General features: G+C 67.6%; 49 protein-coding genes (2 of these 49 running past the window's edge). 28 read left to right on the forward strand and 21 right to left on the reverse strand.

Going from position 1 to position 56,860, the window contains the following annotated elements:
- On the forward strand, positions 1–1,254 hold the 3' portion of the coding sequence (locus THIARS_RS02250; protein ID WP_094159284.1) for an aspartate aminotransferase family protein. The gene continues 141 nt to the left of window position 1, outside the view; 1,254 of the gene's 1,395 nt are visible here — the last part of the coding sequence; its start codon lies off the left edge, out of view; the stop codon is at positions 1,252–1,254.
- Here the strand turns inward: THIARS_RS02250 and THIARS_RS02255 are convergent.
- The 3 genes from THIARS_RS02255 to THIARS_RS02265 form a co-directional block, all read right to left on the reverse strand.
- Positions 1,251–1,757 (reverse strand): DsrE family protein, encoded by a 507-nt coding sequence (locus tag THIARS_RS02255; RefSeq protein WP_094159285.1) that lies wholly within the window; start codon positions 1,755–1,757, stop codon positions 1,251–1,253. The two genes, THIARS_RS02250 and THIARS_RS02255, sit on opposite strands and share 4 nt — an antisense overlap.
- Positions 1,758–2,222: 465 nt before the next feature.
- Positions 2,223–3,152: an oxygenase MpaB family protein gene (locus THIARS_RS02260; protein WP_186436539.1), complete on the reverse strand. Its 930-nt coding sequence runs from the start codon at positions 3,150–3,152 to the stop codon at positions 2,223–2,225.
- Between the two features lie 48 nt (positions 3,153–3,200).
- Positions 3,201–3,884 carry an ArsR/SmtB family transcription factor gene (locus THIARS_RS02265; protein ID WP_094159287.1) on the reverse strand — a complete coding sequence of 228 codons (684 nt, stop codon included), beginning with the start codon at positions 3,882–3,884 and terminating at the stop codon, positions 3,201–3,203.
- Positions 3,885–4,017: 133 nt separating this feature from the next.
- Here THIARS_RS02265 and THIARS_RS02270 point away from each other — a divergent pair, with 133 nt between their 5' ends.
- Positions 4,018–4,941 carry a DMT family transporter gene (locus THIARS_RS02270; protein WP_094159288.1) on the forward strand — a complete coding sequence of 308 codons (924 nt, stop codon included), beginning with the start codon at positions 4,018–4,020 and terminating at the stop codon, positions 4,939–4,941.
- A 74-nt stretch (positions 4,942–5,015) separates the two neighbouring features.
- On the opposite strand, the gene mrdA is transcribed toward THIARS_RS02270, so the two are convergent.
- The 4 genes from mrdA to THIARS_RS02290 form a co-directional block, all read right to left on the reverse strand.
- The gene (mrdA, locus tag THIARS_RS02275) at positions 5,016–8,759 is read right to left on the reverse strand and encodes a penicillin-binding protein 2 (RefSeq protein ID WP_094159289.1); all 3,744 of its coding nucleotides are present in this window, start codon (positions 8,757–8,759) and stop codon (positions 5,016–5,018) included.
- 113 nt (positions 8,760–8,872) lie between these two features.
- Positions 8,873–9,433 carry a rod shape-determining protein MreD gene (gene mreD, locus THIARS_RS02280; protein ID WP_094159290.1) on the reverse strand — a complete coding sequence of 187 codons (561 nt, stop codon included), beginning with the start codon at positions 9,431–9,433 and terminating at the stop codon, positions 8,873–8,875.
- A gap of 23 nt (positions 9,434–9,456) precedes the next feature.
- On the reverse strand, positions 9,457–10,368 hold the full coding sequence (gene mreC, locus THIARS_RS02285) for a rod shape-determining protein MreC (RefSeq protein WP_094160574.1): 912 nt from the start codon (positions 10,366–10,368) through the stop codon (positions 9,457–9,459).
- Between the two features lie 109 nt (positions 10,369–10,477).
- Positions 10,478–11,521, reverse strand: coding sequence for a rod shape-determining protein (locus tag THIARS_RS02290; RefSeq protein WP_094159291.1), 1,044 nt, complete (start codon positions 11,519–11,521; stop codon positions 10,478–10,480).
- Between the two features lie 189 nt (positions 11,522–11,710).
- On the opposite strand from THIARS_RS02290, the gene gatC reads away from it, so the two are divergent.
- Genes gatC through gatB form a run of 3 tightly spaced genes read left to right on the forward strand, consistent with a single transcriptional unit; the run spans position 11,711 to position 14,981 of the window.
- Positions 11,711–12,010 carry an Asp-tRNA(Asn)/Glu-tRNA(Gln) amidotransferase subunit GatC gene (gatC, locus tag THIARS_RS02295; RefSeq protein WP_094159292.1) on the forward strand — a complete coding sequence of 100 codons (300 nt, stop codon included), beginning with the start codon at positions 11,711–11,713 and terminating at the stop codon, positions 12,008–12,010.
- The gene (gene gatA, locus THIARS_RS02300) at positions 12,010–13,521 is read left to right on the forward strand and encodes an Asp-tRNA(Asn)/Glu-tRNA(Gln) amidotransferase subunit GatA (RefSeq protein ID WP_094160575.1); all 1,512 of its coding nucleotides are present in this window, start codon (positions 12,010–12,012) and stop codon (positions 13,519–13,521) included. Before gatC ends, gatA begins: the two co-directional genes overlap by 1 nt.
- A 2-nt stretch (positions 13,522–13,523) precedes the next feature.
- The gene (gene gatB, locus THIARS_RS02305) at positions 13,524–14,981 is read left to right on the forward strand and encodes an Asp-tRNA(Asn)/Glu-tRNA(Gln) amidotransferase subunit GatB (RefSeq protein WP_094159293.1); all 1,458 of its coding nucleotides are present in this window, start codon (positions 13,524–13,526) and stop codon (positions 14,979–14,981) included.
- A gap of 27 nt (positions 14,982–15,008) precedes the next feature.
- Here gatB and THIARS_RS02310 read toward each other — a convergent pair whose 3' ends face one another.
- A complete protein-coding gene (locus tag THIARS_RS02310) occupies positions 15,009–15,638 on the reverse strand; it encodes a hypothetical protein (protein WP_141202314.1) in 630 nt (209 codons plus the stop codon).
- Positions 15,639–15,823: 185 nt separating this feature from the next.
- On the opposite strand from THIARS_RS02310, the gene THIARS_RS02315 reads away from it, so the two are divergent.
- Both THIARS_RS02315 and THIARS_RS02320 read left to right on the forward strand, forming a co-directional pair.
- Positions 15,824–16,633, forward strand: a complete 810-nt coding sequence (locus THIARS_RS02315; RefSeq protein WP_094159295.1) for an exodeoxyribonuclease III — start codon at positions 15,824–15,826, stop codon at positions 16,631–16,633.
- A gap of 149 nt (positions 16,634–16,782) precedes the next feature.
- The gene (locus THIARS_RS02320; RefSeq protein WP_094159296.1) at positions 16,783–17,364 is read left to right on the forward strand and encodes a cysteine hydrolase family protein; all 582 of its coding nucleotides are present in this window, start codon (positions 16,783–16,785) and stop codon (positions 17,362–17,364) included.
- Positions 17,365–17,468: 104 nt separating this feature from the next.
- Here THIARS_RS02320 and THIARS_RS02325 read toward each other — a convergent pair whose 3' ends face one another.
- A complete protein-coding gene (locus THIARS_RS02325; RefSeq protein ID WP_094159297.1) occupies positions 17,469–18,362 on the reverse strand; it encodes a class I SAM-dependent methyltransferase in 894 nt (297 codons plus the stop codon).
- A gap of 11 nt (positions 18,363–18,373) precedes the next feature.
- Positions 18,374–18,688 (reverse strand): type II toxin-antitoxin system HicA family toxin, encoded by a 315-nt coding sequence (locus THIARS_RS19220; RefSeq protein WP_094159298.1) that lies wholly within the window; start codon positions 18,686–18,688, stop codon positions 18,374–18,376.
- Between THIARS_RS19220 and THIARS_RS02335 the strand changes: the two genes are divergently transcribed.
- Both THIARS_RS02335 and THIARS_RS02340 read left to right on the forward strand, forming a co-directional pair.
- Positions 18,666–18,983, forward strand: a complete 318-nt coding sequence (locus THIARS_RS02335) for a hypothetical protein (RefSeq protein ID WP_141202315.1) — start codon at positions 18,666–18,668, stop codon at positions 18,981–18,983. The genes THIARS_RS19220 and THIARS_RS02335 overlap by 23 nt on opposite strands.
- Positions 18,980–20,158 (forward strand): HsdM family class I SAM-dependent methyltransferase, encoded by a 1,179-nt coding sequence (locus THIARS_RS02340; protein ID WP_222423019.1) that lies wholly within the window; start codon positions 18,980–18,982, stop codon positions 20,156–20,158. The genes THIARS_RS02335 and THIARS_RS02340 overlap by 4 nt, the downstream gene beginning before the upstream one ends.
- An 8-nt stretch (positions 20,159–20,166) precedes the next feature.
- Here the strand turns inward: THIARS_RS02340 and THIARS_RS02345 are convergent, their stop codons facing one another.
- Positions 20,167–21,756 carry a methyl-accepting chemotaxis protein gene (locus THIARS_RS02345; protein WP_094159300.1) on the reverse strand — a complete coding sequence of 530 codons (1,590 nt, stop codon included), beginning with the start codon at positions 21,754–21,756 and terminating at the stop codon, positions 20,167–20,169.
- A 112-nt stretch (positions 21,757–21,868) separates the two neighbouring features.
- Positions 21,869–22,852 carry a LysR family transcriptional regulator gene (locus THIARS_RS02350; protein ID WP_094159301.1) on the reverse strand — a complete coding sequence of 328 codons (984 nt, stop codon included), beginning with the start codon at positions 22,850–22,852 and terminating at the stop codon, positions 21,869–21,871.
- Between the two features lie 138 nt (positions 22,853–22,990).
- On the opposite strand from THIARS_RS02350, the gene THIARS_RS02355 reads away from it, so the two are divergent.
- From THIARS_RS02355 to THIARS_RS02390, 8 genes are all read left to right on the forward strand, one after another.
- The gene (locus THIARS_RS02355) at positions 22,991–24,343 is read left to right on the forward strand and encodes an MFS transporter (RefSeq protein WP_094159302.1); all 1,353 of its coding nucleotides are present in this window, start codon (positions 22,991–22,993) and stop codon (positions 24,341–24,343) included.
- A gap of 106 nt (positions 24,344–24,449) precedes the next feature.
- Positions 24,450–25,673, forward strand: a complete 1,224-nt coding sequence (locus tag THIARS_RS02360; RefSeq protein ID WP_094159303.1) for a CaiB/BaiF CoA transferase family protein — start codon at positions 24,450–24,452, stop codon at positions 25,671–25,673.
- 15 nt (positions 25,674–25,688) lie between these two features.
- Positions 25,689–26,672 (forward strand): hydroxymethylglutaryl-CoA lyase, encoded by a 984-nt coding sequence (locus THIARS_RS02365; RefSeq protein WP_094159304.1) that lies wholly within the window; start codon positions 25,689–25,691, stop codon positions 26,670–26,672.
- On the forward strand, positions 26,669–28,102 hold the full coding sequence (leuC, locus tag THIARS_RS02370; protein ID WP_094159305.1) for a 3-isopropylmalate dehydratase large subunit: 1,434 nt from the start codon (positions 26,669–26,671) through the stop codon (positions 28,100–28,102). The genes THIARS_RS02365 and leuC overlap by 4 nt, the downstream gene beginning before the upstream one ends.
- The gene (leuD, locus tag THIARS_RS02375; protein ID WP_094159306.1) at positions 28,102–28,743 is read left to right on the forward strand and encodes a 3-isopropylmalate dehydratase small subunit; all 642 of its coding nucleotides are present in this window, start codon (positions 28,102–28,104) and stop codon (positions 28,741–28,743) included. Before leuC ends, leuD begins: the two co-directional genes overlap by 1 nt.
- A gap of 22 nt (positions 28,744–28,765) precedes the next feature.
- Positions 28,766–29,878, forward strand: a complete 1,113-nt coding sequence (locus tag THIARS_RS02380) for an NADH:flavin oxidoreductase/NADH oxidase (protein ID WP_094159307.1) — start codon at positions 28,766–28,768, stop codon at positions 29,876–29,878.
- 234 nt (positions 29,879–30,112) lie between these two features.
- Positions 30,113–30,580: a MaoC family dehydratase gene (locus THIARS_RS02385; RefSeq protein ID WP_245845736.1), complete on the forward strand. Its 468-nt coding sequence runs from the start codon at positions 30,113–30,115 to the stop codon at positions 30,578–30,580.
- Complete coding sequence (locus THIARS_RS02390; RefSeq protein ID WP_245845449.1) at positions 30,577–31,017, forward strand: methyltransferase family protein; 441 nt, start codon at positions 30,577–30,579, stop codon at positions 31,015–31,017. Before THIARS_RS02385 ends, THIARS_RS02390 begins: the two co-directional genes overlap by 4 nt.
- Here THIARS_RS02390 and THIARS_RS02395 read toward each other — a convergent pair.
- From THIARS_RS02395 to trpE, 3 genes are all read right to left on the reverse strand, one after another.
- On the reverse strand, positions 30,998–31,870 hold the full coding sequence (locus THIARS_RS02395) for a hypothetical protein (protein ID WP_094159309.1): 873 nt from the start codon (positions 31,868–31,870) through the stop codon (positions 30,998–31,000). The two genes, THIARS_RS02390 and THIARS_RS02395, sit on opposite strands and share 20 nt — an antisense overlap.
- 42 nt (positions 31,871–31,912) lie before the next feature.
- On the reverse strand, positions 31,913–32,527 hold the full coding sequence (gene gstA, locus THIARS_RS02400; protein ID WP_094159310.1) for a glutathione transferase GstA: 615 nt from the start codon (positions 32,525–32,527) through the stop codon (positions 31,913–31,915).
- Positions 32,528–32,624: 97 nt separating this feature from the next.
- Positions 32,625–34,124 (reverse strand): anthranilate synthase component I, encoded by a 1,500-nt coding sequence (trpE, locus tag THIARS_RS02405; protein ID WP_094159311.1) that lies wholly within the window; start codon positions 34,122–34,124, stop codon positions 32,625–32,627.
- A gap of 369 nt (positions 34,125–34,493) precedes the next feature.
- On the opposite strand from trpE, the gene THIARS_RS02410 reads away from it, so the two are divergent.
- Both THIARS_RS02410 and THIARS_RS02415 read left to right on the forward strand, forming a co-directional pair.
- On the forward strand, positions 34,494–35,099 hold the full coding sequence (locus THIARS_RS02410) for a chalcone isomerase family protein (protein ID WP_094159312.1): 606 nt from the start codon (positions 34,494–34,496) through the stop codon (positions 35,097–35,099).
- A 208-nt stretch (positions 35,100–35,307) separates the two neighbouring features.
- Positions 35,308–35,916, forward strand: coding sequence for a chalcone isomerase family protein (locus THIARS_RS02415; RefSeq protein WP_094159313.1), 609 nt, complete (start codon positions 35,308–35,310; stop codon positions 35,914–35,916).
- 72 nt (positions 35,917–35,988) lie between these two features.
- Here the strand turns inward: THIARS_RS02415 and gph are convergent, their stop codons facing one another.
- Together gph and rpe are read right to left on the reverse strand one after the other, a co-directional pair.
- The gene (gene gph / locus THIARS_RS02420; protein ID WP_094159314.1) at positions 35,989–36,702 is read right to left on the reverse strand and encodes a phosphoglycolate phosphatase; all 714 of its coding nucleotides are present in this window, start codon (positions 36,700–36,702) and stop codon (positions 35,989–35,991) included.
- Positions 36,699–37,397 (reverse strand): ribulose-phosphate 3-epimerase, encoded by a 699-nt coding sequence (gene rpe, locus THIARS_RS02425; protein ID WP_094159315.1) that lies wholly within the window; start codon positions 37,395–37,397, stop codon positions 36,699–36,701. The genes gph and rpe overlap by 4 nt, the downstream gene beginning before the upstream one ends.
- Positions 37,398–37,463: 66 nt before the next feature.
- Here rpe and apaG point away from each other — a divergent pair, with 66 nt between their 5' ends.
- The 3 genes from apaG to mltA are packed head-to-tail and all read left to right on the forward strand — an operon-like array spanning position 37,464 to position 41,209.
- Positions 37,464–37,841, forward strand: coding sequence for a Co2+/Mg2+ efflux protein ApaG (gene apaG, locus THIARS_RS02430; protein WP_094159316.1), 378 nt, complete (start codon positions 37,464–37,466; stop codon positions 37,839–37,841).
- A 6-nt stretch (positions 37,842–37,847) separates the two neighbouring features.
- Positions 37,848–39,977, forward strand: coding sequence for a site-specific recombinase (locus tag THIARS_RS02435; RefSeq protein ID WP_094159317.1), 2,130 nt, complete (start codon positions 37,848–37,850; stop codon positions 39,975–39,977).
- The gene (mltA, locus tag THIARS_RS02440) at positions 39,977–41,209 is read left to right on the forward strand and encodes a murein transglycosylase A (protein ID WP_094159318.1); all 1,233 of its coding nucleotides are present in this window, start codon (positions 39,977–39,979) and stop codon (positions 41,207–41,209) included. The genes THIARS_RS02435 and mltA overlap by 1 nt, the downstream gene beginning before the upstream one ends.
- Before the next feature lie 93 nt (positions 41,210–41,302).
- Here mltA and THIARS_RS02445 read toward each other — a convergent pair whose 3' ends face one another.
- The gene (locus THIARS_RS02445; RefSeq protein WP_094160577.1) at positions 41,303–43,294 is read right to left on the reverse strand and encodes a sigma-54-dependent Fis family transcriptional regulator; all 1,992 of its coding nucleotides are present in this window, start codon (positions 43,292–43,294) and stop codon (positions 41,303–41,305) included.
- 316 nt (positions 43,295–43,610) lie between these two features.
- On the opposite strand from THIARS_RS02445, the gene adh reads away from it, so the two are divergent.
- The 6 genes from adh (at position 43,611) to THIARS_RS02475 (ending at position 51,339) form a co-directional block, all read left to right on the forward strand.
- On the forward strand, positions 43,611–45,131 hold the full coding sequence (gene adh / locus THIARS_RS02450) for an aldehyde dehydrogenase (RefSeq protein WP_094160578.1): 1,521 nt from the start codon (positions 43,611–43,613) through the stop codon (positions 45,129–45,131).
- Positions 45,132–45,230: 99 nt separating this feature from the next.
- Complete coding sequence (locus THIARS_RS02455) at positions 45,231–45,644, forward strand: DUF779 domain-containing protein (RefSeq protein WP_094160579.1); 414 nt, start codon at positions 45,231–45,233, stop codon at positions 45,642–45,644.
- Positions 45,645–45,816: 172 nt separating this feature from the next.
- A complete protein-coding gene (locus THIARS_RS02460; RefSeq protein ID WP_094159319.1) occupies positions 45,817–46,470 on the forward strand; it encodes an MliC family protein in 654 nt (217 codons plus the stop codon).
- 389 nt (positions 46,471–46,859) lie between these two features.
- Positions 46,860–50,477, forward strand: coding sequence for an indolepyruvate ferredoxin oxidoreductase family protein (locus tag THIARS_RS02465; protein WP_094160580.1), 3,618 nt, complete (start codon positions 46,860–46,862; stop codon positions 50,475–50,477).
- A gap of 38 nt (positions 50,478–50,515) precedes the next feature.
- Complete coding sequence (locus THIARS_RS02470) at positions 50,516–50,860, forward strand: GlpM family protein (RefSeq protein WP_186436540.1); 345 nt, start codon at positions 50,516–50,518, stop codon at positions 50,858–50,860.
- A 146-nt stretch (positions 50,861–51,006) separates the two neighbouring features.
- On the forward strand, positions 51,007–51,339 hold the full coding sequence (locus THIARS_RS02475; RefSeq protein ID WP_094160582.1) for a chemotaxis protein: 333 nt from the start codon (positions 51,007–51,009) through the stop codon (positions 51,337–51,339).
- Between the two features lie 18 nt (positions 51,340–51,357).
- On the opposite strand, the gene THIARS_RS02480 is transcribed toward THIARS_RS02475, so the two are convergent.
- The 3 genes in view from THIARS_RS02480 to THIARS_RS02490 are tightly spaced (at most 44 nt apart) and all read right to left on the reverse strand, a layout consistent with a single transcriptional unit that may run on beyond the window.
- Positions 51,358–52,284, reverse strand: a complete 927-nt coding sequence (locus tag THIARS_RS02480) for a transglutaminase family protein (protein WP_094160583.1) — start codon at positions 52,282–52,284, stop codon at positions 51,358–51,360.
- Positions 52,285–52,306: 22 nt separating this feature from the next.
- The gene (locus THIARS_RS02485; protein ID WP_094159320.1) at positions 52,307–54,880 is read right to left on the reverse strand and encodes a circularly permuted type 2 ATP-grasp protein; all 2,574 of its coding nucleotides are present in this window, start codon (positions 54,878–54,880) and stop codon (positions 52,307–52,309) included.
- A 44-nt stretch (positions 54,881–54,924) separates the two neighbouring features.
- Positions 54,925–56,860 carry the 3' portion of a transglutaminase family protein gene (locus THIARS_RS02490; protein ID WP_094159321.1) on the reverse strand. The gene runs 1,499 nt beyond the window's last position, so 1,936 of the gene's 3,435 nt are visible here — the last part of the coding sequence; the start codon falls outside the window, past its right edge — the gene reads right to left on this strand; the stop codon is at positions 54,925–54,927.

Here is a 56,860-nt window from a genome sequence, read left to right on the forward strand (position 1 = left end):
GGCGTGCCCATGCACTGGATGGCCGACGCCCCTTCGCCCTTGCCCCTGTTCGTCGACCGTGCGCAAGGCGTGCGCCTGCACGATGCGGACGGCCACGCGATCATCGATTTCTGCCTCGGCGACACCGGGGCGATGTTCGGCCACGCGCCGCCGCCAATCGCGCGCGCGCTGGCCGCGTTCGGCTCCCAGGGGGCGACCACCATGCTGCCCTCGGTGGCCGCACTGGAAGTGGCCGCGCTACTGGAGCAGCGTTTCGGTCTGCCGATGTGGCAGTTCACCGCCACCGCCAGCGATGCCAACCGCTTCGTGTTGCGCTGGGCGCGCGCCATCACCGCGCGCCGGCACATCGTGGTGTTCAATGGCTGCTACCACGGCACCGTCGACGACGTGTTCGTCGATCTCGCCGCGGACGGTTCGGCCCACACGCGCCCGAGCCTGCTCGGCCAGGTGCATGATCTGGCGGCCTACACCCGCGTGGTCGAATTCAACGATCTTCCCGCCCTGCAAGCCGCCCTGGAGGCCGGCGACGTGGCTTGCGTCATCACCGAGCCCGTGCTCACCAACATCGGCATGGTGCTGCCCGAACCCGGTTTTCTCGACGGCGTGCGCACGCTCACGCGCCGGCATGGTGCGCTCTTGGTGATCGACGAAACCCACACCATTTCGTGTGGCCCCGGCGGCTATACCGCCGCGTTCGGACTGGAGCCCGACATCCTCGTGATCGGCAAGCCGATCGCCGGAGGAACGCCGGGGGCGGCCTACGGTTTCACGGCCGACGTCGGCGCGCGCATGCAGGCCGCCAAGGACCACGCGCCGCCCGGCCATTCAGGCATCGGCACCACCCTGTCGGCCGGACTGCTGACCTTGCGCCTGATGCGCGCCATGCTGGCCGAGGTCATGACCGAATCGGCGTATGCGCACATGTTCGCCATCAGCCGCAAGGTGGCCGAAGGGCTGGAAGGCGCCATCGCCCGCCACGGCCTGCCATGGACGGTCACGCGCATCGGCGCGCGCTGCGAATACCAATTCGCACCCCAAAGGCCGCGCAATGGCAGCGAGGCCCGCGCGGCCTTCAACGAAACGCTGGAAGCCGCGCTGCACCTGGCCCTGCTCAACCGCGGCGTGCTGCTCACGCCCTTCCACAACATGGTGCTGGCCAGTCCGGCTCACACCATGGACGACGCCGAAAAGCTGATTGCTGCATTCGGCGACGCGCTGGACGGCCTCGCGGCCGCCCAGGCGCAGCCGGCTTAAGGCCGGATGTACGCGAATCCGGCCTTCTCGAGTTGCATGATGCGCACCACACCGGCCGGCACGATGACCACCGGATCGGCCAGCACCGGCATATGGCCGAGCTTCTTCGCCATGGCCTCCATGGTGTTGTGGCAGGCGTCGAACTCGATGCCCTCGTCATTCTGCGCTGCCAGGCGCGCCGCCACCGGGCTGTTTTTCAGAAGCATCTTCAGCCCCGGGCCGAAGGCCACGACGACGATGCGCACCTTTTCCTGGCCGAAGTGGTCCAGCACGTTTTGCGCATTGTTGAGCACCAGATTCCACAGCGCCGGGTCGTCCGAGTCGACTTGCAACACGAGGTTGTACTGCGCGAACGGCAGCTTGTGGATGAAAGCGGGCTGGTCGAACTTGAAGTCATTCAGCATCGACGGGTTGGCGGCGTGCGCCATGCCCAAGCCCCCCATCATCAGCGTGGCGCTCAAGAGCATCTGGCACGCGGCGCGCGCCCAACGGTGAATGTGCATAGTTGTCTCCTCAGATTACGGTGGAATGCCCCCGATCTTTTCGCACGAGGGGGCCTCAACGTGCCTTCAAACGACCACCCGCGCCGCGCGGAACTTGCGTCCGCTTGGGCAAGGACGGCAGACGAATCAGCGTTCAGCGGCGGGCAGGCCGCGCAGCGGCAGATGCTCCTGTGTTGCGGTCAATGACGCCGGACGCCGCGCGGCAAGCGCCCAACACCGTGGTGCCAGCCCATGTCGACAGGGTCCGCCTCGTTCGCATCATCCGCCACTTCTCCTCGGTTTGTGTGCGTCGCATTCTGCGCAAAATGCACGACAAGTCCAACAAATTGTTTAGATCAGGATTACCGAATTCAATGATGGATTATCCGCCGCCTAACCCCGCCGCTCAACGTCATATACATCAGACAGTATCCAGCGAGCCATGCATGGCTCCAGCTTGACACAAGACGATGACGGCACCGGCATTCAGGCGGCGCCAACCCGCCTCCTGGCCTGTGCCGCCACCCCGTCGCGCAAGGCCCAGCGCATCAAGGGCACACAGGCGCGCAAAGCGGTATGCGCCGCGGCCGTGGGCAGCATGGACCTGTCGGACAGGCCATAAAGCTCACGCGCCGGCTCAGGCAACAATGACCCGGCCGCCTGCACCATGAGTTTCACCGGCACATCGTTCACGCGTCCGCCCAAGGCGGCCAGCAGCCGGTCCACCGCGCTCCGCGTGGCCGGGCGGCTTTGCGGGTGACTGGCCATGCTGCGCAGCAGCCGCAGGATGGCCTGGGGCCGCGCGCCGCCGCGCAGCTCGGGCTGATACCGCTGGAGCGCCGCAAGCAGGCCGGCCCAATCGCGTGGCACGTCCCGGGCGCCCAGCGCCAGGGGCACGCGCGCCATTTCATCCACATAGGCATCGCGCTGCGCATCCGGCAGCCGCGACACGAGCCCGTCGTAGGCGCTGGCGAAGCAATACACCTCGGCGATGTGGATGAAGGTCAGCAGGTGCGGGTCGTCCGCCGCGTAGGGGCGACCGTCGGGAGCGGTGCCGCGCACGCGCGCGTGGATGGCGCGCACCCGCTCGACCGCCGCCTGCGCCGCCGCGCTGGGGCCATAGGTCGTGGTGGCGATGAACAGCGCGGTGCGGTGCAGCCGGCCGCGCAGATCGGCGCGGAAATCGGAATAGTCCCAGACCGCCGCCAGCGCCAGCGGGTGCAGCGCCTGCAGCAGCAGCGCGGCCACGCCGCCGGTCATCATCGCGACGAAGTCGGCATGCACGCGCCAGCTGACGGTATCGGGGCCGAACCAGCCGGGATCTCCGGCCGGCTGGGTGAAGTCCAGCGCCGCGCGGCTGTCTCCGGCCAGTTGGCGGACCTGCCGCGCCAGCGCTTGGCGCAAGGGAGATGTCATGTTTTCGAGCATGGGCGCATTGTGGCGCATGCCGCAGGCCTCCCGGGGTCATGCCTCCACGCTGACCCCGAAAGTGGATGCGAACCCGGCGACTCCCGCCTGGGTGAGGCGGACCGCGCGGCTGTCCAGCTGGTGACGGACCCAGCCCAAGTCGAGGCAGCGCCGATACAGCGCGATGCCGACCGGGGGGCCGAGATGGTGGCGTCGCTCGCTCCAGTCGATGCAGGTCTTGGAAAACGGATGGCGGCGCAAACGCGCGGCATCCAAGCCGAAATCGCCCAGGAAACGGATGCCGTCCGGCGTGAGGTGCGCGATGTCGTCCTCGATCCGGATGCATTGCCTGCGCTGCAGCGCGTCGCATAACGCGACGCCGAGCCGACCGGCGAGATGGCTGTAGCAGGTGCGCGCCGCCTGCAGCAGCGGATCAACGCGCGGGGGCGCGATGCGCGCCGGATTCTGCGCTGCCACCAGCATCAGCGACTCCAGCAGCGCGGCGATCTGCGCCGAGGCAAGACGGTAGTAGCGGTGGCGGCCCTGCTGCACCACCTCGAGCAGACCCGCCTCGCGCAGCGCGCCGAGATGGCCGCTGGCGGTGGGAGCGCTGACCGCGGCGCAAGCCGCCAGCTCGCCCGCCGGCAGGGCCCTGCCGTCTCCCAGCGCCAGCAGCATGGCGGCGCGCGCGGGCTCGCCGACCAGCGCGGCGATGCGGGCGATGTCGATGTCCTGGGTCATGGCGGAGTGTCTCTGTCCACGGTTGCGATGCCGCGATTGTGGCCGCCGCGAGAGCCTTTCGCTTCGGCGTAGACCGAAGCACGCTTTGCGGCATCGCAGAAGAATGGCAGCATCTCCATGTCGCCACGCCCCCATGACCCGCGATACACGAACCACCGAAGCCCAGGCAAAGCGCTCGCCCTTGGATGTCGTTCTGCTGTTGACGCTCGCCACACTTTGGGGAGCGTCTTACACATTCATCCGGCTTAGCGTTGTCACGATACCTCCGCTGACACTGATCGCAGCCCGGACGCTCATTGCCGGCTCTCTGCTCGCCGCGTGGATGACGATGCGCGGCATCTCCATCCCGCGTGAACCGGCACTCTGGCGGCGGTTTTTTGTCCAGGCGATGTTGAACAGCGTCGTCCCGTTTACGCTCATCGCATGGGCCGAACGATCCGTCGAGGCGGGACTGGCGACCATTCTGAACTCAGCGTCGCCCGTGTTTGCGTTCGTCGCAACTTGGCTCATCACCAAGCATGAGCATGTCCCGCCACGAAAACTGTTCGGCGTCGCCATTGGACTCGCGGGCATTTGCCTGATCGTCGGCACAAGCGTGCTGAGCGGCCTCGGGAACCAAGCCATCCCTCAGCTTGCGATTGTTGCCGCTTCCGTTTGCTATGCCGGTGCCGCGATTTATGGGCGCTCGTTCCATGGCCTGCCGCCCGCAGTTCCGGCTGCCGGCTCGATGCTGCTGGGTGCCGCGCTGCTGATTCCTGCCAGCCTGACCTTTGATCACCCTTGGACATTGCATCCTTCCATGTCCTCGCTAGGGGCGCTCCTCGCCCTCTCGGTGTTCTCGACCGCCGCGGCCTTCGTGATTTACTTTCGCCTAGTGCAAACGCTCGGTTCCGTAGGCACGACGGCCCAAGCGTATTTGCGCGTTCCGATTGGCGTCGCCCTGAGCATGATGTTTCTTGGGGAATCCCTGGCTCCAACAGCCTGGATTGGATTGATCTGCGTTGTCGCCGGCGTGGCGGCCATGACGATGCCCCACAGGACAAAAAACACCGCTTGAGTCGAGCGCAGACAGATCAGGTACTGTGAACCCGGCCGCCGCAGTGGTTCTGTGCGGCCGGCAACGTAGGGGGTTCAACTCTGGATCAGGCGCTTCGATTTGGCGATGGACAGCAGGATGCCGGTGCCCAGCATCAGCGTCACCAGCGCCGTGCCGCCATAGCTGATGAAAGGCAGCGGCACGCCCACCACGGGCAAGATGCCTGAAACCATGCCCATGTTGACGAAGGCGTAGGTGAAGAAAATCATGGTGATGGACCCGGCCAGGAGGCGGGAGAACATCGTCGGCGCGCCGGCCGCGATCATCAGGCCCCGCACGATGAAGAACAGGTAGGCGAGCACCAGCACGATGTTGCCGGCCAGGCCCCATTCCTCGGCCAGCACGGCGAACACGAAGTCGGTATGCGATTCGGGCACGAAATTCAGGTGCGCCTGGGTGCCGTGCAGATAACCCTGGCCCCACACGCCGCCCGAGCCGATCGCGATCATGGACTGGATGATGTTGAAGCCGGTGCCCAGCGGATCGGTCTGCGGGTCGAGCAGCATCAGGATGCGCTGGCGCTGGTAGTCGTGCATGAAGTGCCATAGCACCGGCGCGGCAGCCGCCGCGCCAAGCGCGAGCAGGCCCAGCACCCGCCAGGAAAGCCCGGCGAAGAAAATGACGAAGAACCCGGTGGACAGCACCAGCATGGCCGTGCCCAGGTCGGGCTGTTTCATGATGAGCCCGACGGGAATGGCGAGCAGCAGCGCGGCGATCGCGTAGTCCTTCAAGCGGATGAAACCCTCGCGCTTCTGGAAGTACCAGGCCAGCATCAGCGGCATGGCGATCTTCATGATCTCCGAGGGCTGGATCACCACGCCGACGTTGAGCCAGCGCCGCGCGCCCTTGCGCACCAGGCCGAACATCGCCGTCGCCAGCAGAAGCGTCACGCCGAAGACGTAAAGCGGCACGGCCACCTGCATCAGCCGCTGCGGCGGAATCTGCGCGACGATGATCAGCACGATGAACGCCACGCCAAGGTTGCGGAGCTGGTCGGTGAAGCTGATGTTTTGCCCCTGCAGGGCCGAGAACAGCACCACGCAGCCGATCGCCACCAGGGTCAGCAGGCCCGTGAGCAGCGGGCCGTCGAAGCCGGTGACATAGGGCCTGAGGCGGCGCCACAGCGGCGGGCGGTTGATGACGGTGCTCACAGGCGAACCCCTTCGTCCGGGTCCGGATTGTCGGCGCGCGCGCCAAAGCGGGTGAACAAGGGCCCGGGCTCGCAACCCGGCCGGGCGTAGCGCCCATGCCGCAAGGTCTCGGCGGCGATGGGCTGCGCGCCAGCGGCCGGCGCGGATGCGGGCGCCGGCCAGGGCCGGATGGCGGGCGCGGACGCCGGCTTGGCGCCCGGTGCCTGCGCACGTGCCCGACCTGCGTCCCTGGCCTGCGCCGCGCGCCGCGCGCCAACGGCAGAAGATGCCGCCGCGCCCGGCGCCGGCATCTTCGCTCCCGGCACGTCGGGCACGCCGTTCTTGCCGCCGGCGTATTGGAATTGAACGGGTTGCGGCTTGACGCCGGAGATCTTCTCGATTTCGGCCTCGCTCGGATACGTCCCCAGCAGGTGATAGTCCACCAGCTTGCGCGCGATGGGCGCGGCCGCCTCGGCTCCCCACCCGGCGTGCTCGACGATCAGCGCCACGCACACGGTGGGATTGTCCGCCGGGGCGAAGACGGTGTACAGCGCGTGNCGGCCAGGGCCGGATGGCGGGCGCGGACGCCGGCTTGGCGCCCGGTGCCTGCGCACGTGCCCGACCTGCGTCCCTGGCCTGCGCCGCGCGCCGCGCGCCAACGGCAGAAGATGCCGCCGCGCCCGGCGCCGGCATCTTCGCTCCCGGCACGTCGGGCACGCCGTTCTTGCCGCCGGCGTATTGGAATTGAACGGGTTGCGGCTTGACGCCGGAGATCTTCTCGATTTCGGCCTCGCTCGGATACGTCCCCAGCAGGTGATAGTCCACCAGCTTGCGCGCGATGGGCGCGGCCGCCTCGGCTCCCCACCCGGCGTGCTCGACGATCAGCGCCACGCACACGGTGGGATTGTCCGCCGGGGCGAAGACGGTGTACAGCGCGTGGTCCAGCAGATGCCGCGCCAGATCGGACGCGTTGTATTTCTGGTTCTGCCCCACGGTGAACACCTGGGCCGTGCCGGTCTTTCCGGCGCTGGTGTAAGGAGCGTCCTTGAACACGGCGTAGGCGGTGCCGTCGGGCTCGGTGTTCACGGCCACCATGCCGTCGTGAACCACCTGCCACATCGCCGGCGGCGGATCGACCCTTTCGGCCACGCGCAAGGCGGTGGGCTCGAAACGGCGCGACCGCATGTTCTCCACCATCCTGACTATGCGCGGCTTGTAGCGCGTGCCCCGGTTGGCCATGGCGGCCAGGGCGTTGGCCATCTGGATCGGCGTGAAGCTGTTGTAGCCCTGGCCGATTCCCAGGCTGATGGTCTCGCCCGGATACCAGCGCTGCTGCTCGGGATTCTTGTAGGCGCGGCGCTTCCAGGCCTTGGACGGCAGCAGGCCCCTGGCTTCGTCGGGCAGGTCGATGCCGGTAGGCAGGCCGAAGCCGAACTTGCGCGTGTAGTCGTGCATGCCGTCCACGCCCCAATCGTTGGCCACCATGTAGAAATAGGTGTCGCACGACACCGCGATGGCCTTGTGCATGTCGACCCGGCCGTGGCCGCCGGGCACGTCGTCGCGGAATTTGTGCTTGCCGAGCATGAAGTAGCCGGGATCGTTCAGCGTGTAGTTCGGCGTGCGGATGCCCAGGGACAGGGCGCCCAGCGCCAGGTAGGGCTTGTAGGTGGAGCCGGGCGGAAAGGTGCCGCGCAGCACGCGGTTGAGCAGGGGTTTGCGCGGATCCGTGTTGAGCGCGTTCCAGTTCTCGGGATCGATGCCCTCGACGAACAGGTTGGGGTCGTAGGTGGGCATGGACACGAAGGCGAGCACCTCGCCGGATCGAGGGTCCATCACCACGCAGGCGCCGGTGCGGTTGCCGTACAAATCCTCGGCCAGCTTCTGCAGGCGGATGTCGAGCGACAGCACCAGGGTGCTGCCGGGCACCGCGGGAACGCTGCGCAGCCTGCGCACGGGCCTGCCCACGGCGTTGACCTCCACCTCCTCGAAGCCGGCGATGCCGTGGAGCTGCTCCTCGTATTGCAGCTCCACGCCCGTCTTGCCGATGTGGTCGGTGCCCTGATAGTTGGAAGCCTCGTCGCTGTCGGCAATCCTGGCCTGCTCGTTCGGCCCGATGCGGCCGATGTAGCCGATGGCGTGACTGGCCAGCGCCCCGAGCGGGTAGCTGCGGAACAGCCTGGCGCGAACGTCCACGCCGGGGAAGCGAAAGCGCTGCGCGACGAAACGCGCCACCTCGGCATCGGTGAGCTTGTTGCGGATCGGCGTGGCCTCGAAGCTGCGGCTCATGCTCAGCAGGTTGCGAAAACGCCGCTCCTCGAATGCCGAAATCGGCAGGATGGAGCGCAGTGCTGCGATGGTTGCTTCCAGGCCGCGCGTCTTGCTCGGCGTGATTTCCAGGGTGTAGGCCGCGAAGTTGTTGGCCAGCAGAATGCCGTTGCGGTCGAGGATGAGCCCGCGCGTGGGCACCAGCGGCACGATGGCGATGCGGTTGTCCTGCGCCTGCAGGGAATACTGCCGATGGCGCAGAACCTGCAGCCACAGCCAGCGCCCGATGAGCAGCGCGAAACTCAGCACCACCACCAGCGCGGCCACGATGAGCCGGCGCCGAAAGCGCTGCAGTTCCCGCTCGACGTTCTTCAGTTCAGCCATGTCGGCACGTCCTCCGCACCGGCATGCCGGACGCTGCGCGACGCGGCAGGGTTCTCGAAATCGCGTTCACCATGGTTGGTGCCTGGTCATGCGGCGAAGTTCGATGCGGCGCTTCACAGCGGCCGATTCTGGTCCGTGTCGGGTGCACGGCGCTGCGGCGCCAGCAGCAGCCAGCTCAGGCCAGGCCAGAGCAGAGCCTGCAGCACGGGGGCCAGAAAAAAACTCCATCCGGGGAAACTGCCTCCGGTGGCCATGCGCACGATGAATTCCAGGATTTGCGCTGCGAAGAACAGCGGCAGCACCTGCAAGGCCTGCTGCGGCAGCGAAAACCACAGCAGCCGCCTGTGCAGCGCCACGGCCAGGAATGCCAGCAGGGTATACGCCAGCGCATGCTCGCCCAGCAGCGCGCCTTGCTGCACGTCCACCAGCAGGCCGAGCAGGAAGCCCGCCCCGATCCCCACGCGGCGCGGCTGATGCACGGCCCAGAACACCAGCGTGGCAGCGAGAACATCGGGCAGCCAGGGGTGCCGCCCCAACGGCAAGAACTCCACCAGCAAGGCCACCAGCAGACTGCCCCAGATGAACCAGGGCCGCGCCGCAAGCAGCAGCACCTCTCCCCGCCCGGCACCCTCGCCGGGTTTCGATCCCGGGGAGCGGCGCGAGGACAGTCGCATACGCATGGAAGACGTGTTCAGGCTCATGGATGCGCGGGAACGCCGCGCTTGGCTGCGGCGGGCGCCGGCGCCATGGCCAGCGGCGCCAGGGGCTTGAGCACCAGCACGTGGCGCCCCCCGTTGACATGCGCCAGCGGCGCGCACAACACCCGTGCGAAGGCCGCGTCGGGCCGCCGCTGCACCTCGGTCACGCGGGCCACGGCAAGGCCGGCAGGGTAGATGCCGTCCAGTCCGCTGGTCACCAGGATGTCTCCCACCCGCACATCGGTGTCGCTCGCCTGCCAGCGCAGTTCCATGCCGCCGGCCGTGGCGTCGGCATCGCCGGCCAGGATGCCGCGCTGGCCGTCGCGCGCCACCTCGACCGGCACGGCGGAATCGCGGTCGGTGACCAGCGTCACCTGCGAGCTGATCGGATCGACCTGCGTGACCTGGCCGAGCAGTCCGGTTTCGTCGATCACCGGCGAGCCCAGCGTCACCCCGGCCAGGCTACCGCGGTCGATGAACAACTTGCGCGAGAACGGGTCGCTGGCCTGCGCCACGATCTCCGCGGCGATGGAATGGATCGGCACGCTCTGCTTGAGCTTGAGCAGCGCGCGCAGGCTGGCATTCTCGCTTTGCAACTGGCTGGCGAGTTCGGCCTTCAGCGCGAGTTGCACATTGGCCTTGCGCTGGGCGTCGGCGTCCTGCTGCGCCTCGCGCAGCGACTCGAAATAACCGGCCATCGCCCCGAGCGCCAGGCCCGGCGCTCGCGCGATCTGCACGGCCGGCTCGATCACCGTGGCGATGACCCGGCGCAGCGGGGAAACCAGATGCCAGCGCGCGTCCATCGCCATGAGCAGCAGCGACAGCGCGGCATAGAACGCCAGCCGCGTGAACGCGGAAGGGCCTTGCCGGAAGAACGGCGGCGGCGTGCGCTCCAGGGTTTGAAAGGCCATGGCGTGGTCGGAGCCTGTCAGCAATACGGCATCTTGCGATGCGGACTCGAACGGTGTTTGGCGTCTTGCCGGCGCACGGCGTGGCGCCGCACGCCACCGCCCGGCCGATTCACTCCGAGGTGAAGATGGTGCCCAGACGGTCCATGCGCTCGAGGGCCATGCCGCAGCCGCGCGCCACGCAGGTCAGCGGATCCTCGGCGACCAGCACCGGCAGGCCGGTTTCCTCGGCGAGCAGGCGGTCCAGGTCGCGCAGCAGGGCGCCGCCGCCGGTAAGCATCATGCCGCGTTCGGCGATGTCGGCGCCGAGCTCGGGCGGGGTCTGCTCCAGGGCGTTCTTCACCGCCGAGACGATCTGGTTCAGCGGGTCGGTCAGCGCCTCGAGAATCTCGTTGCTGGAGATGGTGAAGCTGCGCGGCACGCCCTCCGACAGATTGCGGCCCTTGACTTCCATCTCCTTGACCTCGGAGCCGGGGAAGGCCGAGCCGATGTCCTTCTTGATGGCCTCGGCGGTCGGCTCGCCGATGAGCATGCCGTAGTTGCGGCGGATGTAGTTGAGGATGGCCTCGTCGAACTTGTCGCCGCCCACCCGGACGCTGCCCTTGTAGACCATGCCGCCCAGCGAGATGACGCCCACCTCGGTGGTGCCGCCGCCGATGTCCACCACCATCGAGCCGCTGGCTTCGCTCACCGGCAGGCCCGAGCCGATGGCCGCCGCCATGGGCTCCTCGATCAGGTAGACCTCGCTGGCGCCGGCGCCCAGCGCGGACTCGCGGATGGCGCGGCGCTCGACCTGGGTGGAGCCGCAGGGCACGCAGATGATGATGCGCGGGCTGGGTTTGAACAGCGTGGTCTCGTGCACCATCTTGATGAACTGCTTGAGCATCTGCTCGGTCACGGTGAAGTCGGCGATGACGCCGTCCTTCATCGGCCGGATGGCCTCGATGTTGCCCGGCACGCGGCCCAGCATGGCCTTGGCCTCGCGGCCCACGGCCTGGATGGTCTTCTTGCCGTTGGGGCCGCCCTCGTGGCGAATGGCCACCACCGACGGCTCGTCGAGCACGATGCCCTTGCCGCGCACGTAGATGAGCGTGTTGGCCGTACCGAGATCGATGGCCAGATCGGTGGAAAAATACCGTCGAAAAAGTCCGAACATGGCGGTTACTGGGGTTGAATGTGCGCAAAAAAGGCAACAAAACCTGAATCGAACGCTCGATTTTGTCGCGGACAATCTTGGCATGGTAGCCGATGCCGCCTCGTAGAATGTTCGTTTTTCACCGCCCCGGCGCACATCCCCGCGCATGGGGTTTCGCTCCCCCTGCCACGGTCCGCCACGCATCCCGCCATGTCCCTGCAACACAGCGACCTCGACCGCATCGCCAGCCTCGCCCGCCTGCGCCTGAGCCCAGAGGAGCAAACGTCGATGCTGGCCCAGATCAACGACTTTTTCGCCATCGTCGAGCGCATGCGCGCGGTGGACACCGCCGGCGTCGAGCCGCTGGCGCATCCCCTGTCGGCAACGATGGATTTGCCGCTGCGCCTGCGCCAGGACATTGCGGCGGCGCCCGGCATCCGCGACGCCGCGCTGGCCAACGCGCCCGCCTCGCAGGAAGGCCTGTTCGTCGTGCCTAGGGTGGTGGAATGATGCCGCCTCGCGCAAACGTCGCCGCATTGGATCTGCGCGCCCAGGCCGCCGCCCTGCGCGCCGGCCAGCTGTCGAGCGAGGAACTGGTGCGCGAACACCTGCGTCGCATCGAGACGCATGCCGGCCTCGGCGCCTTCCTGCACGTCGCGGCGGACGAGGCCTTGCGCCAGGCGCGCGCCGCGGATGCCGCGCGCGCCGCTGGCGACGCCCGCCCGCTGCTCGGCCTGCCCGTCGCCCACAAGGATGTGTTCGTCACGCGCGGCATGCCATCCACCGCCGGCTCGAAGATGCTGGCCGGCTACATGAGCCCGTTCGACGCCACGGTGGTCGAGCGCCTCGGCGCGGCCGGCGCCGGCATGGTGGCGCTGGGCAAGACCAATATGGACGAATTCGCGATGGGCTCGTCCAACGAGAATTCCGCCTTCGGCCCGGTGCGCAACCCCTGGGATGCACAGGCCGTGCCGGGCGGCTCGTCGGGCGGCTCGGCCGCCGCCGTGGCCGCCCGTCTCGTGCCCGCGGCCACCGGCACCGACACCGGCGGTTCCATCCGTCAGCCGGCTGCGATGTGCGGCGTCACCGGCATCAAGCCCACCTACGGGCTGTGCTCGCGCTACGGCATGATCGCCTTCGCCTCCAGCCTGGACCAGGCCGGCCCGCTGGCGCAGACGGCCTGGGACTGCGCCCTGCTGCTCGAGGCCATGGCCGGCTTCGACACGCACGACTCCACCAGCGTGCAGCACGCCGTCCCGCGCTACACCGAATCACTGGATGCCCCGCGTTCCGGCGCGTCCACCGACAAGCCCCTGGCCGGGCTGCGCATCGGCCTGCCGCGCGAGTACTTCGCCGAGGGCCTCAGCCATGAGGTCGCGCTGGCGGTGCGCGCGGCGCTGGACGTCTACGCAAGCCTCGGCGCCACGCTGGTGGACATCTCCCTGCCGCGCACCGAGCTGTCCATCCCCGCCTACTACCTGGTGGCGCCGGCGGAGGCGTCGAGCAATCTCTCGCGCTTCGACGGCGTGCGCTACGGCCACCGCGCGGCGAACTACCGCGACCTGGCCGAGATGTATGCGCAAAGCCGCGCCGAGGGCTTCGGCCCGGAGGTCAAGCGGCGCATCCTCATCGGCACCTATGTGCTGTCGCACGGCTACTACGACGCCTATTACCTGCAGGCGCAGAAGATCCGCAGGCTCATCGCCGAAGACTTCCTCCAGGCTTTCCGCGAGTGCGACATCGTCGCCGGCCCGGTGTCTCCCACCGTGGCGTGGAACCTGGGCGAGAAGGCCGATCCGCTGGCCAATTACCTGGCCGACATCTACACCCTGTCCGCCAGCCTCGCCGGCCTGCCCGGCATGAGCATTCCGGCCGGCTTCGGCCAGGGCGCGCATGCGAAGCGCCCGGTGGGCCTGCAACTCATCGGCCCGCACTTCGCCGAGGACCGTCTGCTGCACGCTGGGCACCAGTTCCAGCGCGCCACGGACTGGCATCTTCGCACCCCCGAACTCGGAGCCTGAGCATGTCGAGCCCATGGGAAATCGTCATCGGCCTGGAAACGCACGTGCAGCTGTCCACGGCGTCCAAGATGTTCTCCGACGCGCCCACCGCATTCGGCGCCGCGCCCAACACGCAGGCCAGCGCGGTCGACCTGGCCTTGCCCGGCGCCTTGCCGGTGGCCAACCGCGCCGCGGTCGAACGTGCCATCCGCCTCGGCCTGGCGGTCGGAGCGACCATCGCTCCCGTGTCGGTGTTCGCGCGCAAGAACTATTTCTACCCGGACCTGCCCAAGGGCTACCAGATCAGCCAGTTCGAGATTCCCGTGGTGCAGGGCGGCCACGTGCCCTTCCTGTTCAACGGCGCGGTGCGCCAGGTCGAACTCACCCGCGCGCATCTGGAGGAGGATGCCGGCAAGTCGGTGCACGGCATCAGTTTCGAGGGCCAGGACGCCACCGGCATCGACCTCAACCGCGCCGGCACGCCGCTGCTGGAGGTGGTGAGCGAGCCGGTGATGCGCAGCGCGGCCGAGGCCGCCGCCTACGCCCGCGCGCTGCACGCCCTGGTGGTGTGGCTGGATATTTGCGACGGCAACCTCCAGGAAGGATCGTTCCGCTGCGACGCCAACGTCTCGGTGCGCCGCCCCGGCGAACCGCTGGGCACGCGCTGCGAGATCAAGAACCTCAACAGCTTCCGCTTCCTGGAAAAGGCCATCACCTTCGAGGCGCAGCGCCAGATCGAACTTATCGAGGATGGCGGCCGGGTGCGCCAGGAGACCCGCCTGTTCGACCCCGATCGCGGCGAGACCCGCACCATGCGCACCAAGGAAGATTCGCACGACTACCGCTACTTCCCCGACCCCGATCTGCCGCCGCTGACCATCGCCCCCGCCTGGATCGAAGAGGTGCGCGCCACGCTGCCCGAGCTGCCCGCGCAGATGGCTGCGCGTTTCGTGCGCGACTATGCCCTGCCCGAGATCGACGCCGCCTACCTCACGCAAAGCCGCGCCCATGCCGCCTACTTCGAAGCCTGCGCCCAGGCCTGCGGCGCGCCCAAGCTGGCGGCGAACTGGATCATGGGCGAACTCGCGGCCCAGCTCAACCGCGCCGAACTGGAACTGGACGCATCGCCCGTGAGCGCGCGGCAACTGGGGCTGCTCATCACCCGCGTGCAGGACGGCACGCTGTCCGGCAAGACCGCGCGCGAGGTGTTCGCCGCGCTGTGGTCCGCCGATGAAGAGACGCGCGGCGACGTCGACGCCATCATCGAAACCCGCGGCCTGCGCCAGATCAGCGACGGCAGCGCGATCGCCGAAGCCGTGGCCGCGGTGCTGGCGGCGAACCCGAAGAACGTCGAGGAATACCGCGCCGGCAAGGCCAAGGCGCTCAACGCCCTGGTCGGCCAGGTGATGAAGTCCACCGGCGGGCGGGCCAACCCGCAGCAGGTGAGCGACGCCCTGCGCGCCGCGCTCGCAGCCGCCTGACGGGCGCCTGCGCCGGGAACAACGGCGTCAGGGCTGCGCGCCGGGCGCCTGATCCGCCGTCTGGCGTGCCCAAAGCGTCCTGAGGTGCGGCAATTGCTGCGCGTATTGGGCCCGAATGCGCGCCATCGCCTGCTCCTGCCCGACGATCATGGACTGCTCCTGTTTCGTCAGCAACTTGTTTTCCTCGAACTTGCTGCGCAACTCCAGCGGATAGTTGCCGCCCGGGTAGAACTGGGCCTCCTGGTCCAGTTCCTTGCGCTGCGCCACCAGGCGCGCCAGCCGCTTGCGTGCGCTGTCGATGAGCGACCGCGGCGTCTGCAGATCGCTTTGCTGGGCCGCCTCGAAAGCCGCGCGGTCGGGAAAGCGCAGCAACAGGGCACGATCCTCGCGCTGCTTCTGGCGCTGCAACTCTTGAACCTTGCGCTGCTGTTGCGCGGCGGCCTCCTGCTCCGCGCGCTGCGCCGGCGTCAGGATGAGGCGCCGCACGCTGCCATCGGGGTTGAGCTCCTTGCCGCCGTAGCGCAGGCATTCGCTGCTGAGATGATCCGTCGTCACCGTCGCCCCGCTCGCCGTGCGGCAGACGAAGATTTCGGCCCGCGCCACCACCGGCAGCGACGCCGCCAACAGGGACAGGAACAGGGCACTGCGGAGTTGCATCGACCAATCGCCTCGCATCATGGAACCAACATCAAACGTCATGCGGATGGCCCGGTTGACGCTTGCTCGACCGCAGCCGCCTCGAACAGCCGCTATTGCAGCAGAATGCCGCCCACTGCGCACGCCGCGCCTGCCGGGCACCGATCCGCATAGTCTAGGGCAGCCGGCTTCCTAGAATCCGCCCCATGAACTCCACCCCGCTGCGCATCACCACCCTCAACCTCAACGGCATCCGCTCCGCGGCCAGCAAAGGCGTGGACGCCTGGCTGCGTGAACACGCGCGCCCCGATTGGCTGTGCGTGCAGGAACTCAAGGCTCTGGACACCGACATGAAACCCGAACTGCGCACCCTCGGCGGGCTGCAGGGCGCGTTCCACCATGCCGAGAAGGCGGGTTACAGCGGCGTCGGCCTGTATTTCCGGCACGAGCCCGACGCCCTGCGCATCGGCTTCGGCGCCTCCGAATTCGACGCCGAGGGCCGCTATGTGGAAGCGCGCTACCGCCTGCCAGGAGGCATGCAGCTGGCGCTCGTCTCGGCGTACTTCCCTTCCGGCTCCAGTTCGGAGGAACGTCAGCAGGCCAAGTTCCGCTTCCTCGCCGTGTTCGAGGAGCATCTGAAGGAGCTCAAGGCGCAGGGCGAGGTGATCCTGTGCGGGGACGTGAACATCGCGCACAAGGAAATCGATCTGAAGAACTGGAAGGGCAACCTCAAGAACAGCGGCTTCCTGCCCGAGGAACGCGCCTGGATGAGCCATGTGCTCGACGATCTCGGCTATGTCGACGTGTTCCGCGCCCTCAACCCCAACCCGGATCAATACACCTGGTGGAGCAACCGCGGCCAGGCGCGCGCGAAGAACGTGGGCTGGCGCATCGACTACCACCTCGCCACGCCTGGCGTGGCGGCATTGGCGCAGCGCGGTAGCGAAGCCATCTACACCGCCGAGCGTTTTTCCGACCACGCCCCGTTGTCCATCGACTACGCGTTGCCGTTCTGACGCCAGACCTGCTCTTCCATGATTCGGCCGCAGGCAGGCGGGTTGCCTCGCCTCGGGCCCGGGCTCGGCACACATCGCGGCGCGGGCTTGCTCAACCCATGCTGCGGTGATGGACAATGGCCGGATTCCCCAGACCCGCAGCCATCCCCATGCCCATCGACCCTCTGGATCCGCGCCGCACCGCGCTGCTCATCATGGATGTGCAGCCCGGCATCGTGTCGCTCTACCCCGATGCGACCGAAACATACTTCACCCGGCTGAGCAAATTAGCCGACGCGGCACGGGTTGCCGGCGTCCATGTCATCTACGTGGTCGTCTCCTTCCGGCCAGGCCATCCCGAGATCAACCCCAGAAATCCGGGTTTTTCGCGGGTGAAGGAAGGCGACAGGTTGGTCGATCAGCGCGTGCATGCAAGCGTCGCGCCGCAGCCTGGCGAAGTCGTTGTCGTCAAGCGCCGGGTTTCGGCTTTCTCGGGTTCCGACCTGGACATCGTCTTGCGCAGCCACGACATCCAGCATCTGATCCTCGCGGGCATCGCAACCTCGGGCGTCGTGCTGTCCACGCTGCGCCAGGCGGCCGACGCCGACTACCGCTTGACCGTCCTCGCCGACTGCTGCCTCGACGCCGACGCGGAAGTTCACGACGTGCTGATCCGCAAGATCTTTCCGCGCCAGGCGACGGTGACGACGGCCGACGCACTCCTTGGCGCACTCCAAGCAAGCCGCACCTGAGCACAGCGCCGGCATACCCCGGTCCGCGACTTGGCGGGGCGTCGAGGCCATCGGCCCCCTATACACCCCTCGACTCGCAGCCACCCTCCGCCGAGCTCCGGCGGCTAGCCACCGGAGCTCGGCGATTCGGCAACGACCTTACGCGCCGCGTGGAACCCGACCATTCCACCCCAGACGCTTTTTCGACAATGAATTTTCGAAAATCCGCACAAACCAAGCACGGCGGATAATTCGTCTGGAGTATAGAAATGATGGATCGCATCGCTGAAATAGGTGCCGCAATTGCGCGCGGCGGCAGAAGATCCAAAAGCCGCAGCGGTCAAGGCCACGGATATTTTGAGAAAGCGAAGATATAACCACTCGACGATGCGGTGAGTCGGGCGGAGCATGTCGCAGTGATAGAACCTGCCGTTGGGTTTGAGCACGCGGTAGATTTCAGGAAAAACCTTGTCGAGTTGCAAATGCCGCGATGCGGCCTGGAGCGTGACCACGTCGAAGGAATTATCGGGAAACGGAAGTTCATGCGCGTCGTGGATCACGCTTTCGATCCGTACCTGATTCCGCTTGGCAAGAACCTGCCCCTGTCGTTGCATGTCACGACTGCGATCGACAGCGGTCACGTGGATGTCAGGTTGTTTCTTGAGCAGGCGAAGACCAAGGTCATTGGTGCCGGCCGCAACATCGAGGACATGATCGCCAGGGTTCAGAATGATGGAGCGGACGAACTGCCAGACCCATATTTCCCAGACCCCGAGGCTCGCGACGATATTACCTTTCCGATAATAAGTCGGAACATCCTGAAAAACCTGAGGGACGCTGTTTTCCCAAATCTCGTAGAAATGCGACCGGCGTGCGTTTTCACGCTCCTGGAACCAATTCATGGGCATTGAGGTCAATGCATTTCGTTCCATTCCAAACACCCTTCTTGTTGGCTTTGAAAACCGAATGCCGCGCTCTTCTTGCGGCAGGGCGCATGTTGATAAACGTGGCTGACGCATGTCACCGCGTATCAAGCGACGTCAAAAACGCTTTTCTTTTGTAGTACTGCGCAGCAAATGCCGGCTTGACGAGGATCAACTGCGGCGGCGACATGGCATTGCCCGCGGGCAGATGTTGCCCGGGATGGACGAAACCGGCCTTGGACGGTTGATTCTGGGAACGTGAAGAAGTCTGGAGTGAGTCCGGTGTGCTGGGCACCTCTTGCCAACATTCGAGGCCCGATCTCGTCCCCGTCATGGAAGGCGAACGTGAAGTCAGTCCAGCCTGCACGGGTGAGTGCTCCATGCGAGCCAGTCAGGCGCTTGATTGACCAGCCCAGTTTCAGAAGCGCGGAAAGGACAAGCCTCGGTAGTCTGTTTCGTCGTGCCCAAAATACTCCGCAACTCGATTCGGTACTTTCAGTGTTCTACCGATGTCGGCGCGGGTGCGCAGCCGCCCACGGCCGTATCGAATTCGCCAACTTCATCCTGATTGCAGACGCCAACAAAGTTGAGGACAAGACTATTGGTTTCAATTTGCGCGCCTGGCAGCAAGTGCGTTTCAACGACACGTTGGATTTGACCCGGAAGCTGGTTGATTCGCTCGAACAGCATTTCGAGTTGAAGGGGGATGCCCGATGACGATGGTCCACACTGCCCTGATCGACAAGGAAACCTGGGTGTCGATGAGCGCCGACGTGAAGGGCGACGCCTACGAGGGCCTGCTGGAGAAGAACGCGCAAGACACCAAGTCCGGCGCGGGCCAGTACTTCACGCCGCGCCCGCTGATCCAGGCGATTGTCGACGCCATGGCGCCCCGGCCCGGCGAGACCATCTCCGACCCGGCCTGCGGCACCGGCGGCTTTCTGCTGGCGGCCCACGACTATGTGGTGAAGCACTATCCCAACATGACCTCGGCGGAGAAGAAGAAGCTGCGCGGGGAAAGCTTCAAGGGCTGGGAACTGGTGCAGGCCACCGCCCGGCTGTGCGCGATGAACATGTTGCTGCACGGCATCGGCAGCCAGGAGTTCGAGCCGATTGCGGTGGGTGATTCGCTGGCCGCCGATCCCGGCGAGCGCTTCGATGTGGTGCTGACCAATCCGCCCTTCGGCAAAAAGAGCAGCACCACCATCGTGGGCGAGGAGGGCAAGGTCAGCAAGGAGCGCGACACCGTCGAGCGCGACGACTTCTGGGCCACCACCTCGAACAAGCAGCTCAACTTCGTTCAGCACGTGAAGACGCTGCTGAAGCAGAACGGCCGCGCCGCCCTGGTGCTGCCGGACAACGTGCTGTTCGAAGGCGGGGCCGGCGAGACCATCCGCCGCAAACTGCTGCACGACTGCGACGTCCACACCCTGCTGCGCCTGCCCACCGGCCTGTTCTACGCCCAGGGCGTGAAGGCGAACGTGCTGTTCTTCGACAAGAAGCCCGCCAGTGAAACCCCGTGGACCCGCAAGCTGTGGATCTACGACCTGCGCACCAACAGGCACTTCACGCTCAAGACCGATCCGCTGAAGCGGGAAGACCTGGACGAGTTCGTGCGGTGCTACAACCCGGCCAATCGGCACGACCGCAAGCCGACGTGGTCGGCAGACAACCCCGACGGCCGCTGGCGCGCTTACGACTACGAAGACCTGATCAAGCGCGACAAGGCCAGCCTGGACATCTTCTGGCTCAAGGACGAGTCGATGTCGGACTCCGACAAGCTGCCGGCGCCGGAAGTGATCGCGGCGGAGATCGTGGACGATCTGGAAGCGGCGCTGGAGCAATTCCGGCTGATCGCGGCCGATCTTGCCGCGGACGGCGTGGCGGCGTAGCGCCGCCTTCAGCTTTGCATCGCCATTCTCGGCATACGCTGCGCATGCGACTGGCGCGCCGATGGTTCGGCCTGCGCGTGGCCATGATCCGCCTCGGCTTCGAGCCTGAATCCGCGCATGATGTTTTGCAGCAGGCCAGCTTGCTGGTTCATTTCCTCGGCGGTGGCGGCGAGTTCTTCCGAGGCCGAGGCGTTTTGCTGCGTCACCGCACTGAGTTGTCCCATGGCCTGGCTGATCTGCTGCATGCCGGTGGCCTGCTCCTCGCTGGCGGCGTTGATCTCCTGCACCAAGTCGCTGGTCTTCGAAATGGCCGGCACGATCTGCCCCAGCAGGCCGCCGGCCGCTTCCGCTTGCTTGACCGAACTGGAGGCCAGATCGCCGATCTCCTTGGCCGCGACCTGGCTGCGCTCGGCCAGCTTTCTCACCTCGGCGGCCACCACGGCAAAGCCCTTGCCATGCTCGCCGGCGCGGGCGGCCTCGATGGCCGCGTTGAGCGCCAGCATGTTCGTTTGATACGCGATGTCGTCGATGATCGAGATGCGCTCGGCGATCGACTGCATGGCCGCCACCGTCTGCTGCACTGCCGCGCCCCCCTCGCGCGCCTGGGACGAAGCCTGCTGCGCCATGGCGTCGGTGAGACGGGCGTTGTCGGCGTTTTGCTTGATCGAGGCCGTGGCCTGCTCCAGCGTGGCCGAAGTCTCTTCCACCGAGGCGGCCTGCTCCGAGGCCGACTGCGACAGGCTTTGCGAGGTGCTGGAGACCTGGGTCGAGGCCGAGGACAGGTTGTCGGCGGCGGCGCGCACGGTCGTCAGCGCACTCAGCAGCTTGGCGCGCATGGTGTACACGGCGTCCATCACGCTGTTGACGGGCACGCCTGAAGACGCGGGGCCGATCGACAGATCGCCGGCGGCGATCGCCTGTGCCAGGCGTGCCACCTCGGCCGGTTCGCCGCCCAGCTGGCGCGTCAACGAACGGGTGATCCATGTCGCGATGAATATCGCCAGAGCCAGCGCCGCGAAGCTAAACCCGAACCCCAGCATGCGCGCCGTGCGATAGTCCTGCTCGCTGCTTTCGTAGGCCTTTTGGATCTTCGCATCCTGCAGTGCCGACAGGCGTTCGAGATCGCCGCGTATCTGGCTGACGATCGGCAGGTACTGCTGGGTGAAAACGGGAACGGCTTGCAGATAAAGATCCTGCGACATCAACTGAATCGCGGCCTCCTGGAATTTGCGCCCCTCCATGAGCAGGGTCTCGACATGCTTGAGCAGATCGGCCGACTGGGCGCTCATGGGCATGGCGCGGAGCTCCAGCATGATGCGATTCGTGCTTGCGTGATTGGCCTGGAGCACCGCCTTGCGCGCCGCGGACCAATCGCTTTTGAGCATGGTGTCGTACATCGTGCCCGTGCTGTTTCGAAAGTTGAACTGGATCTGATTCAACAACTTTTCGCGGCGGACGTCCTGGTTGACGATTTCGCGCAGATGGCCGTTGATCCGCGCCATTTGGACGATGCCGTAGCCGGCGAGAATCAGCAGCAAGGCCATCAGTGCGCCGAACCCAAGTCCGAGTCGAACGCTCACGCGCAAGTTTTGAAACATGATCAAGCTTCCATGTGGGAATCGATGGCTTGATAGTGTCGGCAGTATGTGTGACATCTCGATGTCAGTCACACGAAAGACGCATACCCGGAAGACCCGCACCCGCAAACGGCTACAGGAAGGGATGTCTCGTCGGGTCTGTAAATGTCGGGGCGGTTTGCGCGAAGGCGCGGCTCGCCGACAGTTTCTGCTCGCGCTCGCGAACCATGCGGACCAAGGCGCTGGCGGGCAACGATAGCGAGGGCTCGTCGCGCATCACCAGCAGCAGTTGGCGGCGGGTGGGCATGCCGGACAGCCGTTTGAGCGCCAGCCCCATCGATTTCACGTGCGGAACCGCGCCGGCCATCGGCAGGATCCCGATGCCCAGGCCGGCCACGATCATGCGGCAGACTTCGTCGAAACCGCGCACTTGCACGCGGATTTTCAGCTGCAGGCCCTTGGCATCGGCCGCCGCGGCGATCTGGCGCATCAGCGAAGTCGCGCGGTTCAGGCCGACGATGTCGTGGCGCAGCACCTCGTCGATCGGCACCGCGTCGAGGCCCGCCAGCGGATGCGCCGCGGGCAGCACCAGCATCAGTTCGTCGCTGTCGCAGGCCAGGGCCTGTAGATCGCCGATGGGCGTATTGTTGCCAATGATGCCCAGCTCGGCATTGCCGCGCGCCACCGCGCGGACCACCTCCTCGCTGAGGGCATCCTCCAAGTCGAGCATGACCGAAGGGTAGGCCGCCGAATAGAGCGCCAGCAGGTTCGGCAGGAAACCGGTGAAGGCCGAGGTGTTGGCCCAAAGGCGCAGGTGGCCGCCCGCCCCCCTGTGATAGTCGACCATCGCCACCGACAGCTGCTCGATGCCGGCGACGATGCTGATCGCATAGCGCAGGAAAGTCAGCCCCGGGGCGGTCGGCGTCACGCCCTTCTTGTTGCGGACCAGCAGCGTGCTGCCAACATGGCTTTCCAGCTCGGCCAGCCGCTTGCTCGCCGCCGGCAGGCTGATTGCCATGTGCTCGGCGCCGAGCGTCAGGCTGCCCGCCTCGACGGCTGCGACAAACAGCCGCAGAGTCGTCAGGTCGAAGCGAGCCGGGTTGATCGCATGTTCCATCGAATTGAGTTAACCAATGGTTAAGGATAGGTCAACCAGTTTCGAATCGACAACGGGGATCTCCCCCTAAGCTTGAACTCGATCGGCGGACGCGGCGACGCCCGGCCGGGATCTGGCTCAAAGCATAAGGAGGAGACGATGGACGCGAACAAGATGGAGGCGGCGCAGCTCGCCCCGGCACGCTGGAACACCGGGTTGACGGCGATGCATTGGCGAGTGCTCACCGGGGGATTCCTCGGCTGGGTCTTCGATGGTTATGAGGCGATCGCGCTGGTCATGGTCCTCGTGCCCATGCTGCATTCGCTGCTCGCACCGGCGCAGCTGGCGTCGTTTCCGGTGTATGCCGGCACGGCCATCGGCATCACGCTGCTGGGCTGGGGGCTGGGCGGGCTGGTGGGCGGGGTGCTGGCCGACTACATCGGGCGCAAGCGCATGATGCTGTGGTCGGTGTTCCTGTATGCGATGTTCTCGGGCCTGACCGCGTTCGCCGACAGTTTTGTGATGCTGTGCGCGCTGCGCTTTCTCACCGGCCTGGCGCTGGGCAGCGAGTGGAGCACGGGCATCTCGCTGCTTGCCGAGACCTGGCCGCAAAACGCGCGCGCCAAGGGCGCCGGTTTCCTGCAGTCGGGCTTCGGCTGGGGCACGCTGCTGGCCTCGGTGGCGTGGTACGTGCTGTCGAGCACGCATCCGTTGGGCGCGCAGAGCTGGCGCCTGATGTTCATCCTCGGCGCGGTGCCGGCGCTGTTCGTGCTGTACCTGCGTCGCGGCATCGACGAGTCGGAGAAGTGGCGCGAGGCGGTGCGCGAGCGCCGTTGGGGCCCCACCGAGGCCAGCGTGCGCAGCGGCGACAAGACATCGCGGCGGCCATTCTCGCTGGCCCAGCTGTTCCGCGATCCGGTGGCGCGCCGCCGCACCATCATCACCACGGTGCTGTCGATCGTCACGACCGTGGGCTGGTGGGCGATCTCGAGTTGGCTGCCCATCTACACCATCGGCCTGGCCAAGGCGCAGGGCCTGGCCGGCGGCCCGGTGTGGGGCGCGCGGGTATCCATCTCCTACACGGTGGGGGCGATCGTGGCCTACATGATCGCCGGCTTCATCGCCGACGCCATCGGCCGGCGCGTCTTCATGTTCCTGACCTTCGTCGGCTGCCTGATCACCACGGTCATCACCTACAAGTTCACCCATACGGTGGATGCGATGATGATCGTGGCGCCGGTCAACGGCTTTTTCACCTTGGGGTGCGCCTATGTGTGGATGGCCATCTACCCGGTCGAGCTGTTCACCTCGACGGTGCGTTCGACCGCCATCAGCGTGGTGTTCAACGCCGCGCGGCTCATCGCCTGGGTGTTTCCCATCATCGCCGGCACGCTCATCCACTCGTTCGGCGGAATCAGCCAGGCCGCGCTGATCATGGGCTCGGTCTACGTGCTGGGGCTGGTGCTGCCGTGGATGCTGCCGGAAACGGTGGCGACCGGCCTGCCGGATTGAGCGTTTTGCGTCGGCGGTGCCGACGCGAACCGTCGATGAACCCTTGGTTGAGCATGCGTCGACGGATCGTCGTTCGACGCGGCTTCTCTCCCGAACACCTTCCATCATGCAAGAACAAACCCTTGGCGGTGAGACTGACGCGCCCCTGCCCCTGGCTGGGATCCGCGTCGTCGAACTCGGCACGCTGATCGCCGGGCCCTATGCCGCCGCGCTGCTGGCCCAGTTCGGCGCCGAGGTGATCAAGATCGAGTCGCCCGGGCTCGGCGACCCGCTACGTTCCTGGCGCAAACTGCACCGTGGCACCTCGCTGTGGTGGTACGCGCAAAGCCGCAACAAGAAATCGCTGACCGTCAACCTCAAGCACGCCGACGGGCAGCGCATCGTGCGTGAGTTGGCGGCCACCGCGGACATCGTGATCGAGAACTTCCGCCCCGGCACCCTCGAGCAATGGGGCCTGGGCTGGGAGGACCTGCATCGCATCAATCCGTCGCTGATCATGGTGCGAGTGTCCGGTTACGGCCAGACAGGTCCGTACAAGGACCGCCCGGGGTTCGCCGCGATCGCCGAGTCCATGGGCGGGCTGCGCTACCTGGTCGGCGAACCCGGGCGCCCGCCGGTGCGTACCGGCGTGAGCCTGGGCGACACCCTGGCTTCGCTGTACGGGGTGATCGGGGCGATGATGGCCATGCACCATCTGAAGGTCAATGGCGGAAGCGGGCAGTTCATCGACGTGGCGTTGTACGAAGCCGTGTTCGGGATCATGGAAAGCCTGATCCCGGAGTATTCCGCCCAGGGCTTCGTGCGCGAGCGCTCCGGCGCCACGCTGCCGGGTATCGCGCCGTCGAACACGTATCTGTGCCGCGACGGTCGCTATGTGATCATCGCCGGCAACGCCGACAGCATCTACCGCCGGCTGATGCACGCGATCGGCCGCGCCGACCTGGCCGACGATCCGCAACTGGCCCGCAACGAGGGCCGCGTGCGCCAGGCCGACTTGCTCGACGAGGCCATCGGCGCGTGGACCGGCGCTCACGACCTGGAGCACGTGCTGCAGGTGCTGGAAGCGGCCGAGGTGCCGAGCGGGCGCATCTACACCGCGGCCGACATCCATGCCGACGCGCATTACCGCGCGCGCGAGATGATCGAGCCCCACACGCTGCCCGGCGGCCAGCAAGTCGACTTTCCCGGCGTCGTGCCCAAGCTGTCGCAGACTCCGGGCCGCACGCGCTGGCTGGGTCCGGCGTTGGGCGAGCATACCGACCAGATCCTCGAGGAACTGGGTTACGGAGCCCAGGCGCGCGAGCAAATGCGCGCTGGCGGCGCGATCTGAAGAAGGGGATCCGACATGCTGCAAGCAGCCGAGGGCAAACGCCTGTACATCCAGGAAGTATCGGTGCGCGATGGCTTCCAGATCGAGCCGGTGTTCGTGCCGACCGCCGACAAGATCGCCCTCATCGATCGCCTCTCGCGCAGCGGCCTGGCCAAAATCGAGGTGACGTCGTTTTCCTCGCCGAAGGCGATTCCCGCGCTGGCCGACGCCGCCGAGGTCATGGCCGGCATCCAGCGCATGCCCGGCGTCGAGTACGCCGCGCTGGTGCCCAACGCCAAAGGCGGCGAACGCGCGCTGGCCTGCCAGGCCGATGAGCTCAACATCGTGATGTCGGCCAGCGAGAGCCACAACCGCGCCAACCTGCGCATGAGCCGCGAGCAGTCGCTGGCGCAGTTCGCCGACATCGTCGCGCTGGCGCGCGGGCGCAGCGAGATCAACGCCTCGCTGTCGACCGCTTTCGGCTGCCCGTTCGAGGGCGAGGTCGGCCAGGCCGAGGTGTTGCGCCTGGTCGAACGCATCGCCGGCCTGGGCATCCGCCGCCTGACCCTGTGCGACACCACCGGCATGGCCCACCCGGCGCAGGTGCAGCAGCTTTGCGCCGCGGTGATCGCGCGCCACCCGCAGATCATGCTGACCGCGCATTTCCACGACACCCGCGGCATGGGTCTGGCCAACGTGCTGGCCGCGCTCGAGGCCGGGGTGGATCGTTTCGACGCCTCGCTGGGCGGACTCGGCGGATGCCCCTTCGCGCCGGGCGCCAGCGGCAACGTGTGCACCGAGGACATGGTGCACATGCTGCAGGCCATGGGCTACGCCACCGGCGTCGACCTTGCGGGGCTGATCGCGTGCTCGCGCACGCTTCCCGGCCTGGTCGGCCACGACGTGCCGGGCCAGGTGGCCAAGGCCGGTCCGTCGAGCCGGCGCTACCCCCTGCCCGAGGGCGCCGGGCAGCCGCGCCTGGCGGGCGCCGCGCCAGTTTGCGGAGGCGCCGCGGCATGACGGCGCAGACCCTGTTCGACAAGCTCTGGCAGCGGCACCTCGTGCCGCTCGGCGCGGATGCCGACCCCGACGCGCCCAGCCTGCTGTACGTCGACCGCCACCTGGTGTACGAGGTCACCAGTCCGCAGGCCTTCGAAGGCCTGCGCCTGGGCGGACGCAAGCCCTGGCGCGCCGCCACCGTGCTGGCAACGGCCGACCACAACGTGCCGACCACGGCACGCGCGCTTGGCGTGGCCGGCATCAGCGACCCGCTGTCGCGCAGGCAGGTCGAGCAGCTCGGACGCAACTGCGCCGAATTCGGCATCACCGAGTTCGGGCTCGGCGATCGGCGCCAGGGCATCATCCACGTCATCGGCCCCGAACAGGGCGCGACCCTGCCGGGCATGACCGTGGTGGCGGGCGACTCGCACACCAGCACCCACGGCGCGTTCGGCGCGCTGGCCTTCGGCGTCGGCACCTCCGAGGTCGAGCACGTGCTGGCCACGCAGTGCCTGTCGGTGCGGCGCATGAAGACCATGTTGGTGCGCATCGACCCGGCCCTGCCCTGGGGGATCAGCGCGAAGGACCTGGCGTTGCACATCATCGGGCGCATCGGCACCGCCGGCGCGACCGGCCATGCGATCGAGTTCGCCGGCGAGGCCATCTCGCGCTTGTCCATGGAAGGGCGCATGACCCTGTGCAACATGGCCATCGAGGCCGGGGCCCGCGTCGGCCTGATCGGCGTCGACGCGACCACCATCGACTACCTGACGGGGCGTCCCTACGCCCCGTCAGGGGCGTTGTGGGAACGCGCCGTCGCCGACTGGCGCGGCCTGCGCAGCGATGCCGGCGCGGCCTTCGATGCGTGCATCGACATCGACGCCAGCCACGTGCGCCCGATGGCCACCTGGGGCACCTCGCCCGAGATGGTGGTGCCGATCGACGCCCAGGTGCCCGACCCCGCGCTGGAGAGCGACCGCGCGAAAGCCGCGGCCATGACCCGGGCCCTCGAGTACATGGGCCTGCAACCCGGCACGCCGATGCGCGACATCGTGCTCGACAAGGTGTTCATCGGTTCGTGCACCAACTCGCGTATCGAGGACCTGCGGGCCGCCGCCGCGGTGCTGGCTGGTCGCCGCATCGCGCCCAACATCCGCCAGGCGCTGGTCGTGCCCGGCTCCGGGCTGGTCAAGGCGCAGGCCGAGGCCGAGGGCTTGCACCGGGTGTTTCGCAACGCCGGTTTCGAGTGGCGCGACCCGGGCTGCTCGATGTGCCTGGGCATGAACGACGACCGCCTGCAGCCGGGCGAACGTTGCGCATCGACCTCGAACCGCAATTTCGAAGGCCGGCAAGGCGCGCTCGGCCGCAGCCACCTGGTCAGCCCTGCGGCGGCGGCGGCGTCCGCGCTGGCCGGCCGGCTGGCCGCCCCCGACGCCTGGAGCACGCTGTGATGCAAGCCTTCACTGTGCTCGACGGCCTGGTGATGCCGCTGGACCGCGCGAATGTCGACACCGACGCGCTGATTCCCAAACAGTTCATCAAGTCCATCGAGCGCACGGGCTTCGGCCCCAACCTGTTCGATGAATGGCGCTACCTCGACCGCGGCGAGCCCGGCCAGGATCCGGCGCAGCGCCAGCCCAACCCCGACTTCCCGATGAACCAGGCGCGCTACGCCGGGGCCTCGATTCTGCTGGCCAGAGAGAATTTCGGCTGCGGCTCGAGCCGCGAGCACGCGGTCTGGGCGCTGGACAACGCGGGGTTCCGCGCGGTGATCGCGCCGAGCTTCGCCGACATCTTTTTCGGCAACTGTTTCAAGAACGGACTGCTGCCCATCGTGCTCGACGCGGCACGGATCGACGCGCTGTTCCGCCGTGTCGAGGCCCGGCCCGGTTGGCGAATGCGCATCGACCTGCCCGCGCAGACGCTGACCCTACCCGAGGGGGATGTCTTCCAATTCGCCATCGACGCGCACCGCAAGCAGGCGCTGGTCGAGGGGCTGGACGACATCGCGCGGACCCTGGCGCAAGCCTCCTATATCCGTGCCTACGAGCAGCGCCGACGCGAGACCGAGCCCTGGCTGTTCCAGACCTGATCATCCCACCATCCCCGCGACCATGAGTCCACTGTTCACCCCGATCCGGCTCGGCGAGCTCGAGCTGGCCAACCGCATTGTCGTCGCCCCGATGTGCCAGTATTCGGCCGACGAGGGTTGTGCCACCGACTGGCACCTCATGCACCTGGGCCAGATGGCGATCTCGGGCGCCGGACTGCTGATCCTGGAGGCCACCGCGATCACCGCCGACGGCCGCATCACGCCGCAGGACTTGGGCCTGTGGAACGACGCCAACGAGCAGGCGCTGCGCCGCGTGCTGCGCGGCGTGCGCCAGCACTCGCCGATGCCCATCGGCATCCAGCTCTCGCACGCCGGGCGCAAGGCCTCGAGCCGCGCGCCCTGGGATGGCGGTGCGCTGTTGCTGCCGGCCGACGGCGGCTGGGATTGCGTGGCGCCTTCGCCCATTCCCCACGGCAGCGGCGAGCCGGCCCCGGTCCAGCTCGATGCCGCCGGCCTGCAGCGCATCCGTCAGGGCTTCGTCGACGCGGCGCAACGTGCGGTACGCCTCGGGCTGGACCTGATCGAACTGCACGCGGCGCACGGCTACCTGCTGCACCAGTTCCTGTCGCCGCTGTCGAACCAGCGCACCGACGCCTATGGCGGTTCGCTGGACAACCGCATGCGTTTCGTGCTCGAGGTGTTCGACGCGGTGCGCGGGACGGTGCCCGCGCGCGTGCCTGTGGGCGTGCGCCTGTCCGCCACCGACTGGGTGGACGGCGGCTGGGATCCCGAGCAAAGCGTCGCGCTGTGCGCGGCGCTGCGGCAGCGCGGCTGCGCCTTCGCCCACGTATCGAGCGGCGGCGTGTCACCGCTGCAACGCATCAGCGTGGGTCCGGGCTACCAGGTGGGCCTGGCCGAACACATCCGCCGCCATGTCGACATGCCGGTGGTCGCGGTCGGCCTGATCACCGAAGCCGAGCAGGCCGAAGCCGTCATTGCCGACGGCCGCGCCGACCTCGTTGCGTTGGCGCGCGCGATGCTTTATGACCCGCGCTGGCCCTGGCACGCCGCGGCGCGCCTGGGCGCACAGACCGTCGCGCCACCGCAGTACTGGCGTTGCCAGCCCGCGGCGCACAAGGCCTTGTTCGGCGCGACCCGCGTCGGCCAGCGATGAGGCGAGTCGCTGGCGCCTAAGCCCCCGCGGCAAGATGGCGGAGGCGGTTTGCCCTGGAGGACCACGGTGCCGCGCCGCAGGTTCTACCATCCGGGCATGGACCCGACCACGCCACCCACTTCACCCGAGCGCGAGGGCGCGCGCACGGAAACGCCGGAGCGCACCCGGCTTTCGTCGACGTTTCCTCAAGAGCGCTCGGCAGACGCGACGGCGCCGCACGACGGCCCTGGAGACATTCTTGGCTGGGAAGATTTTCCTCCCGGCCGGGTGATCGATTGCGGCAGCACCACCGTGAGCCGCGAGGCCATACTCGACTTTGCCCGCCAGTTCGATCCGCAGCCGTTTCATGTGGACGAGGCGGCGGCGGGGCATTCCCTGTTCGGCGGCCTCGTCGCCAGCGGCTGGCACACCTGCGCCATGGCCATGCGCCTGATGTGCGACGCCTACCTGTTGCGCACCACGAGCCAGGGCTCGCCGGGTCTCGACGAGCTGCGCTGGCTCAAGCCGGTACGCCCGGGGGACGTCCTGCGCTTGCGCATGACGGTGCTCGACGCCCGCCCGATGCGCAGCAAGCCTGATCTCGGCCTGGTGCAGTCGCATTGGGAATTGTTCAACCAGGACGACGCGGCCGTGCTGAGCATGAAGGGCTGGGCGATGTTCAGGCGCCGCGCGCACGCCATGGCGCAGGAGCAAACACGGTGAGCGTCGGACTGCAATCGCGCATGTGGGTGGCCGCGCAATTCGGGCTGATCGCCGCCATGCTGTTGTGGCCGGCCGACTGGGGCTGGAGCGGAGCCGGCTTCGCGCTCGGTGCGTTCGCCGTGGCGCTGGTGCTCTGGGTCTTCGCGCACAACCGCCCGGGCAATTTCAACATCCGGCCGGAGCCCAAGGAGGGCGGACGGCTCGTCACCGGCGGCCCTTACCGCTGGGTGCGGCATCCCATGTACGTGGCTTTGCTGCTGGGCATGGCCGGCGTGGCGGCCATCTCGCACGGGCTTGCCCAGGCCCTCTTGTGGATGGCGCTGCTGGTGGTGCTCAATTTCAAGGCGGGCCTCGAAGAGCGTTTGCTGCGCGAGCGCTGGCCCGACTACGCAGGCTATTGCGCGCGCACCCGCCGCTTCATCCCCGGCGTGTGGTGAGCCAGGCCGCCGCGGTGAGCAAAAGGCAGGCGGCGCCGACCAAGGGGCCGGGCCAGCCGACGATCCAGGTTTGCAGCGCCAGCGTGGCCAGCGGCGCCACCAGCGCCAAGGCCGCGAGCGGCCGCGGGCGCTGCGCCGCGCCGGGGGCGAACCAGAGCAGGGGCAGCGCCAGCCCGCCCACCAGGATTTGCACGCCGAGCGAAACCAGGCCCGCCCGGCTGGGTTCGAGCAGCCAGTTGTCGCCGGCCACGACCGACGCCACCGGAAGGGTCACGGCGGCACCGATGAGTTGGTAGAACATGATTTTTTCGCCGCCGCAGTGCGCCAGGTGCGGGTGGCGTGCCAGCAGCGCCTCGCGCGACCACAGCAAGCCGGCCGCCAGGGCCCAGAAGGCGCCCCAGCCGTTGGCGAGCAGCAGGCCCAGAAGCACGGCCGCCGCGGCCAGCACGATCGCGGCCAGCGAGACGCCCACCCGGCCGCGCTGGACCAGCGCGCGACCCGCGTGCAGGGCCACCAGCGCCCCAAAGGTCAGCACCATGGCGAGGGGCGCGGAAATCTCGGAGATCGCCAGGTAAAGCAGGCCCAGGCGCGCGCTGAACAACAAGCCCAGCAGTGTGCCGGGGCCCAGGGAATCGTCCTGCGCGAGAACGGGGACGTTGTGCCAGCGGGTCCATAGCCAGAGCAGGAGCAGCGCCGAGCTGGTCGCCACCGTCGCCTGCAGCAGGGGCGGCACGCTGTTCGCCGCCACCGCGATGGCCACCGGCTGGGTGGTCCACAGCAGGGCGCTGGCGACTTCGCGCGACCCGGCTCCGGGGGCCGGGGGCAGCGGCAGCGTGGACGTGCCGGCCGTCATGGCTGGTGCGCGCCTCGCCCGCTTAGCGGCCGCGCGCCACGCTCAAGATTTTTTCGCTTCGCGTTCGGCCGCCAGGGTGGCGGCCACGCCTGGGCGCGCCTGCATGCGTGCCATATAGGCTTGCAGGGCAGGCCAGGCGGCGAGGTCCGGCCCGACGAACCCGGCCCAGGTCAGGACCGTGTACAGGTAGGCGTCGGCCACGCTGAAGCCCGAGGGCAGCAGGTAGTCCTGTTTGCCGAGGGTCTGGGCGATGAAGGCGAAACGCTGGCTCAGGCGCTTTTTCTGGGCTTCTTTCACCGCCTCGGTCGAGTCCGGATTGAACAGCGGGCTGAACTGCTTGTGCAGTTCGGTGGAGATGAAGTTCAGCCACTCCTGCAGGCGGTAGCGCTCCATCGTGCCGTTGGCCGGAGCCAGGCCGGCCTCGGGCTTGCGATCGGCCAGGTACTGCACGATGGCCGGACCTTCGGTGAGGATGCTGCCGTCGTCGAGCTGCAGCACGGGGACATAGCCCTTGGGATTGATGGCGAGGAAATCGCCGCCGCCGTCCATGGCCTTGGTGCGCAGGTCGACCTTGACGGTTTCCACCGGCAGGCCGAGTTCGGTCAGCACGATGTGCGGGGACAGCGAGCATGCGCCGGGGCTGAAATACAGTTTCATGTGGAATTCCTTCGAATGGGAGCTGAAGTGTGCAAGGTGCCGCGGGGCCCCTCACAGCCGATGCTAGCCAGCCCGGCGATTTCTTGCATTGCCCCCGCTAGCCGTCCAGCCCTTCCTGCACCAGCTCGGCGGCGCGCAGCACGGCGCGGGCCTTGGCCTCGGTTTCGCGCCATTCCATCTCGGGCACCGAATCGGCCACGATGCCGGCGGCGGCCTGCACGTACAGCCAGCCGTCCTTGAGGATGCCGGTGCGGATGGCGATGGCCAGGTCCATGTCGCCGGCGAAGCTCCAGTAGCCCACCGCGCCGCCGTACAGGCCGCGGCGCGTGGGTTCGAGTTCGTCGATGACCTCCATCGCCCGGATCTTGGGCGCTCCCGACAAGGTGCCGGCGGGGAAGGTGGCGCGCAGCACGTCGAGCGCCGTGAGTCCGGGCTTGAGCAGGCCTTCGACATTGCTGACGATGTGCATGACGTGCGAGTAGCGCTCGATCGCGAAGGCCTCGGTCACCTTCACGCTGCCGGTTCGCGCGATGCGTCCCAGATCGTTGCGCGCCAGGTCGATGAGCATCAGGTGCTCGGCCCGCTCCTTGGGGTCGGCCAGCAGTTCGCGCTCGTGCTGTGCATCCAGTTCGGCACTGGCGCCGCGCGGGCGGGTGCCCGCCAGCGGGCGGATCGTGACCTTCTCGCCTTCGGCCGTGGCTTCTTGGCGCACGAGGATTTCCGGCGACGAGCCGACGACCTGGAAATCGCCGAAGTTGTAGAAATACATGTACGGCGACGGGTTGAGCGAGCGCAGCGCGCGGTACAGCGACAGCGGCGATTGCGTGTAGCGCTTGCGCAGGCGCTGGCCCACTTGCACCTGCATGAAGTCGCCGGCGGCGATGTACTCCTTGGCCTGCTCCACCGCCTTGATGTAGTCGGCCTTGTCGAAGTCGCGTTCGGTCGGCGTGACTTGCGAGCTTGCCATCGGCGGGGCGGTGACCGAATAGCGCAGGTGTTCGCGCAGGGCCTGCAGCCGCGCGCGGGCGCGGGCATAGGCCTCGGGCTGCGCGGGGTCGGCGTAGACGATGAGATACAGCCGCCCCGATAGGTTGTCGATCACCGCCAGCTCTTCGCACAGCAGCAGCAGGATGTCGGGCAGGTCCAGCGGGTCGGGCCTGGGATGCTTGCGCGCCGAGGCCATCAGGCGCGGTTCGATGTAGCGCGCCGCCTCGTAGCCGAAATAACCGGCCAGCCCACCGCAAAAGCGCGGCATGCCCGCCGGCAGGGCGACCTTGTAACGCGCGCGGAACGCCTCGATGAAGGCCAGCGGCGGCTGCGCGGACGTTTCCACCACGGCGCCGTCGCGCAGGACTTGCGTCGTGCCGTTCTTGACCCGCAGCTCGGTGCGTGCGGACAGGCCGATGAAGGAGTAGCGGCCGAAGCGCTCGCCGCCGACGACGGACTCCAACAAAAAGGTGTTGCGGCCCCCGCTCGTCGCGTGCGCCAGCTTCAGATACAGCGACAGCGGGGTTTCCAGATCGGCGAAGGCTTCGGAAACGAGGGCGATGCGGTTGTAACCCTCGCGGGACAGGGCTTGGAATTCGAGTTCGGTCATGGCGTGGCGTCTTTTCAGGCGCGGCCTGGGAGGCCGCTTGATTCATCCGATTCGGCCGGCGCGATGCCGGCCGCGTGAGAGGGCCGCACCTGCCGCGTCGCGAGAAGCGCGGGGCTCAGCAGGGCGGCGCGAGGCGGGCACAGGGCCGCCAGGGCCAGGCTCCCCGGTCTGCGGAACCGAAAGCGTGCTTGCGATGGATGAACATGGGGCGGATCAGGATTGCGTGATCGGATCACGACGCGATGCGGCACGACTGTAGCAAATCCCTGCGAAACGCCGCCGGAGCTTGCCAGCCGGCGGCATTTATCGGAAACTGAACGACCGTGCTTTTTTGTCGGCACGGACCCGAACATCGAGACAGGAGACATCATGACCCCATCGCGCCACGGCCTCGCCCTTCGATTCATCCTCTGCCTCATGCTGGCCGGCCTCTTGCCGATCGCGCATGCCTTCGAGATTCACGGGGTGCAGGTGGACCCCACCCAGCAGCTCGCGGGGAAGACCCTCGTGCTCAACGGCGCCGGCACGCGCTACTTCGTGTTCTTCAAGGTGTACGTGGCCGCGTTGTACTTGCCGCAGAAAACGGCCAGCGCCCAAGCCGCGCTCGACATGCCCGGCCCGAAGGCCTTGCGCCTGGTGATGCTGCGCGATATCTCCGGCAAGGAGCTTGGCGACAAGCTCACCGAGGGCATACGGAACAACGTCTCGCCACAGGAATTCTCGGGCTTGATTCCAGGCCTGGCGCGACTCGGCGGGCTGTTCGCGCAAAAACGCGAACTGAAGTCCGGCGAAACCGTCATGCTGCGCTTCGTGCCCGGGCAAGGCACGACCATCGACATCGATGGACTCGCCGCCGGAGCGCCCTATGCCGAGCCCGATTTCTTCAACGCCCTGCTCAAGATCTGGCTTGGCAAGGAACCGGCCGATGCGCGATTGAAGCGTGCGCTGCTCGGCGACGTCGCGCTACGCGACTAGGGTCCGCAGACAGGAAAATGGGGCGGCAGGTGCGGCCCGCGGCCTCCGGATTTTCCCTGAGACGGGGCCGTGCTCTCCTCTCGGCGAGAGCGCCAAGCTTGCGCTTGCATACAGCTTGTTGCGAAATGGCACGTCAAGCCGGCCGAAGCAATGAATAATCGCCCACTTATATAGTTTGTTCCAGCAAGCGCTACTTGAGGAGTCGTCCATGAAAAAACTGTTGCTGGCCGCAGCCCTGGCCACGAGCTTCATCTCCGCCAATGCGAACGCCGCGATCAAGGTCGGCGGCGTGTCCATCGAGCAGTCGGCCCCGGCTAACGGCGTGCCGCTGTGGATCAACGGCGCGGGCCTGGTGACCCTGGCCGGGCACCGTCTGGCGGCGGCCCTGTACGTGCCGCAAAACACCACGTCCAATTCGGACATCATGACCGCACGCATGAAAGAGCTGCGCCTCATCCCGCTCAAGCCCATGGGCGGGGCGCAGCTCGGCATGGCCATCGACGCGCTGGTGAAGAAAGGCGTCTCGGCGGCGCAATACAAGCAGTACCAGCCCGATCTGGCCAAGATGCAGGACATGTTCAAGAGCGTGAAGACCATCGCCGCCGGCGAGACCGTGTCGCTGCGCTTTTTCAGCAAGCAAGGTACCTATGTGATGGTGCCAAGCGGCCTGAAAATGGCGCCCATCGGCGGCTCCGAGCTGTTCGACAGCATCGCGCGCTCTCTGCCCGCAAGTGTGATCAACAGCGCCGCCGTGCAGCGCCAGAACCACCCCACGGCGGATTGCCTGGGCTGCGCCAAGTCTGAAAAGGCCCTGTGAGGTCCGCAGCCGCTGGCCCGGCGCGCGCCGGGCTGGTTCCTGGGTCCGCGCCCCCGGCGCGGGTCTGAAACTTCAGACGTCGCGCTCCAGTTCGAGCTGGTCGAGGCGGTCGAAATACGCGGCGGCCGGCGTGGCGCGTATGGGCTCGCCGTGGTTGTAGCCGTAGGTGGCCAGCACCACCGCGCAGCCGGCGCCCCTCGCCGCCAGCGCGTCGTTCTGCGAGTCGCCCACCATCAGGGTGTGGGCGGGCTGCATGTCGATCTGCCGGCAGGTTTCCAGCAGCGGCATGGGGTCGGGTTTCTTGCGCGGGAAGGCGTCGCCGCCGTTGACCACGCGGAAAAAGCCGAGCAGGCCCTTCAGGCGCAGCAGCTCGCGCGCATAGGCCGTGGGCTTGTTGGTGATGCAGGCCAGGGCGAGGCCGGCGTCGGCCAGGCGCTGCAGGCCCTCGGCCACGCCGGGGAACACGTTGGCGTGGTTGCCGTTCACGTCGGCGTAGTGGCGCTGGTAGCTTTCGATGGCTTGCGGGTAGACGGCATCGGCGCGCGCGTCGTCGAGGTGGATGCGCAGGGTTTGCGCCACCAGGTATTCCGAGCCCTTGCCGATGCGCACTTCCACCTGTTCGCGGCTCACCGCCGGCAGGCCGAACTCGGGCAGCATGCGGTTGAGCGTGGCGTGGAAATCGCCGAGGGTGTCGACCATGGTGCCGTCGAGGTCGACGATGGCGGCGCGCACCGCGACGCCGGCCACGCGCACCGGGGCGTCAAGCCAGGGAGCGCCGGCCGTCATGGCACGCCGGCCAGATTGGCGCGCATGGCGTCGACCACGGCCTTGTAGTCGGGCTGGCCGAAGATGGCGCTGCCGGCGACGAAGGTGTCGGCCCCCGCCGCGGCGACCTTGGCGATGTTGTCGGCCTTGATGCCGCCGTCGACTTCGAGCAGGATGTCGCGGCCGCTCTGGGCCTTGTAGGCGTCGAGCTTCTTGCGCACGATGGCGGTTTTGTGCAGTGCACCTTCGATGAAGCTTTGCCCACCGAAGCCGGGGTTCACACTCATGATGAGCACGAGGTCGATGCGGTCCATGACGTAGTCCAGCACGTCCAGCGAGGTGGCGGGGTTGAACACCAGCCCGGCCTTGCAGCCGCTGTCGCGGATGAGCTGCAGGGTGCGGTCGATGTGCTCGCTGGCTTCGGGGTGGAAGCTGATGATGTCGGCCCCGGCCTTGGCGAACATCGGCACCAGCGCGTCCACCGGCTTGACCATCAGGTGCACGTCCAGCGGCACGGGGGTGCCGTCGGCCCGCTTGCAATGCGGCTTGAGGCTTTGCGCCACCAGCGGGCCGATGGTCAGGTTGGGCACGTAATGGTTGTCCATCACGTCGAAATGGATGAAGTCGGCGCCGGCGGCAATGACGTTGCGGACCTCTTCGCCGAGGCGGGCGAAATCGGCCGAGAGAATGCTGGGTGCGATGCGGTAGGTTTTCATGGTGGGGCCGATTGTAAAAGCCCTGCCGCGCTGTCTGCCGGGCGGCTGTCTACAATCGGCCGCACCATGGAGCCCTATCAATTTTCAGTGGCGGTGAAGCCCGAATTCCTGCCCGAGCAATCCGACCCGGGCCAGCGCGTGTGGGCCTATAGCTACAGCGTGAGCATACGCAACACCGGCAGCGTCGCGGCGCAGCTCATCTCGCGGCACTGGTTCGTCATGGACGAGACCGGCCGCGTCGAGGAGGTGCAGGGCCTCGGGGTGGTGGGCCACCAGCCGCTGCTCAAGCCGGGCGAAACCTTCGAATACACGAGCTGGACGCGGTTGAACACGCCATCGGGCAGCATGCGCGGCAGTTATTTCTGCGTGGCCGAGGACGGCGCCCGGTTCGACGCCCCCATTCCTGAATTCGTTCTCATGCCCCCCGGCATGACCCTGCACTAGACGCGCATGGCGCCGACCCCAGGAACCAGCGCCCGCGACCAACTCACGTTCTTGCTGCAGCAGGCCGAGCCGCGTGCGGCCCGGCCCGAGCGCCATCTCTGGCTCATCGCGCTGGTGCAATGGCTGCGCGCCGGCCCGCAGCCTGTGCTCGACGGCGGGCCGGCGCCCGCGCTGCAGCCGGGCTTGCCGGCGGCGGTCTGGCGCCTGCAGGCCGTGCTCGATGCGCTGGACGCCGATCCCGGCCGGCGCCGCGCGGTGGCCGCTGTTCTGCAGCGCTTCGTGCTGGACAACGACGCCACCTCGCTGCTGGCCGATTTCGGCTTCACCTCGCGTCCCGCGTTCTGGTCCGAGTTCGCCGAACGGCTGCGCACCAAGATCATGCCCGCCACGCCGGACACCGGCGACCTGGCTTCCTTGTTCGGGCTTTTGTTCAACAGCGCGGACGATGCCGACTGGCTGATGGCCCTGCCCGATGCGCAGCTGGCGCGCGTCGTGGCCTTGTTCACGACGCCCGCCGTGCCGGTCGAAGCGGACGACGTGGCCGGTGCGGCGCCGCCCGTGGACGACATCGCGGCGCACTGGCGCGCCGAGATCGCCGAGGCCATCACCTTCAGTGTCAGCCACGTGCGCTCGGCCGCCTTCTCGCCGCTCCTGCGCCGGCGCATGCGCGCCACCGGCGACGTCGTGCAGGACGTGGTCACGCCTTTTCGCCAGCTCGCCAGCGCCTGGGAAGCGACGCAGCGGCACCTGCACCCCGGCGAGCGCACCGCGGGCGCGGCGGATGAAGTCACGCCGCTGACCCAGGAGCTCACGTATTTCCGCGCCCTGCTGGACGCCTGCATGCAAGCCGTGCGCACCGTGCCCGAGCATCTGGAAGACAACGGCGTGTCGGTGAGCATCGTGTTCGACGCCTGGCAGCTCGAAAGGCGCATCGCGCGCATCGAAATCCTGCTCGATTGCCTGGTCGGACGCGAGAACGGCCGCGAGCATTTGCGCATGCTGGCGGATTTCGCACGCATCGTGCAGGGGCGGCGCAGCATCGTCGCCCTGGTGGCGCGCAACACCTCGCTGCTGTCGCGCAAGATCGCCGAGCGCCACGCCGAAACCGGCGAGCACTACATCACCCACACCGGGCGCGAGTACGCCGGCATGCTGTGGGCGGCGGCTGGCGGCGGCGCCGTGATGGGCCTCACCACATGGTTCAAGATCGGCATCATCGGCCTGCACATGCCGTCCATGCTCACAGGCCTGTGGGTCGGGCTCAACTATGCCGCCACCTTCGTGCTCATCGCCCTGCTGCACTGGACCATCGCCACCAAGCAGCCGGCGATGACCGCGCCGGCCATGGCCGACAAGCTCGCCGACCTGTCCGACCGCCGAGCCGCGCAGGCCTTCGTCGACGAGGTGGCCGCCCTCACCCGCTCGCAGGCCGCGGGCGTGTTCGGCAACGTCGCCCTGGTGTTTCCGGCCGCGCTCGCCTTGGGCCTGGCCGCGCAATGGCTGTTCGGCGCGCCGCTGCTCGACGCCGCGCACGCCCGCGCCGAACTCGCCTCGCTGTCCCTGCTCGGGCCGACGCCCTTGTTCGCCGTGTTCACCGGCGTGCTGCTGTTCGCCTCCAGCGTGGTGGCCGGGTGGACCGAGAATGCCTTCGTGCTGCACCGGCTCGACAGCGCCCTGCGCTGGAATCCGCGCATTCGCGCCGTGCTCGGCGCCGAACGCGCGGCGCGCTGGGCCATCTGGTGGCGCGCCAACATCAGCAGCATGGCGGGCAATATCTCGCTGGGCTTCCTGTTCGGCCTCGTGCCTGAACTGCTCGCCGGCTTCGGTCTCGGCTTGCAGGTGCGGCACGTCACGCTGTCCACCGGGCTGATGGGGGCCGCGACGGCCACCCTGGGCTGGGGCGTGCTGCACGAGAGCGCGTTCTGGTGGGCCGTTCCCGGCGTGATCGCCAATGGCCTGCTCAACGTGGTGACGAGTTTCTATCTCGCTTTCCGCCTGGCTCTGCGCGCACGCGGCATCGGCCTGCAGGACCGCAGGCTGTTGCGCACGGCGCTGCGCAGCCGCCTGCGACGCAACCTGCTGAGCTTCGTCTGGCCGCCGCGTGCCGCGGCGGCGCAAACCGGGGACGCGCCCTGATGGACGCCCGCCCGGCGCCGCCCGCCCGCCCCGCACGGCGACGTGCGCCACGGCCGGCCTTGTTGCTGGCGCTGCTGCTGGCGGCGTGCGCGGCGCCGCCCGTGCCGCCGCCCATGCCGCCCAAGCCGCCGCAGTCCGCGCCACCCGCACCGCCGCCGGCCGTGCCCGGGGCCACGGCGGCGCTGACCGGGGCCGGCCTGAATCTGCAACCCGCACGTTTCGCCGATCTGCCAGGCTGGGCGGCGGACGATTTTTCCGGCGTCTGGTCCGCATGGCAACGCGACTGCAGCGCCGGCCTGCCCCAGCTCGCCGCCGCCTGCGCGGCCTCCGGCGCCGTCGCGCCCAACGACGCGGCGGCCCAGCGCGCCTTTTTCGAGCAGTGGTTCCAGCCCTGGCAGGCCACGGCGAGCACCGGCGCCGAGACCGGGCTCGTCACCGGCTACTACGAGCCCGTGCTGCACGGCTCGCGCACGCGCGCGTGGCCCTACGTGGTGCCGGTGTACGGCCTGCCTGCCGATCTGGTGGACCGCCCCGGCGCCGACGACGGGGTCACGCGCGGCCGCGTGGTATGGCGCGACGGGCGCAAGGACGTGCTGCCCTACTGGAGCCGCGCCCAGATCAGCGCCGACCCGCAGGCCCAGGCCGTGCTCGACCGCAACGTGGTGGTGTGGCTCGACAGCGCGGTGGAGGCCCTCTTCCTGCAGGTGCAGGGCTCGGGGCTGGTGCAGTTGCCGGACGGCGAGACCCTGCGCCTGAGCTATGCCGGCGACAACGGCTGGCCTTACAAATCCGTGGGCCGCTGGCTGCTCGACCAGGGCGAGCTGCGCGGCACGGTGACCATGCAGATCATCCGCGCCTGGGCGCGCATGCATCCCGAGCGCGTGCAGCAAATGCTCGACGCCAACCCGCGCGTGGTGTTCTTCCGCGCCGCCGTGCTGGACCACCCCGAACGCGGCCCCACCGGCGCCATGGGCGTGCCGCTGACCCCGTTGCGCAGCGTGGCCGTGGACAAGCGCCAGCTCGCCCTCGGCACTCCGCTATGGCTGAGCACCACCGTTGCCGGCCAGCCCTTCGCCCATCTGGTGTTCGCCCAGGACGTGGGCGGCGCCATCACCGGCAGCCTGCGCGCCGACCTGTTCTTCGGCACCGGGGAAGCCGCCGGGGATGCGGCCGGGCGCATGCAGTCGCCGGGGCGCATGTGGGTGCTGCTGCCGCGGGGCTCGAGTCGCTGAGGGCCGGCTCACGCGGGGTGAAAGCGTGCCGGGATGGGATGCGCGGCAAGGCCCATTGCGTCAACGGCTCAGGGACGCGGTGCGCGTTTCGGGTCAACGAGGCTTCCGGTTCGGCAAGACATGCCGGTAGAGCGTGCTGCGATGCACGCCAAGCAGCCGCGCGGCCTGGCTGATATTCCCGCTGCACGAGGAAATCGCGGCTTGGATGGCCGATTCCGTCAGGGCGCGCAGCGCCATCGGCGGCGGCGCATCCCCAGCGGCATCATGCCTGGCGCCGCTGGCGCGCGGCGCCGCCGCGGCGGTCGATGGCGTTGCGTGCCGGCTGTGCCAATCGCGCCGAATGGCCTCGGGGAGATCGGCGAGTTCGATGCAACTCCCCGGCTCGGCCAAGGCGAGGAGGGTCTGCGTCGTCGCGATGAGCTGCCGCCAGTTGCCCGGCCAGGCGTAAGCCAACAGCGCATCCCGAGCTTGCGGGCTGAGCCGGAGACGGCGAGACGGCAACATCGATTGCAGGAGTTCCTCGACGCGGATCCTGGCATCGGACTGTTCGCGCAGGGCCGGCAATGCGGCCGTGAAATGCTGCAGGCGGTAATACAAGTCTGTTCGGAAACTGCCCTGGGCGGCCATGTTCTGGAGGTCGCAATGGGTTGCGCACATCAACACGAAATCCACGGGTTGCTGACGCCCCCCGCCGAGCGCCTTGACTTCATGGTCCTGCAAAACCCGCAGCAGCCGGGCCTGCATCGGCAAAGGCATGTCACCGATTTCATCCAGGAATAAGACGCCGCCATGGGCTTGCCGGATGAGCCCCGGCTGACCCTTGCGCCGGGCGCCGGTGAAAGCGCCTTCCTCGTAGCCGAAGAGCTCGGCCTCGATCAGGCCTTCCGGGACGGCGGCGCAATTGACCGGGACGAAAGGCCCCTGGCGGCGCTGGCTGGCCTGGTGAACCCGCCTTGCAAAAACCTCCTTTCCGGTGCCCGATTCCCCGAGGATGAGAACCGGGATCCCGCAATCCAGAACGCGTCTCGCGCGCTCGACCAGCGCGTCCCGTTGCGCGTCCCAGATGATGGGCGGTTCGGAAACCGCCGCCGGGTGTTTCTGCGGCAACCGTTCTTCGGCCGCGGTCGATACGCCGTCTGGCCGTCGGCTTTTGCCGCCGACCCAGCCGGAAGCCCAGGAAGCCGAACGCCCCGGACGCGCCAGCCAGGGCTGCAAGCACAACTCGAACCGGTCGCGGTCGGTGCTCGGCAGGGAGCAGAAGAGGTCGTCGACGAATCGGCCGCGCAACTGTTCGAACGTCATGCCCAAAACGCGCATGGCTGCACGGTTGGCACCGACGATGGTTTCGTTGCGGATCCACAGCAAGGCCTCGCGGTGCGAGCCGAGCAACGCCGGGTCGCGGGCAAAACGCAGGAGTTCGGTCTGCGCGGGTCTGTTGTCCAGCGCCATGCGGTATTCGATCATCTGCGCCGCCATGCGGACCAGGCCGACGGTCTGGGACTGAATGCAGCGGGGATCGCCCGAAACGTCCAGCACCCCCAGCACCTGCCCGTCCGCGCCCAGCAGCGGCGCGGCCGTACAGCCCAGGATGCCGTTTTGCTCCATGTAATGCTGGGGGCCGAGGACCGTGACGGGGGAGCTTTCCGTCAAGGCCGTGCCGATCGCGTTGGTCCCTCGGCGCCGTTCGGACCAATCGACGCCGGGCATCAGGGCCACGCGCTGGGCTTTGTTCATGAAGACGTCCGAGCCCGTGGCGTCGAGAATCATGCCTTGCGGATCGGCCAGCAACACGACGACGCGCGAGGGCGACAGAGCCTCGGCCAAGGCTTCCAATTCGGGCAGGGCGTGGCGGCGAAGCCGTCCCTGCGCCTCGCGCCGGCTGAACAACTCGTCCTGCGGCAAAGGCTCGGGGGACTCGCTCGGCCTCGCTGGCAGGGCCGAGCATCGCCGCCACGAACGCGCGATCCACTCCGGCACGAGTCCTTCAGGATCGTGGCCTTCCTCGAAAAAGCGCTGGCGCGCCAAGTGCAATGCGGTCGAAGCCGGGGCGATCCCCGTGCTGTCCATGCGTTTGGCCTGGGGCACATCCGTCTCCTGGGTCGGCGCGCCACGCATGAATATGCGGGCTGTCCGTTTTGTTGTGCGCGAAGTGTCGCACCCTGGATGGTTCATGTCACCTGTCGCAAGACGCGACAGTCCGCTGTCGCGGATGAAGTCACAAGGGGCGGGGGAAAGACTCGGGGTAAAGCCGGATCGGGCGGCCTAACGTCTTGTCGTGCAAAGAAAAAATTTGTCCCTGGCGGCAGGACTGCGTCAGGCACGTTTCCTGATAGGGAAGAAGGTGCTGCATGCGCAGTTCAATCGCAGTTCGGTCCCTTCCCCACACATTCAGGAGATCTCCATGGACATGCTTGAGCCCGGCAAGTTTGGCACCGCCGTCGCCTTCAAAAAGCGTTATGGCAACTACATCGGCGGCGAATGGGTTGCGCCTGCCGGCGGTCAATACTTCGAGAACATTTCGCCTGTCACGGGCAAGCCTTTTTGCGAGGTTCCGCGCTCGACGGCGGCCGACATCGACCGCGCGCTCGATGCGGCGCACAAGGCCAAGGGCGCCTGGGGCCGCACATCGCCCACGGATCGCGCGAACATCCTGAACAAGATCGCGGATCGCATGGAAGCCAACCTGCCCATGCTCGCGGCCGCGGAAACCTGGGACAACGGCAAACCCATCCGCGAAACCACGCTGGCCGACCTTCCGCTGGCCATCGACCACTTCCGCTATTTCGCCTCGTGCGTGCGCGCGCAGGAAGGCGGCATCAGCGAGATCGACCATGAGACCTACGCCTACCACTACCACGAGCCGATCGGCGTCGTCGGGCAGATCATTCCCTGGAATTTCCCGATCCTGATGGCCGTCTGGAAACTGGCGCCGGCGCTGGCGGCGGGCAACTGCGTCGTGCTCAAGCCCGCCGAGCAAACGCCGGTTTCCATTCTGGTGCTGGTGGAATTGGTGGGCGACTTGCTGCCGGCGGGCGTGCTGAACGTGGTCAACGGCTTCGGCCTGGAAGCGGGCAAGCCGCTGGCGTCGAGCAGCCGCATCGGCAAGATCGCCTTCACCGGAGAAACCACCACCGGCCGGCTGATCTCGCAGTACGCAAGCCAGAATCTGATCCCCGTCACGCTGGAACTCGGCGGCAAGTCGCCGAACATCTTCTTCGCCGACGTGATGGACAAGGACGACGGCTACTTCGACAAGGCGCTCGAAGGCTTTGCGATGTTCGCGCTCAACCAGGGCGAGGTCTGCACCTGCCCTTCCCGCGCGCTGGTCCAGGAATCGATCTACGAGCGTTTCATCGAGCGGGCGATCAAGCGCGTGGCCGCCATCAAGCAGGGCAGCCCGCTGGAAATGGAAACCATGATCGGCGCGCAGGCGTCGAGCGAGCAGTTGGAGAAAATCCTGTCCTACCTCGACATCGGCAAGCAGGAGGGAGCCCAGGTCCTGATCGGAGGCGAGCGCAACAAGCTGCCGGGTGAACTGGAAGGCGGGTATTACGTCAAGCCCACGGTTTTCAAAGGGCACAACAAGATGCGCATTTTCCAGGAGGAGATCTTCGGCCCGGTGCTGTCCGTGACGACCTTCAAGGACGAAGAGGACGCGCTGGCGATCGCCAATGACACGCTGTACGGCCTGGGCGCCGGGGTCTGGACCCGCGACACGAACCGGGCCTTCCGTATGGGCCGCGGGATACAGGCGGGTCGTGTCTGGACGAATTGCTACCACCTCTATCCGGCGCACGCCGCATTCGGCGGCTACAAGCAATCGGGCATCGGGCGCGAAAACCACAAGATGATGCTCGACCATTACCAGCAAACCAAGAATCTGCTGGTGAGTTACAGCGAAAGCAAGCTGGGCTTCTTCTGACGGCGGACCCGGATCCCATGCCTGTGCATGCGGGCGCGGGATTCCCGGATGAACCGGGATCCCGCGCGCATGAACCCCCCTCAAGCGAGCACATTCAAGATGGACACGACCCCCGAATCAGGCGCAGGCAACGTCGAGCCGCGGACGGTTGAGCAAGTCACGGCAACGCCGGCCGCGCTCGAACTCATCGACAAGCTGAAGACGGCGCATGGCGACCTCATGTTTCATCAGTCGGGCGGTTGCTGCGATGGCAGCGCGCCGATGTGCTTTGCCGCCGGCGAGTTTGTGCTCGGCGACGCGGATCGACTGCTCGGCCATATCGGCGGCATGCCGTTCTACATCGGGCAAGCCCAGTATGCGTACTGGAAGCATACGCAGCTCATCATCGACGTCGTGCCGGGGCGAGGCGGAATGTTTTCGCTCGAGGGATCGACGGGCTTTCGGTTTCTGACGCGCTCAAGACTGTTTGACGACGCGGAGTGGAGCATTCTGGAGCAGGACGGGCGTGTCTGAGACGGATTAGGGGCCGCGGCGCAGAGGCTTGCGTTTTCAATCCCGCCCAGGCCCGTGGGATCGGCGCCACACCGATTCAAGGCTTGTTGAAACAGGTCACATCCGGGCGGGCGTCGATCTGGTGTAATCGGGAACCACGCTGTTCCATTTCGACACCTTAGAGAGCGCCACGATGCAAACACGTCTGCCCACCCGCCCCGCAGTCCGCAGCGCCAGGCGTCATCCGGGCGGCCTGCGCCTGGCGGCATGGCTCGGCACGGGGCTGGCCACGTTGCTGCTCGGGGCTTGCGGAAGCACCGTGTCGCTCAACGGGCCGCCGCCGATCGTCAATATTCCGATGTCGCCGCAGGTCCAGCCCTCGCCGCCGCCCGCCGCCCCGCAACCCGCGCCGAGCGCGCCGCCGCCTGAGGTGTTCGCCCAGCCGCTGCAACCCACGCCGGGCATCGCGGTGCAGCCGCTGGGGCCGGAGTCGGCCCCGCTGCCGTCGACTTCGCAGCCCTTGCCCGCGGCCAGCGCGCCGGCTGCTCCGCCGGCCAGTTCGGCCTCGCCACCGGCCGCGCAAACCCTCATGCCGCCATCGGGCCCGCTTCCCGCCAACGCGGTGCGCTACGTCTGCAATGACGGCACGTCCTTCGTCGCCACCTTCGGCGACGTGAGCGTGACGCTGTCCACCGCCCTGGGCGTCGTCAAGCTGGAACAAACCGTCGCGGCGGACGGCGCGCGCTACAAGAACGGCGACCTGCAGGTGTGGTTCAAGGGCCGCCAGGCCACCATCAACAACCTCACACCGGCCGGCAACACGACGTTGTGCGTGGAGCAGCGCTAGGGCCTGTTCACGCCCCGTCTGGGGGCAACCCTTTGGGCCGGGGGTTTGGGCGGCGCACTGCGACGTTGCAGTCCGCTTGTGGTGCAACACACCACGGCGCGGCCTGCGCCTCGCACTGCATCCGCCCAAACCCCCGGCGCGGATGCAGACAGAGCGTGAACAGGCCCTAGGTCTTCGGCGGCAAGCCCCGGCAAGGAAACACCGGGACCAGTTGGCAAATCCCCGGCGCTCGCACTAGCATCGGCCTTGCTGACGATCAGCCCGCGCCCACAAGGCGCGGAGGCGGTTCGGGGCGCAACACGCCTCAGGACCAGACGCACAAACCCCGCAGCCTCGCTGCACCCGGTGGGCCGCATACCCGCATGGCCGCCGATCTGGAGACACGCGCCATGAACGCACCCCTGCCCGAAGCCATCCGCCGGGCGCTCGAGACCGTTTCGCTCGACGACAAATACACCCTCGAAACCGGCCGCGCCTTCATGAGCGGCATCCATGCCCTGGTGCGCCTGCCGATGTTGCAGCGCCAGCGCGACGCCCTCGCCGGGCTCAACACCGCGGGCTTCGTGTCCGGCTACCGCGGCTCGCCGCTGGGCGGCTACGACCAGGCGCTGTGGAAGGCCAAGAAGCAGCTGGCGGCGAACAACGTCGTGTTCCAGGCCGGAGTCAACGAGGAGCTGGCCGCCACGGCGCTGTGGGGCACGCAGCAACTCGACCTCTACCCCGGGCAGAAGAAGTTCGACGGCGTGTTCGGCATCTGGTACGGCAAGGGACCGGGCGTGGACCGTTGCTCGGACGTGTTCAAGCACGCCAATATGGCCGGCACCGCGAAGCACGGCGGCGTGATCGCGGTGGCGGGCGACGACCACGTCGCCAAGAGCAGCACCGCGGCGCACCAGAGCGACCACATTTTCAAGGCCTGCGGTCTGCCGGTGTTCTTTCCCAGCAATGTGCAGGACATTCTCGACCTCGGCCTGCACGCGCTGGCGATGAGCCGGTATTCGGGCGTGTGGGCCGGCATGAAGACCATCCAGGAGGTGGTCGAGTCGTCGGCCTCGGTGGACGTGGCGGCCGAGCGCGTGCGCATCGTGCTGCCCACCGATTTCGAGATGCCGCAAGGCGGCGTGCACATCCGCTGGCCGGACGACCCGCTTTCCCAGGAGGCGCGGCTGATGGACGTGAAGTGGTACGCCGCGCTGGCCTATATCCGCGCCAACCGGCTCAACCACACCGTCATCGACAGCCCGCACGCGCGGCTGGGCATCATGGCTTCGGGCAAGGCCTACAACGACACGCGCCAGGCCCTGGCCGACATGGGGCTGGACGACGCCACCTGCGCGCAGCTCGGCATCCGCCTGCACAAGGTGGCGGTGGTGTGGCCGCTGGAGGCCGCCATCACGCGCGAGTTCGCCACCGGGCTGCAGGAAATCCTGGTGGTGGAGGAAAAGCGTCAGGTCATCGAGTATCAGCTCAAGGAGGAGCTGTACAACTGGCGCGAGGACGTGCGCCCCAACGTCATCGGCAAGTTCGACGAGCGCGCGGGCGACCGCAGCGGCGGCGAGTGGAGCCAGCCCAACCCGGGCGGCAACTGGCTGCTGCCGGCCAAGGGCGACCTCAGCCCGTCCATCATCGCCAAGGCCATCGCCAGCCGGCTGGAGAAGCTGGGCATCCTGCGCGAGGCTGGGGTGGACCTGCAGCGCCGGCTGCGCGAGCGGGTGGACATCATCGTCGCCAAGGAGCGCGCGCTGGAGGACATGCCCGTGGGCGAGAAGCGCCCGCCCTGGTTCTGCTCGGGCTGCCCGCACAACACCAGCACCCGCGTGCCCGAGGGCTCGCGCGGCATGGCCGGCATCGGCTGCCATTACATGGTGGTGTGGATGGACCGCCAGACCGCCACCTTCAGCCAGATGGGCGGCGAGGGCGTGGCCTGGGTGGGACAGGCGCCGTTCACCAAGGAAAAGCACGTGTTCGCCAACCTGGGCGACGGCACGTACTACCACTCGGGGCTGCTCGCGATTCGGCAGGCCATTTCGGCCAAGGTCAACATCACCTACAAGATCCTGTTCAACGACGCCGTGGCGATGACCGGCGGTCAGCCGGTGGAAGGCGGCCTCACCGTGCCGCAGATCACGCGCGAGCTGCAGGCCGAGGGGGTGCGCGAGATCGTCGTCGTCACCGACGAGCCGCAGAAGTACCGGGACGTGCATGATCTGGCGCCCGGCGTGACCGTGCATCACCGCGACGAACTCGACGCCATTCAGCTGCGCATCCGCGAGGTGCCGGGCACCACGGTCATCGTCTACGACCAGACCTGCGCCACCGAGAAGCGCCGCCGCCGCAAGCGCGGCCTGCTGGCCGACCCGGCCAAGCGCGTGGTCATCAACCCGCTGGTGTGCGAGGGCTGCGGCGACTGCTCGGAACAATCCAACTGCCTGTCGGTGGAGCCGCTGGAAACCGAATTCGGCCGCAAGCGCACCATCAACCAGAGCACCTGCAACAAGGACTACTCCTGCCTCAAGGGCTTTTGCCCGAGCTTCGTCACGGTCGAGGGCGGGCAATTGCGCAAACCCAAGGCGCAGGCCGCGACGGACCCTGCCAGCCTGCCGCCGATCCCGGAACCCGTGGTGCCCGATCCCGTGCGCGCGGACCGCGCCGGCGGCGGCAACTACGGCATCCTGGTGGCCGGTGTGGGCGGCACCGGGGTCATCACCATCGGCCAACTGCTCGGCGTGGCCGCGCACATCGAAGGCAAGGGCATCGTCACCCAGGACGCCGCGGGGCTGGCGCAAAAAGGCGGCGCGACCTGGAGCCACGTGCTCATCGCCGACGCGCCCGAGAACATCCACACCACCCGCGTGGCCATGGCCGAGGCCGAGCTGATCCTGGGCTGCGACCCCATCGTCGCGGCCGACCGCGAAACCCTCTCGCGCGTGCGCGAGGGCCGCACCTTCGTGGCCCTCAACACCCATGGCACGCCCACGGCCACTTTCGTCCACCAGCCCGACTGGCAGTTTCCCGGCGCCGCCTGCCGCAGCGCCATCGAGCAGGCGGCCGGACGCGAACAGGTCGCGGGCTTCGACGCCGAGGCCGCCGCCGTGCGTCTGCTCGGCGACGCGCTGTACGCCAATCCCATGCTGCTGGGTTTTGCCTGGCAGAAAGGCTGGCTGCCGCTAGGACACGCGTCGCTGATGCGGGCCATCGAACTCAACGCCGTGGCGGTGGACAAGAACAAGGCCGCGTTCGAATGGGGCCGCCGCGCCGCCGCCGATCCGCAGGGCTTTGCCGCGCTGGCCAGCGCCCAGCAGGTGATACAAGTCGTCAAGCGTCCTTCGCTGGACGAGCTGGTCAAGCGCCGCGTCGAATTCCTCACTGGCTACCAGAACGCGGCCTATGCGCGGCAGTACGCGGAGTTGGTGGCGCAGGTGCGCGCCGCCGAGGCGCCGCTGCAGTCCACGCGCCTGAGCGAGGCGGTGGCGCGCCATTTGTTCAAGCTCATGGCGTACAAGGACGAATACGAAGTGGCGCGCCTGCACAGCGCCGCCGAATTCGGCGCGCAGATCCAGAGCCAGTTCGAGGGCGACTTCAAGCTGCGCTACCACCTGGCCCCGCCCTTGCTCGCCAAGCGCAACGCCAAGGGCGAGTTGGTCAAGCGCGAATTCGGATCGTGGATGGGCCAGGTTTTCGCCGTGCTGCGTCACTTCAAGTTCCTGCGCGGCACCGCGATCGATCCGTTCGGCCGTACCGACGAACGCAAGCAAGAGCGCGCCCTCATCGGTCGTTACCGCGACACCGTGCGCGAGCTGCTCGGCGGCCTGAATCCGCAGAACCTGGCCCTGGCGGTCCAGATCGCCAGCCTGCCGGAGCGCATCCGTGGTTACGGTCATGTCAAGGCGCGCAACCTGGCCGAGGTCGAACCGCAATGGGAGATCCTGATGCGGCAGTGGCGCCATGGCGGGGCGGCCGGGACGGGCGCGGGCGGCGGGCAGGCCCGCGTCACCGAGCTGGCCTGAGCCCAGGCTCGGCAACGGAACGAATTCGCATCGGGCCCATGATTCCTCTCGCACTCAAGGCGCTGCTGGGCGCGGCCGCCGCCGTGCTGATCGCCTTGCTGGCGGCCAGCCGCAACTACGTCATTGCCGGGCTGGTGCCGCTGTTTCCCACTTTTGCGCTCATTGCCCATGTGCTGGTCGGGCGCGAGCGCGGCCCGGCCGCACTCAGGGCCACTGCAGTGTTCGGCCTGTGGGCCATGCTGCCCTATGCGGTGTATTTGGTTGCCGTAGACCTCCTGGCCGAACGACTCCCGCTGGCCGCGGTCCTGAGCGTTGCCACCCTGGCGTGGCTCTTGAGCGCGGGCCTGCTGATGTTCGTCTGGATGCGATGGCACGGCGCATGAAGTGAGCCGCAGACCGGATGCAGCCATGCCGCGTCCCCGACGATTTCGCTGGATATTGCATCCGGATTGGTTACGCTAAGCCTTTGCGCCGGTTATGTCTGTCCACCGGGTCCATGCGGCCCACCATCGTCCATCCCGCACCCGCCATGCCCGCATCCTGGCTCGCCGCGATCAACGCCGCCCTGCCCTATATCGATTCCATCGCCAAGATCGCCTTGCCCGCGTTCGGCCAGCGCAAGAGCAGCAGGGAAGCCAACGAAGACACGCATCGCCAACTCGCCGAACTGCAGACGGCCGTGACCCACAATGCCGAGCATGTGCGCGAACTGGCCGTGCAACTGCAGGCCGCGCTGTCGGCGCTGGAGCAAGCGGCCGCCGAGGCCGCCGCGGCGCAGCGCCGCCTGCGCCTGCTGTTGAACGTGGTGGGAGCCTTGGCGTTGCTGGCCGTGGTTCTCGCCGTCTACGCCGCCTGGCGCTGAAGCGCAAGGGCAGGTCGTTCAGGCGTGGAGCGGGGTGACGCGCACCGCGACTTCTAGCGTGTGGTCGCCGCCACCGCGAATGACGCCACGCAACGGGGAGATGTCGGCGAAGTCGCGACCTACCGCGACGCGTACGTGGTTGAGCGTGGGCTGACGGTCGTTGGTGGGGTCGAACTCGATCCAGCCATGCACCGGACACCACACTTCGACCCAGGCATGCGATGCATCGGCGCCCAGCAATTGGGTCTCGCCGGGGCTGGGGCGCGAGCGTAGATAGCCGCTGACGTAGCGCGCCGCCAAGCCCATGCCGCGCAGCGCGGAGATCATCACATGCGCGTAATCCTGGCACACGCCGTGGCGCAACTCCAGAGCATGGGGCGCGCGCGTATGGGCCTCCGTGCTTTCGGGGTCGTAGGTGAAATCGGCATGGATGCGGCGCATCAGATCCAGTGCACCTTCCAGCATGGGGCGATTGGGTGTGAAGCTCGGCGCGGCGTAATCCGCCGCGGCGGCGAACACCGGCGAAAAGTGGCTGCCGAAACTGAATTCGCTCTCGGGCACGTAAGGCTTGCCCGCGCGGTAGGGCAGGAGGTCGCGCACGGTTTCCCATGGGGGGCTGGCGCCACGGTCGAGCGCGGGCCTTGCGCGCACGCGCACATGGCTCAGGGCGCGAACGGTCAGGGTCTCGTGGGTCGCGTAGAAGGCGAAAAACCGTTGCTTGTTGCCGTACACGTCCGTGCGGGAGCCGAGGTGCGCCGGGGTTGGCTCGATCATGCAGTCGTGTTCCACGCAGTGTTGGACAGGCTCGTCGCGCGGATGCAGGTGTGCCAGATGATTGGCCAATTCGACCGGGGCGCTGTAGGTGTAGGCGGTGATGTGCTCGACGCGGTAGAGCAATCCTTCCGTGTCGGGGGGAAGCGGGGATGCGGATATGGGCGGTTTCATGTCCATCTCAGTGGAGCGGGCCTTAATACCCGCCGAGACTGCGATCGGCGCCGCTGACGTGGGCGAAATAGCGTCGTCCGATTTCGTCGGAGAGCTGCCACGCGGACGTCTTGACCTTGCCGAGAGTGTGCTCCAGGCAGGAGTAGTGGCCGTCGGCGTCTTGGGCGCAGATCTCGGTCAGCAGCCAGGCGTCGGGATCCGGTGCCAGTGCCAGCAGCACCCCGCATTCGGCGTCGCCACCGGGCAGGCGGACCAGGCGCGCCCGCAGCGTCTGCGCCACCCAACCCAATGCCCTTGGGTTTTCACGATCCAGCACCAGCAAGTCCAGCAGCGGCGGTACCTCGAGGCGTTTCTGGTATAGGGCGCGGTAGGTGATGATGCTGTTGAACAAGCGTAGCAGCAGGTTGAAGCCGCTGTCGGTGTGCACGGCCTTGGTGTCGAAGGCGGTGGTCAGTGCGTCGCCGAGCAGGGACAGGCGCTCGATGTGCCGGCCGATGCTGAGCAGGCGCCAGCCGTCGTCACGCGTCATGCGGTCGGTCTGCGCACCTGTAATGGCGCAGAGAATCTCGCTCAGCCGATCCAGCCCTTGCAAGGCCACGCTGGGTTGCCAGTCCTCGCGATGCGCGGTGTCGCCTGCCGGGAGGATCTCATGCGCGGTGGCGTCGTCGATCCATTTGCGATGCTCGGAGCCGAGGCGTTCGCGTACTTGGGCTGCGGCATGGCCCAGCGCCTGCAGGTTCTGCACGATGCCCCCGGCATGTCGCCCCGGGCCCAGTCCGCGGATGAGCGCGCGCTCGAACAGCTGCGAGTGTTCGGTCAGCGCAGGCGTCTCGGTTTCCACCAGGCCGCTGCGGCGGCACCATTGATCGAGCGCTTCGCAGACCTCGGGACTGAGGTCGTCGTCGCCCGATAGCGCTTCCAGCGTCAGCCGGGTCAGCAGGATGCTGTGCTCAGCGCGCTCGGTGTAACGCCCGATCCAGAACAGGTTTTCCGCCGCGCGGCTTGTGACCACCCGGTGGTGCTGTTTGAGATCCTGGGGCTGTATGGGCGCGGGCAGCATGGTGGTGTGATCCACGGCCTCGCCGGTGATGACCCAGGCGTCCTGGCTGCTGCCGCCGCGCTGCATGGAGACGATATTGCTGCCGGGCGGTGCGGTACGTACCAGACCCCCTGGCAGTACGTGCCAGCCGCCGCGTCCGTCGGAGAGGGCATAGACCCGCAGCATGGCCGCGCGTGCGCCCATGCGGCCGTCGTTCCAGACAGGGACCTGCGGAAGCGGAAGGTATTGTTGCAGCGCGACCTCGGCGGGTTGGGCCTGCACGCGCTTGCGCCAGCTCGGGAGCTGGCCATAGTCGAGGTTGGCGACCACCGCAGCGTCGAAGCCGCATTCGGTATGCACCGGTTTGACCACCCAGGCGCGCAGGTCTTCGAGCGGGGCATCGCACACGCCAGGCTCGCCACACCACCAGCTCGGCAGCGAGGGTAGCAACAAGGGTTGGCCAAGCAGACTTTCGCACAGCCGTGGCATGAAGCCGCACAAGGCGGGTGATTCGAGAAAGCCCGCGCCCAGGGCGTTGGCCAGCAGCACGTTGCCCGCGCGCACGGCCTGCAACAGGCCGGGGATGCCGAGCATGGAATCTGGGCGCAGTTCCAGCGGGTCACAGAAACTGTCGTCGAGGCGACGCAACACGGTGTGCACGGGCTCCAGGCCGTGCAAGGTCTTGAGGAACAGGCGGTCCTCGCGTACCGTGAGGTCGTTGCCCTCGGCCAGGGTGATGCCGAGATAGCGCGCGAGATAAGCCTGCTCGAAATAGGTTTCGCTGTAGGGACCCGGGGTCAGCAGCACGATGCGCCCGCGCGGTCCACCGGGAGACAGGCGCTGCAGCGTGTCCATCAGCGTCCGGTAACTGGCCGCCAGGCGCTGCACCTTCAGGGCCGAAAAGGCCTCGGGGAACAGTCGCGACACCAGAATGCGGTTTTCCAGCAGGTAGCCCAGACCGGAGGGTGCCTGCACGCGCTGATTGACCAGGCGCCACTGACCGTCGGGCCCGCGTGCCAGATCGTAGGCGGCGATATGTAGCCAGACATCGCCGGGCGGACGGTGCCCGTGCATGGCGCGCAGATAGCCCGGATGGCCCTGCACCAGCGCTGGCGGCAGCAGCCCTTCGCGCAAGGTGCGTTGCGGGCCGTCGTAGATGTCGGCCATGATGGCGTTGAGCAGCGCCGTGCGCTGCTCAACGCCGGTGGCGATCTCTGCCCAGGTTGCGGCATCGACGATCAGCGGAAACAGATCGACCGACCAGGCGCGGGTGGGTTGCTTGGGGTCGGCGTAGACGTTGTAGGTGACGCCGTCATCGTGAATCTGCTGCCGCAGCACGGATTCGCGCGCTGGTAGGCCCTCGAATCCCTCGGGTCCGAGTCGGCGGAAAAACTCCGCCCAGTGTGGCGCCAACGGCCCACCGAGCCCACCTCGGGACACACTGTCGCGCAGTGCGTCCCAGTGGCCGGGAAGGACCGGTGCGGCCAGATCAGCGGCAAGATCAACCAGCGCATCGGCGGGGTTGGCGGCGGATTCGGAGTGGAAGAGACTAGCCATGCCGGATTGTTACATCGTCTGACCAGGCGCTCGCTGCGACCGGATCAGACGCCATGCTGGCGCAGATCCAGCGTGAAGGGAAATTCCAGGCTGGGCTGGGCGGAGGCGGCTAGCATGCGTCCGGGTGTATGGCCTATCTGGAAGAAGCGAGCCAGCCGCCGGCTTTCGGCCTCGTAGGCGTTGATCGGGAAGGTGTCGTGGCTGAGTCCACCGGGGTGGGCTACGTGGTACTGGCAACCACCGAGCGAACGTTCCATCCAGGTGTCGACGATGTCGAAGGTCAGCGGCGCATGCACGCCAATGGTGGGGTGCAACGCGGAGGCTGGCCGCCAAGCGCGGTAGCGCACGCCGCAGACATATTCCCCGCTGCGCCCGGTGGGCTGCATGGGCATAGTCTGACCGTTGACCGTCAGCACGTGGCGGCTGTCGGTTAGGCCGTTGATCTTCACCTCAACCCGCTCCAGCGATGAGTCGACGTAGCGCACCGTGGTGCCCGCAACGCCCTCCTCGCCCATCACATTCCAGGGCTCCAGCGCCATGCGCACTTCCAGTCGCATGCCGCGCACGGCATACTCGCCCAGCAGCGGGAAGCGGAAGGTATGGTGCGGCGCGAACCATTGGGGATCGAAGTCGAAGCCGGCGTCGCTCAACTCGGTCAGCACGTCCTCGAAGTCCATCGCAATGAAGGTGGGGAGCAGGAAGCGGTCGTGCAGCGCTGTGCCCCAGCGTTGAAGCGCCCCGGTGTAAGGTTGTTCCCAGAAGCGCGCGATGAGTGCGCGCAGTAGCAGCTGCTGCACGACGCTCATGCGCGCGTGCGGCGGCATTTCGAACGCGCGAAGCTCCAGCAGGCCGAGACGTCCGGTGACGGAGTCGGGGTTGTAGAGCTTGTCAATGCAGAACTCGGCGCGGTGCGTGTTGCCCGTGACGTCGATGAGGATGTTGCGCAGGGTCCGATCGATCAGCCACGGCGGCAGCCATGCGCTCCCGGCCTCGGTGCCGCGGTTGCGGCGCAATTCGGCCAGCGCGATTTCCAGTTCGTACACTTGGTCGTCGCGCGCCTCGTCTACCCGTGGCGCCTGGCTGGTGGGGCCGATGAACAAACCACTGAACAGATACGACAGCGAGGGATGATTGTGCCAGTACGCCACCAGGCTGGCCAGCAGATCGGGGCGGCGCAGAAAGGGGCTGTCTGCGGGCGTGGCGCCGCCGAGCACGATGTGGTTGCCCCCGCCCGTGCCGGTGTGGCGGCCGTCGAGCATGAACTTCTCGGCCCCGAGGCGGGTTTCGAACGCTGCCTGGTAGAGGAATTCGGTGTGGTCGACGAGCTCGACCCAGTCGTGCGCCGGATGGATGTTGACCTCGATGACCCCGGGGTCGGGCGTGACTTGAAGCATGTTCAGGCGCGGGTCGCGCGGTGGCGGATAACCCTCGAGCACCAGTTGCACTTGCAGGCGCTGCGCGGTGGATTCGATCGCGGCGAGCAGTTCCAGGTAATTCTCCACATGCGTCAGAGGCGGCATGAACACGTAGAGCCTGCCTTCTCGGGCCTCCACGCACACGGCGGTGCGCACCACCCAGGATGCCGACTCGAGGCGGGCTGGCGAGCGAGCACGATCGATGGCGGCCCTTGCCGTGCCTGACGCGGCTGCGCCATGTGTTGGTGCGTCCAGCTTCTGTCCCTGCACTGCAATGGTGCCACCTTCGGCATAGCCGCCCCCAATACGGTGCACATCCAAGCCGCTGCCCGGGCCGTATTGCGCACGAATACGCGCCGCAGCGGGAAGCGGCTGGCGCGGCGCGAAGGGGTCTTGCGGCCACTCGGCCAGGCGGTCACCCTCGGCGGCCCAGGGCAGGGAATCCAGTGGCAGGCGCCAGCCCATGGCCGAATCGCCAGGAATCAGGTACATGCGCTCGTCGCGGAAAAACCAGGGCCCAGAGACCCAGCGCGGCCCGGCCAAGCTCGGTGCGCCTAGTTCGGGG

The sequence above is a fragment of the Thiomonas delicata genome (assembly GCF_900088825.1).
Lineage (GTDB): Bacteria > Pseudomonadota > Gammaproteobacteria > Burkholderiales > Burkholderiaceae_C > Thiomonas_A > Thiomonas_A delicata.

Coding starts and splice junctions, on each gene's coding strand:
- apaG (WP_094159316.1), top strand. CDS start 37,464: ATGGAGCCCTATCAATTTTCAGTGGCGGTGAAGCCCGAATTCCTGCCC.
- mltA (WP_094159318.1), top strand. CDS start 39,977: ATGGACGCCCGCCCGGCGCCGCCCGCCCGCCCCGCACGGCGACGTGCG.
- THIARS_RS02260 (WP_186436539.1), bottom strand. CDS start 3,152: ATGACATCTCCCTTGCGCCAAGCGCTGGCGCGGCAGGTCCGCCAACTG.
- THIARS_RS02485 (WP_094159320.1), bottom strand. CDS start 54,880: ATGGCTAGTCTCTTCCACTCCGAATCCGCCGCCAACCCCGCCGATGCG.
- THIARS_RS02265 (WP_094159287.1), bottom strand. CDS start 3,884: ATGACCCAGGACATCGACATCGCCCGCATCGCCGCGCTGGTCGGCGAG.
- THIARS_RS02340 (WP_222423019.1), top strand. CDS start 18,980: ATGACGATGGTCCACACTGCCCTGATCGACAAGGAAACCTGGGTGTCG.
- THIARS_RS02255 (WP_094159285.1), bottom strand. CDS start 1,757: ATGCACATTCACCGTTGGGCGCGCGCCGCGTGCCAGATGCTCTTGAGC.
- gatB (WP_094159293.1), top strand. CDS start 13,524: ATGTCGAGCCCATGGGAAATCGTCATCGGCCTGGAAACGCACGTGCAG.
- THIARS_RS02345 (WP_094159300.1), bottom strand. CDS start 21,756: ATGTTTCAAAACTTGCGCGTGAGCGTTCGACTCGGACTTGGGTTCGGC.
- leuC (WP_094159305.1), top strand. CDS start 26,669: ATGACGGCGCAGACCCTGTTCGACAAGCTCTGGCAGCGGCACCTCGTG.
- leuD (WP_094159306.1), top strand. CDS start 28,102: ATGCAAGCCTTCACTGTGCTCGACGGCCTGGTGATGCCGCTGGACCGC.
- THIARS_RS02350 (WP_094159301.1), bottom strand. CDS start 22,852: ATGGAACATGCGATCAACCCGGCTCGCTTCGACCTGACGACTCTGCGG.
- THIARS_RS02290 (WP_094159291.1), bottom strand. CDS start 11,521: ATGTTCGGACTTTTTCGACGGTATTTTTCCACCGATCTGGCCATCGAT.
- THIARS_RS02410 (WP_094159312.1), top strand. CDS start 34,494: ATGACCCCATCGCGCCACGGCCTCGCCCTTCGATTCATCCTCTGCCTC.
- THIARS_RS02480 (WP_094160583.1), bottom strand. CDS start 52,284: ATGAAACCGCCCATATCCGCATCCCCGCTTCCCCCCGACACGGAAGGA.
- THIARS_RS02315 (WP_094159295.1), top strand. CDS start 15,824: ATGAACTCCACCCCGCTGCGCATCACCACCCTCAACCTCAACGGCATC.
- THIARS_RS02460 (WP_094159319.1), top strand. CDS start 45,817: ATGCAAACACGTCTGCCCACCCGCCCCGCAGTCCGCAGCGCCAGGCGT.
- gatC (WP_094159292.1), top strand. CDS start 11,711: ATGTCCCTGCAACACAGCGACCTCGACCGCATCGCCAGCCTCGCCCGC.
- THIARS_RS02435 (WP_094159317.1), top strand. CDS start 37,848: ATGGCGCCGACCCCAGGAACCAGCGCCCGCGACCAACTCACGTTCTTG.
- adh (WP_094160578.1), top strand. CDS start 43,611: ATGGACATGCTTGAGCCCGGCAAGTTTGGCACCGCCGTCGCCTTCAAA.
- THIARS_RS02270 (WP_094159288.1), top strand. CDS start 4,018: ATGACCCGCGATACACGAACCACCGAAGCCCAGGCAAAGCGCTCGCCC.
- mreD (WP_094159290.1), bottom strand. CDS start 9,433: ATGCGACTGTCCTCGCGCCGCTCCCCGGGATCGAAACCCGGCGAGGGT.
- THIARS_RS02470 (WP_186436540.1), top strand. CDS start 50,516: ATGATTCCTCTCGCACTCAAGGCGCTGCTGGGCGCGGCCGCCGCCGTG.
- THIARS_RS02360 (WP_094159303.1), top strand. CDS start 24,450: ATGCAAGAACAAACCCTTGGCGGTGAGACTGACGCGCCCCTGCCCCTG.
- THIARS_RS02365 (WP_094159304.1), top strand. CDS start 25,689: ATGCTGCAAGCAGCCGAGGGCAAACGCCTGTACATCCAGGAAGTATCG.
- THIARS_RS02325 (WP_094159297.1), bottom strand. CDS start 18,362: ATGCGTCAGCCACGTTTATCAACATGCGCCCTGCCGCAAGAAGAGCGC.
- THIARS_RS02320 (WP_094159296.1), top strand. CDS start 16,783: ATGCCCATCGACCCTCTGGATCCGCGCCGCACCGCGCTGCTCATCATG.
- THIARS_RS02455 (WP_094160579.1), top strand. CDS start 45,231: ATGGACACGACCCCCGAATCAGGCGCAGGCAACGTCGAGCCGCGGACG.
- THIARS_RS02355 (WP_094159302.1), top strand. CDS start 22,991: ATGGACGCGAACAAGATGGAGGCGGCGCAGCTCGCCCCGGCACGCTGG.
- gph (WP_094159314.1), bottom strand. CDS start 36,702: ATGACGGCCGGCGCTCCCTGGCTTGACGCCCCGGTGCGCGTGGCCGGC.
- THIARS_RS02465 (WP_094160580.1), top strand. CDS start 46,860: ATGAACGCACCCCTGCCCGAAGCCATCCGCCGGGCGCTCGAGACCGTT.
- gatA (WP_094160575.1), top strand. CDS start 12,010: ATGCCGCCTCGCGCAAACGTCGCCGCATTGGATCTGCGCGCCCAGGCC.
- THIARS_RS02395 (WP_094159309.1), bottom strand. CDS start 31,870: ATGACGGCCGGCACGTCCACGCTGCCGCTGCCCCCGGCCCCCGGAGCC.
- rpe (WP_094159315.1), bottom strand. CDS start 37,397: ATGAAAACCTACCGCATCGCACCCAGCATTCTCTCGGCCGATTTCGCC.
- THIARS_RS02475 (WP_094160582.1), top strand. CDS start 51,007: ATGCCCGCATCCTGGCTCGCCGCGATCAACGCCGCCCTGCCCTATATC.
- THIARS_RS02415 (WP_094159313.1), top strand. CDS start 35,308: ATGAAAAAACTGTTGCTGGCCGCAGCCCTGGCCACGAGCTTCATCTCC.
- trpE (WP_094159311.1), bottom strand. CDS start 34,124: ATGACCGAACTCGAATTCCAAGCCCTGTCCCGCGAGGGTTACAACCGC.
- THIARS_RS02310 (WP_141202314.1), bottom strand. CDS start 15,638: ATGCAACTCCGCAGTGCCCTGTTCCTGTCCCTGTTGGCGGCGTCGCTG.
- THIARS_RS02380 (WP_094159307.1), top strand. CDS start 28,766: ATGAGTCCACTGTTCACCCCGATCCGGCTCGGCGAGCTCGAGCTGGCC.
- gstA (WP_094159310.1), bottom strand. CDS start 32,527: ATGAAACTGTATTTCAGCCCCGGCGCATGCTCGCTGTCCCCGCACATC.
- mreC (WP_094160574.1), bottom strand. CDS start 10,368: ATGGCCTTTCAAACCCTGGAGCGCACGCCGCCGCCGTTCTTCCGGCAA.